Source organism: Treponema sp. R8-4-B8 (assembly GCF_054786175.1).
The window spans coordinates 1-57,671 of sequence record NZ_BDHE01000006.1 but is presented as its reverse complement, the minus strand read 5'-3'; the positions used below and the strand labels follow the sequence as shown (position 1 = coordinate 57,671).

The window sequence follows — 57,671 nt, the reverse complement described above, 5'->3', positions numbered from 1 at the left end:
GACTGTGTAAGAATCATGTTCTTGGTATAAGTTACCGTCTCATTCGCCATGTTTGTGTCACGTATACGAGACTCGGAAGCTTGCATATTTTCAGCTCCAATGTCTAAGCCGCGTACTGCGTGCTCAAGGCGGTTCTGATAGGCGCCAAGATCAGCCCTTTGTTTGCTGATGATCTGTAACGCACGATCGAGAGTTCCAATGGCACGATTGGCACTGTCCGGGCTGGACAGTGAAATAAAAGTATCGTCACCAACGTTGCGGATACCAAGACCCTTCGTTGTCATTGTGCCGATAAACACCTGTTCGCGCTGATCCATGTTAGCTCCGATATGAAGCCACATAGACGCTGTAACCACATTTTCGCCGATTGGCCTGCCGAAACGTCCCGTTAATACGTTCATCCCGTTGAACTGCGCGTGTGATGCGATTCTGTCAACTTCGTCAACAAGGGCTGAAACTTCAACCTGGATGTACATTCTGTCTTCGTCGGTATAAATACCGTTTGCAGCCTGTACTGCCAGCTCACGCAGACGTTGTAGAATGTCCTGGGATTCTTGCAGATAACCTTCCGTAGTTTGAATGAACGATATGCCGTTCTGGGCGTTAGTTGACGCCTGATTCAAACCGCGGATTTGTGACCTCATTTTTTCCGAAACTGCAAGTCCGGATGCGTCATCACCGGCGCGATTGATGCGAAGTCCGCTCGACAATTTTTCCATATTCTTATCCAGGAACACCTGGGTAACTTTGAGGGACCTGTCGGCTAACATTGCACTTAAGTTGTGATTGATTATCATATACTCACTCCTTTGGCTTTTCCGGCGCCCCGTCATCGACGGTTATGCGCCGCGGCTTCCATGCCGTACAATAAACCGCTTTGCGGTTTTTGTTCGAGTTTCACCAACGGAAAAACTCATTTCAAGTTTGCGAATATTCGCCAAATACGAATATTCATGTGCCATTTGCGTTTTCCTAAGGAATTACTTCCCGAAAAACTAGAACCCTCGACCCACCGTTCCCGGAAGGGTGAGGTTACCCTGATAAATAAAGGAGGTCCAACGGACACATTATTCAGCAAGGAAAGGAATGTCTTAAAGACCTTAAACTAAAATCTTTAGAGACTTTTCCCACTTCATTCTTAATATCGGAATCCAAAAAAATAGCTTTAGTGTTAAAAATCAAAATAAAACTATAGAACAATATTTTAATTCATACTAAAATAACCTCATGGATGATATTTGCGGATCCCAGGTAGATTTGATACGCGAAGTTTTTCACTATCAAAACAGGTTCGAAGGCTCTACCATGGTTTTTAAAATTGATTACCCCGTAACGGAAGACCCCTGTTTTCCCGGTCTTGTGAAAGACCTTGCCCTGCTGGCAAAAACAGGCTTCAAGGTAATCATCGTTCCCGGTGTCAGGGAAAACATCGACGCGGTTTTCAAACAGCATGACATCAATTCATCCTACGCTTCGACTCAGGACAGTCCCGTCCGAGTTACAACATCTGAAGGAATTTCCTATGTTGAGATGGCTGCGTTTCACATAGCAAGCCGATTCATGACATCCCTCTCCGGCAGCAGGGTAGACGCTGTAATCGGCAACTTTGTGAGGGCGAGGGGACTGGGCGTAATTAACGGCATAGACGCCGAGTACACCGGCACTGTCGATAAAATCTACACGGACTCGCTTAAAAGGGTATTGGAACTGGGTATGGTTCCAATCCTCCCCTGTGTTGGCTGGAGTCCTTCGGGCAAGCCCTACAACGTGCCAAGCGATGAAATCGCCCTTGCTGTTTCAAAAGCGTTGGGGGCAATTAAATTGTTCATTATTACAGCCGCCGATGGGTTGAAAATTACAAGGCTTACTCCAAAAGAAACAGAAGATTTAATAAACACAGGCTCAACCTTCATGCGGGAGCTAAAATTGGCTCTAAAAGCCAGTCAAGAAGGCGTTCACAGGGTGCATATTATCGACGGAAGGGAAGAAGGAGCCGTTTTAAAGGAAATTTACTCAAACCTCGGCGTAGGAACGATGATTTATACCGACGAATACGACTCTATCCGCCCATTACACTCCAAGGATTTACCGGATATTTTACGTTTAATGGAACCTTTAATGCAAAAAGGCATCCTTATCAGGCGGAATCCCGAGCAGATACAGGAAAAAAAGGCCGATTATTCCGTTTTAGAGATTGACGGCTCGATCCGCGCCTGCGGTGCGCTTCACGAGTGGGGCGAAAAGCAGGGAGAGATTGCCGCCGTAGCGACAGACCCAAATTACACCGATCTCGGTCTTGGCAGAAAAATCGTCGGCTTCCTAATAGAAAAAGCCAAAAAAACCGGCCTACGGCGCGTTTTTGTGCTAACAACTCAGTCCCAAGACTGGTTTGAATCGCTAGGCTTTAAAGAGTCGCCCGTAGACAACCTGCCTGAGAAAAAGCGCGAAATTTACGACAAGAGCCGCAGGAGCAAAGTCTTCGTACTGGATCTGTAAAAACATGAAAATTGCAATAATAACTGATATTCACGGCTCTACTAATTGGCGCGTAGTCATGAAAATGGTTGATAAATTCGACAAGATTATTTTTCTTGGGGATTATTTTGACACATGGACCAATAAATGGCCCGAACAAATGAATAACGCATGCAATATAATTACATTCAAAAAATGCTTCCCGAAAAAAATTGATTTGTGTTGGGCTAATCATGATACAAGTTATTATCTTAATGAACAATGCTCAGGCTACCAGTTTGAACATGCGGCAGACATAGAAGAATTTTTTAATAAGCATAAAGATCATCTTGAAGTAGTTTATATCTATGACAAATGGATTTTTTCCCATGCCGGAGTATCCGCAAAATGGATGTCTTGCGCGGGAATAAAAACTGTAGAAGAAATAAATACGCTCTTTAAAGAAAGTCCAAATTATTTCAGATGGGTTGGGCCGGACGGCTTTGGAAATAATCCAAATGAAGGCCCTCTGTGGATTAGGCCGGAATCATTAATAACTAACGCCGTTAAAAATTATAATCAAGCAGTTGGACATACGGAATTGCCAGATGGGCCAAAAGTAATCTGCAAATACAAATTAAAATTTGTATTCACCGACACAAGAAAGCATAACCATTTAACTATTCTCGATACTAAAACTAATGAAGTAAAATTTGAAAGCCTTGCTATGCTTTAAAGCCCACGCATAACCTTAGAACAAAAACCTCTCTTCCCTCTTCTTCGTGTTCTTCTATTCCTTTGTGTTCTTCGTGTGAAATTCTTCGCATCTTACCCCTTGATCTTTTTTCAATTTCATGCTATTTCAAAATAATAAATAAATTTAATTTATAAGGAGCCCATCATGGCACAACATCAATTTCAGACCGAAGTAAGCCGGTTGCTGCACCTTATCATCCACTCTCTTTATTCCAACCGGGAAATTTTTCTACGGGAGCTTGTCTCCAACGCATCCGACGCTTTGGACAAGCTTAAATACCTGACTGTCGCGGATGAAAAGTACAAATCAATCAATTTTGATCCGCGCATCGATATTTCCTTCAATAAAGAAGCGAAAACATTGACCGTATCCGACAATGGAATCGGCATGAATGAAGCCGATTTAATCGACTCACTTGGAACCATCGCGCGTTCAGGGACAAGAGTGTTCCTTGAAAAACTTGCCGAAGACGCAAAAAAAGATTCAAATCTTATCGGCCAATTTGGTGTCGGTTTTTATTCTGCCTTCATGGTCGCGGAAAAAATCGAAGTTTTAAGCCGGAAAGCCGCCGAAGACGCAGCGTGGAAATGGACAAGCGACGGCAAAGAAGGTTTTGAAATCGAGAGCGCGTCTCGGGACAATCAGGGGACGACTGTGACTCTCTATCTCACGGAGGAGGGAACGGAGTACGCTAACCGTTGGTCAATTGAAGACATCATTAAGCGTTACTCCAACCATGTCGCATTCCCGATTTACCTGACCTATGATGAAAAAGAGTATGACGATAAAGGCAACGAAAAAGGCAACAAAACCAAAACCGACAGAATAAATTCCGGGACAGCGCTTTGGCGGAGAGCGAAATCAGAGTTGAAAGAAGAGGACTACAACGAATTTTACAAACAGCTTGGCCACGACACTGACGCTCCCCTTCATTACATTCACACAAAAGCAGAGGGAACTTTGGAATACTCCACATTGTTTTACATTCCCAAAAAAGCGCCGTTTGATTTGTACAATGTCGATTACAAGCCGGGCGTTAAACTCTATGTAAAGCGTGTTTTTATCACAGACGACGACAAGGAATTGATGCCGACATACTTGCGCTTTGTACGCGGCGTAATTGATTCTGAAGATTTGCCTCTTAACGTAAGCCGTGAAATTTTACAGCAGAATAAAATCTTGCTCAATATAAAAAACGCGTCCGTAAAAAAACTGCTTTCCGAATTTAAACAAATGGCAGATAACGCCGCGTCAGGCTCTGACGAAGCGAAAGAAAAATGGGAAACTTTTATAGAACAATTTAACCGTCCTCTTAAAGAGGGGCTTTATCAAGACTTTGCCAACCGCGACGCGCTCCAAGAGATTGTGCGCTTTAAAAGCACCGCCGTTGAAGGATGGACAAGTTTCGCCGAATATGTCTCCCGCATGAAAAGTGATCAAAAGCATATCTACTATATAACCGGCGGCGATGAAAAAACCCTGCGCTCCTCTCCCCTGCTGGAAGCCTATCGCGCCAAAGAAATTGAAGTCCTAATCATGTCCGATGAAATTGACGACATTGTAATTCCAACCTTGCACAGTTACCGAAAAGAAACAGCCGGCACTGACGGCAAGAGCGAAAGCCAAAGTTGGGAACTCAAAGCCGTAAACCGCGCAGGCGCCGACGAAGAGTTAGGTGAAAAGAAAGACAAAGACGCGGAGAAAGAGGCAAAGCCCGTCATCGAAAAAATTAAAAAGGCTCTTGGAGACCGCGTAAAAGACGTAAAACTTTCCCGCCGCCTTCACGATTCGCCCTCCTGCATTGTCGCCGATGAAAACGATCCTTCCATGCAAATGGCGCAAATGCTCAAGGCAATGGGCCAGACTTCGATGCCAGACATTAAACCAATTTTGGAAGTGAACGGCGATCATCCAATTGTCGCCAGTTTGAAAAACATTGACGATGAAGACCGCATCGCCGACACGGCGGTAGTGTTACTTGATCAGGCGCTTTTAGTGGAAGGCGTAAAACTCAACGACCCTGCGGATTTTGTAAAGCGGCTTAACCGCCTGTTGGCAAGGCAGTAATTAATGACGACGCTTTCTTCTTTCAACGTCCGCACAAGCGGCAAGACCGACTGGATCAACATTACAGGCGAAGTGCAGAAAATTGTCGCCGCTTCTGGCGTGCGCGAAGGGATTTGCGTCGTCTTTGTGCCGCACACCACCGCGGCGGTAACGATTAATGAAAACGCCGACCCCGACGTACCCCATGACGTGAATTTAGCGTTAAACATAATTTCCCCCGACCGCCGCGAATTTCAACACAGCGAAGGCAATTCCGCAGCGCACGCCAAAACAAGCCTAGTGGGGCCTTCAATTACGCTGATTGTCACGGAAGGCAGGCTGCTTCTTGGCACATGGCAGGGAATATGGTTTAATGAGTACGACGGGCCGCGCACAAGAAAAGTTCATGTGCGTGTGATGGGAGAATAAAACGGCAAAAATAAAAAGGAGATTTAGTTATGATAAAAATGAATAAAACTTGTTTGTTTTTGATTTTCACTTTTGTTATTAGCTGGTCAATAGCGGCGATTTTTTGGATCATTCGCGGGAATTTTAATTTTAACCTTGGATTCACGATAATGGGAACAATTTATATGTTTATTCCCTTTATATCCGCGATTATTGTAAAAGCAATCTACAAAGAACCGATATTTTCAGATTTCTTAATTTCATTTAAAATTAACAGATGGTTTTTTATAGCATGGTTAATTATTCCGTTAATTGTGTTTTGCTCCCTTGGCATCAGTATTTTGTTCCCAAATGTAACTTATAACCCTGAGTTAACGGGAATGTTTGACAGAATGAAAGAAACTCTTACGCCCGAACAGATTGAAGAATTTAAAACCAAAATGAATTCGCTTCCGATTAATTTTATTTGGCTGTCGCTGATACAGGGACTAATCGCAGGAGCCACTGTAAACGCATTGGCTGCATTCGGTGAAGAAACGGGCTGGAGAGGATTTTTATTAAAGAATTTAAGAGACATGCGCTTTTTTAAAGCGGCGGTAATTATCGGCCTTATTTGGGGAATATGGCACGCGCCTTTAATATTAATGGGGCATAATTACCCTCAACATCCGCAAATAGGCGTTCTTATGATGATAGCTTTTTGCATTTTACTGGCTCCCATATTGCAATATCTGACAATTAAATCAAAATCTGTTATTGCCTCCGCGATAGCGCATGGCACTTTAAACGCGGTTGCCGGAATTTCAATAATGGCCGTAAGCGGGGGAAATGATTTGACAACGGGAATAACTGGAATCGCCGGATTTATTACGCTATTTATTTTTGTTTTAGCGATATTTATTTACGATTATTTTATCAGTAAGGAAAAAATAATGTTAAATAAAATAAGCAGTTATATATAATAAGTTTGTAGAATAGGAGTCTAATATGAATTATAGCGAATTAATAGTCTTTATCATTTATCTAGTGTGTATGTTAGGTGTTGGCGTTTATTTCTTCATCACTGCAAAGGGCAAGGAAGGGGAGAAAGGATACTTCCTTGGAAACCGTCAAATGGGACCCTGGGTAAGCGCACTTTCGGCGGGAGCGTCGGACATGAGCGCGTGGGTGCTAATGGGGTTGCCCGCGTCAATTTATGCGGCAGGCATGGGGCAGACATGGATCGCCATCGGCCTTGCAATAGGTTACATACTTAGCTGGTTGTTTTTTGCGCCGCGTCTTCGTAAATTTTCCATTGCGGCAAATGATTCAATAACCATACCGCAGTACCTTACTAACAGATTTCTATCTAAAAGCAAAACACTGCAGATCGTATGCGCTATTATCTTTCTTTTTGCTTATACTATTTACTCAGCTTCCAGTATTAAGGCTTGCGGCATATTATTCAACACCGTTCTTGGCATTGATGCCAATTTAGCCATGTATATAGCCGGATTTGTTATCATCGGTTATACATTGATGGGCGGTTTTAAAGCCGTATGTTGGACGGACTTTTTTCAGGGACTTCTCATGCTGGGAGCGCTTCTTATCGCGCCTATTTTCGCGCTGACGCTGGTCGAATCCGGTCATGCCATATCAGCTAACGCTTTTTTCCCTGAAAATTACTGGAACTTCCTTAGCAGCGGAAAATTGAATTGGGCAAGTTGGGCGGACATCCTTACAGGTTTTGGGTGGGGGCTTGGCTATTTTGGAATGCCGCATATTATTATCAGGTTTATGGCTATACGCTCCCAAAAAGACGTAAGTAAAAGCGCAAAAATTGGCATAACGTGGAATATTTTAATACTGCTCTTCTCCGTTGCCGCCGGCTGTATTGGGCGCATGTTCCTTGGCAGTAATATAGAAGGATCGACGGTTTTTATACAAATGGTACGGATGATTTTCCCGGGAGTTATTTCAGGAATTTTGTTATCTGCAATTCTGGCGGCGGCTATGAGCACTGCCGACTCTCAACTTCTAGCTTCAGCTTCCGCGTTTGCTGCGGATGTTTACAAACCCGTACTGCGTAAAGGACAGGCGGGCGATGAAGAAATGTTCTGGGCGGGCAGGGTTGTTGTCGCGATTATAGCTTTAATAGCCGTTATAATCGCGTCGAATCCCGCAAGCGGCACGATTATGAGTCTTGTTGGAAACGCGTGGGGCGTATTCGGCGCCGCTTTTGGACCGACTATCCTGTTGTCGCTTTTCTGGAAACGTTTTACATTCATCGGCGCGGTTACGGGCATAGTTACAGGCGCTGCGGTGGATGTGCTTTGGCTCGTACTCTTTTCCGGAACAGGCCTCTACGAAATTATCCCCGGCTTTATAGCCGGTTTAATCGCGGCTATAATTGTTACTCTTTGCGGTAAGAAGCCCGGCGCAGAAGTTGAAGCGTTATACGACAAATCTATAGCGATAGAGGACTAATAAATTATTTTTTAGCGGTTTTAACTTTTCATATTTAAGTTTGACCAATCCAGCTTGCGGGTGAGGAACATAACCACGCCTGTTATTACAAAAGCCGCTATTGAACCGATTAGCAAAGCCCAGTCCTCGGCATTGAGCGTTAGGTACATGATGAGGTACAAAAGCGCCATGACAAGCCCCATGTACGCGCTGCGGGTCCAAGTTTCGAGTAACGAGCGGGCGTATAACGTCATCATGCATGTAAGCGCGGCGGCGGCAATTAGATAGGCGACTGAAAAGGAAAGATGTTCCGATATTGATAACAGTAAAAGGTAAAAAATAACATTTGCGAATCCCGAAAGCAAGTACTGCGCGGGGTGGATTGATTTTTGAGAAAACACTTCCAGAAAAAACAGCGTTAAAAACGGAATTATCAAAAACAGAATCGCGTATTTTACGGCGCGGGTATTAAGCGCGTAATGGTCAAGCGGTTTGAAAAAATCCACGCCAAAAAATTCGTTACTCCAATTCAATTTACTTTCACGCTCATCACGCTCATTAGTCAGCCAATAAAGCGGGATTGACCTGCTTAAATAGCTTATTTCCCATTCAGCGTCAAAACCGTTTTCAGAGAGGGTATAGTTTGCCGGTAAAAATCCGCCTTGAAATGACGGCGATGGCCAATTAGTCTGTATACGCACCTGTGTTGTTTCACCGATTGGAATAACTCGAATTGCTTTTCCGCCCTGCACTGCGAATTGAATATCGAAAGTGTTCATGCCGTTAGCGTTAAATGGACTTGACGCGTTGACGCCGTTTCCGTCGTCGGGCGGTATACGGCCAATACTTTTCCAGTCGTATGAATAATCTATAGAAAGATTTCTGTTACCCGGTTTAAAGAAGAGTTCGCCGCCGTTCCAGTCCGCTTTGATTATTCTGCGTATTCCCTTTTGGCTTGCCAGTCCAAGGACAATCTCCGCCTGTTCGGGATACATTGTCTGGTTTTGCTTGAGTCCGTCTTTCGCCCTTTCAAAACTGAAGTTTCCTGAAAGAGAAACGTTACCTGAAAACAACGCAACCGAGAAAATGCCCCTGCGTTTTTTCTGAGCGGAAAAATCGGCGCTAATATTTACATCTTTCGGCGTAATCCAAAGCGCGTAATCGCGCGTAACAATCTCAATTTTTTCCCCATCCTTCTCTGTTTTTGTCTTGATCTCTTCACGTTCTACAACCGGAATACGGATAACCGGACCGTACAGCATAAATTGGCTTCCCCACGCCTCCATGATAGATTCTTCCACTTCATCTGCGCGATGGCTTCGCTCGCCAATTAGTGAACGAATCATAGCAACGGGTATTAATAAAAGCAAAATAATTATAACAAGCATGGCGATTTTAAATCCGCCGCTTGAAGTAATATTGTGAAATTTTTTCTGTTTGGGTAATTCCAAATTGGCAGGCGATTGATCTGACATATTAAACTCCTGAATAATTATATATTAATTATTGTAAAAAAATCAATTAATTTTTTTCGTTATTTATTATTAAACTAATTGCAAAAATAATTGAACTCTGTATAAGCTCAATAATCCTGTATTTTTATTACTAACTATGATATAATAAAATATTACATTGTAGAACATAAACGCAAAGGAGGCAATTTTTGGGATATGACGACGCGCTGAATCTTGCCGCGCAAAAACTCGCTCAGATACCGCCGCAGATTGTCTGCCAAAACTGCGGCGCGCACTACGAAGACGGAGAGTTTTTTGTCCCCTGGTTCAACGCCGAAAAACCGCTTTCCGCAGCTTCAGTTTCGCATAAAATAATTTGGTTGCATTATCTGACAGCCGGCGGCATACAAAAACAATCCGGTCGTTTAATCGCCTACAGGGAAGCCGCACCCGCGCTTTTTTATGAGGCTAATTTTATCAAACGCGCCGTAAAACCTCTTGTAAATCATTTTGGCAAAAACCCGCAAAACCTAATTAGCGTTGGTACCGCCCTCGGCGGACAGACGGCTAAAATGGGCGATGCCGCCGTTACGATAAATGTTCTTCCGTATGTGCCAATGACATTTATCATCTGGGAAGAGAGCGAAGAATTTCCCCCCGACGGAAACATACTTTTTGATCAAACTGCAAAAACATGGTTAGTCGCGGAAGACCTCGCGGTATTGGCGGGGCTTGCTGTTTGTGAGTTGATTGAGGCGGGAAAATAATACTGAAAGAAAGGAATAACAGTATGTTAAACAAACAGGAAGCGTTACGTGAAATTAGAGAAAATATTCTCCCGTTCTGGCAAGGTATGGCAGATAACGAAAACGGCGGTTTTTACGGCGAGGCGGATTTTTACGGTAAGATAGACAAAACCGCCGCCAAAGGCTGTATTTTAAATTCGCGGATACTGTGGACATTTTCCGCCGCATACCGTATGTTCGGCGACCTTGCCTACAAGGCCTACGCCCAACGAGCGAGGGATTTTTTATCAAAAGCTTTTCTGGATACGACACACGGCGGATTGTACTGGCTGGCAGACCATACCGGTAAAGCGTTGGATACAAGAAAGCAATTTTACAACATCGCCTTTGGCATTTATGCGCTAAGCGAGCATTACCTCGCCACAGGCGATCAATCTTCACTGGAATTGGCGATGGCTCTTTTTAATGTGACTGAACAATACGGTCTTGATACCTCTGAGGGCGGTTATATTGAAGCATGCAACAGAGAATGGCGAAGTATTGACGATTTCCGGCTTAGCGGAAAAGACCTCAACTGCCCAAAGTCAATGAATACTAATCTGCATATTTTGGAGGCTTACACAAATTTAGTCCGCGCCAATGGGAATGAGCGAGTACGCAAGGCGCTTAATTCATTGTTGCACATAACGCTTGATAAAATTGTCAACAGCGATTGGCATTTTAAGCTGTTCTTTGACATGAATTGGAATTCTCTCACAAAAGATATTTCTTACGGCCATGATATTGAAGGAAGTTGGCTGTTGTACGAAGCGGCGCTTGCCGTAGGTGATGAAAGCCTTATCTCAAGAGTGAAACAAGCGGCATTGGCGATCGCAGAAGTTATTTATAAAACTGCCATTGATCATAAAAACGGCGGATTGCTCAGCGGCTGTGACGAGGCGGGGCATATTCACAACAAAAAGGAATGGTGGCCGCAAGCGGAGGCGGTTGTGGGGTTTTACAATGCGTATGAGTTATCGGGGGAGCGGAAATACTTTGATGCGGCTGAGAGCATTTGGAGTTATATTCAGAATTATTTTGTGGATAGTACGCATGGCGAATGGTTCAATGAATTGAGTATTGAGAATACGCCGGATATTAATTTGCCAAAAGCCGGGTTTTGGAAGTGCCCTTATCACAACGCGCGGGCTTGTTTGGAGGTGGTGAGGAGGATGGAGTGAAGAATGGAAGTCAATAACGGCTTATATTACTTGTTTGCTTTTTCAATAAGTGAATCTATATCTTCCGCAATAGCAAGACCGCCCATTGTGTGTAAAGCTCCGTAGCACGTAACAATATAATCAATAATATTGTATTTTTTGAAAAGCGTAATTACTTCTTTTCCGGTTATGCCCTTTGCGGCCTTGTATTCTTCCACACAATAGGTAATAAATTCGGCATTGCCGCTCATGCTATGCTTCCTCCGGAAAGATAATAGTTCCTGTCTCAATTTCCTCGTTTAATAAATTCGCCAAAGTCAACTGGCTTAAATGCCATAACTTGGTGGACTCTGTTTCCAGTTTACTGTACAGAAACGAAGAATACAACAATTCAAAAGCTTCCTTCTCACTTATATTGCGGCTCTTAATTATTTCCCTAATAACAAGAGGTATTAGCATTTCCAGTGTCGCCTTGAATTGTGTGTCAATCATTTGGAACCTCGATAAAATCTGAATATTTCAGAAAAGAAAAAGATTGTTCTGACACAAAAGTCATTTGATCAAATAACTGCCGAACTTTTAATCTGGCGATAGTCTCTTCCGCTGACAATACCCCGTCTTCAAAAGCTATTAATGTTCTATATATGGTATCATTTGCCACAGGTCCGTATATTATATCATATTTTTTTCCGTTATAGGTATTACGCCTGTTAGCCATAACAAAATCAAGCCACGCTTCATCCGCTGATTTAAAATGCAATATATTAAGTTCCTTTTCCATTTTTTCATAGTCCGCTTCATAAACACTGATAAATTTTCCTCTTGGGGTACTGCCTTCTCTAATTGAGCGAGTATAAACCTTAACAGCGAAATTAACAGCCTGTTCCTTGTTGGTTGTTGTGTAGAAGCCCGCTCCAAAGTCGAGAGTTCTGGTTGAAGAGCGAAGTTCGGGAGTTTTAATAATTTGGTCGCTGCCGTGGTATAGGATCATGGTTATAGTCTTCTAAATTATACAACTTATACACCGCCTGAATCAATCGTTACAGGATGCAATAAATGTCCATGTTGGATACAGGATAATTATTTATTATCCTGCGGATTTTTTCAGTTTTTGGCAAAAAATGGAAGAACTTCAATTAAATTTTTCTGTAAATAAACTTATTCTCGGAGATAATCTAGAAATATTAAAAACGTTTCCCGATGAATATGTGGATTTAATATACCTTGACCCGCCGTTTTTTAGCAACCGCAATTATGAAGTTATTTGGGGCGATGAAGGGGAAATTCGCAGTTTTCAGGACAGATGGTCTGGTGGCATAAGCCATTACATTGATTGGCTCAAAGAAAGAGTAATTGAAATGCACCGCATTTTAAAGCCGACGGGAAGCATTTTTTTACATTGCGACTGGCATGCAAACGCTTATATCCGTGTGCATATTCTGGACAGAGTTTTTGGGGAAAGTAATTTTATCAATGAATTTGTTTGGAAAAGAAGTTATACACGTTCAAATATTTCAAAGGCGGCAAGAAAAAATTATGATTCAATATTCTTTTATTCAAAAACTGAAAATTATATTTTTAATCAAATATTTATGGAATTATCGCAAGCGTCAAAAAAACTTTATAAAAATCAAGACGAAAACGGATTTTATAGGCTTGTTCCATTGTTAGTCAGCGGAAAAAGAAATGGTGAAACGGGTAAATCCTGGAAAAATGTTGATCCAAATAAACAAGGCAAAGAAGGTATGCATTGGGTTACAACACACGATAAACTAAACGAATATGATAAGCAGGGGTTAGTCTATTATCCCCCAAAAGGTGTGACCCCTCAGTTAAAATATTATTTAGAACAAAGTCCGGGCGTTCCATTAAATGAAGTTTGGGACGATATTTTAAATGTTAAAGCAAAAGAATCTATAGGCTACCCAACACAAAAACCGGAAGATTTATTGGAACGTATTATAAACATGGCAAGCAACGAAGGAGATATTGTACTTGACCCTTTTGTAGGCGGCGGCACGACAATCGCAGTTGCGGACAGGCTGAACCGTCAATGGATAGGAATTGACCAATCGCCGATGGCGGTAAAAGTAACGGAATTCCGTTTGCAAAAACAAACAGATTTATTTACCGCTCCTTATACAGTCCAACTCTATAAATATGATTACGACACTCTCCGTTACAAAGATGCATTTGAATTTGAAAGCTGGATAATTCAGCAATTCGGCGGTGTTCCACAAAACAGAAAAGGGGGTGACAAGGGTGTTGACGGGAAAATGGGAGACGGTACTCCCATACAAGTAAAACGTTCCGATAACATACCTCGTGATGTTATAGATAAATTCCCAACCGCGATTCAACGCTATGACAAAAGCCTGTTTACTAAAAATCAAAAAGCAAAAAAACCAGTAGGGTATATAATCGCTTTTAGTTTCGGTAGAGGTGCTATTGAAGAAGTGGCACGGTTAAAAACTGAAGAAAACATAATTGTAAAATTGGTAAAAGTAGATGAAATAATCCCGATAGCCGTTAAACCTGTAATTGGCGTTCATATTAACGAACTTGAAGTGGACAAATCGGATGGAATGTCCGCAGGAAACCGTAAAATTGAATTTATCGCAGTTGGGCAAAGCCCCGTCGGCATTGAATTTTACAGTTGGGATTTTGAATATAATGTGGAAAAGAAAAAGTTTAAACCTTCCATAATAATGGATAAGGAAGGCAAACAAATTATTGTATTAAAATCAGGAACGCATAATATAGCCGTAAAAGTAGTAGACAATGACGGATTGGAAAATATAGAAGTAATAAAGTTGAAAATAAATGGAGAAATAGATAGATTATGAACCACTTAGATCAGGAATCTATTAAAAGTTTTTATGAAAATGTCACCGAAGTATGGCCTAAAGATAATGCTTGGTATTCTTATCTAAAATCTGGAATTTATACATATATTAAGAAAAGATGCAATTCATTGAATAATTCCTATATTCTCAATGCAGGGTCAGGAGGAAATAATTATGGCATTGTATCTAATAACATGTACCATGTAGATATTGTGGAAAACAAAATTGCCAACTTGAGAAATGCTGTTGTTGCAAATATAGAAAAACTACCCTTCCCTGATACAATGTTTGATTATGTCATCTGTGTTGGAAGTGTAATAAATTATTGCGATGCAGCAGCATCAATAGCCGAGATATCAAGGGTTATAAAAAAACATGGAATGCTAATACTGGAATTTGAAAACAGTTTAAGTTTTGAATATTTTGGCAGAAAGGAATACGGAAAATCAGCAGAAATTATTAAAACAAAATATATGGATCGGTCTGAATATCTATGGGTATATTCATTTGATTATATCAAAAATATATTAATAGAATTTTCATTTATTATCCGTAATTTTTCATCATTCCATATTTTAAGTAGCTTACATTTAAAGAAACATAAGGATGAAAATGCTGCTGCTAAATTGGCAAGATTTGACTGTCTTCTTCGGTATATAACTTACTTTAAAAAACACGCAAGTAATATAATCATGTTTTGTGAGAAGTTATGATTTATTTTTAGTGATAAGGTATGTAGATAAGGCGGTTATTACTGCCGCAAAATATCCCCCGATAATTGTAGAAACAGAATCAAACTGAATAGCCAGTACTGTTAAAATAAAATTATATACCCAAATGATACCGACTGGGGCAGCAAGCAATAAAGGAATAAGAAACAACAACATTCTTTTTGATTTATCTTTTTTTGATACAGGTAAATGTCCATATGTTTTTTCATCAATATTAGGACCGTTAATAAAAGGACATTCTCCATATATTATCTCGCATGATGAGTTATCAACAATATTTTTTTTAACAAAATCAAAACAATTATCTATTTTTTGTTTATACTTATCTAAATTTTGGGGGTTAGATGACAAGAGATCTTTATACCATTCATAATAATAGTCATAATATATTGCCTGGATTATATCCAAATATGTATCTCTGTTGATTCGTTTTATACTATCACTTGTTTTTATATATAAAAATGATTCAAATTCACTTTCATAATTTGTAAGTCCAAGTGGAGGTGTATGATAAATTGAATTAATCCTGCCAAATCCTTCCAGACATATCAGTTTTTTAAATATCTTACTTTCTTTGTCAATATTTTTCCCCTCTCCCTTATTACTTATTTCAGTGATATAATATGAAACTTCAATATCAGATTCCCGAAGATAATCCTGTAGCAAACCAATATAAGAAAAAAAAGCCGAATTTATTCGATATTGCGGTTTTAGAGCTAAATAATCAATAATTACTATTTTTTTTCCCACAACATAACCTATCATGGAAAATCCAATCACTTCTTCATCAAGATAAAGAACAAATACCATAATTTTGAAATGTCCCTCTTTATTGAGCCAGTGAACAATTTCATTAGTATTGGTCTTTATTTCAACAGGTGTAGTTTCATTATAAATACGAATAGCTTGATGATATCCACTATCCGTTTCTTTGAAGACTCTTTTGATTTCAAATTTATGTCCAAATTTATCTTTCATAAAAGATATTACCTTTTCCATAACTGATAATAAATAATTATCCTGCGTTTACATTCTCATCATACCCCCATTCCTTCAAAAAGTCAACAAAAATCTCAAATACTGATAGCAATTTTATTCCGAGGATGTTTTGCAGTTAGAATTTGACGCTGTTTTTCCATAGCAACCTGCGTGTAAATTTGCGTTGTCAATATGGAACTATGACCCAACATACGTTGTATATAGCGAATATCTACATCCTCTTCAAGCAGTAGCGTAGCAAAGGAATGCCTGAACATATGCGGTGTTATGTTTTGCTCAATATTGATCTTGACGCAAAGCCGTTTTATCAAAAAACGGACAGACTGCTCGGAAATGCGGAAGGATAACCGGTTAATAAAAAAATGACCTGTCTCGCGTATACGCACGGCATTTTCTTCGGCATAGTGCCGCAGAATCGAAAGAACTTCTGGATTTCCGATCTGTAACACACGTTCCTTCGCTCCTTTTCCCATAATAAGAATTTTTCCGTTATCCAGATCAATGTATTCCGCGCTAATAGAACACAATTCCGATACCCGTAGTCCTGTTGCAAATAACAACTCAAGCATTGCGGTATTTCGCAACGCCGTACTTATCGCATAAGCGGTTTGCGCCTGTTTTAACTCCTGATAAGCGGCACGTAAAATATTTTCTATTATCGTTAAAGGAATTGTTCTTGGCAACATTCGTGGAATCTGAAATTTTGTTTTAATCTTCTTCATGGGATTTTCAGAAATAGTTTCTTCAAATTCAAGATAATTAAAAAAGGCGCGGATGCTTGCGATTTTACGCCTGACTGTCCGTGGCGAATAGACCTTGTGTAGATGTGTGATATATGCGGAAATTTCAGCCTTTACGGGAATATTTTCAGACACAGTGTGCCGCCTTAATTGCTCAAGGTCAATCGTATATGCTTTAATTGACTTTGCGTTCAATTTCTTTTGATACTCGCAGTATGCCAAATAATCGGTAATTGTATTTTTTAACGTGGTCATTTCTTGCCCCCTAACGATAATTTATTATGGAGTTATTCAAACTCTCCTTGACAAAGAGTAATCTTTTACATACCGTTAAAAAATGCCTTCCGGTGTTTTTGCGATATTGCCTGATAATTTTTTCTCTCCTCTCGCGAGTGTAAACCGGGAACATTATGCGGCGCTTTTGGTGCTGTACTATCGGCTTTTTCAGGAAAATACGCGAGGGCTTGAACGTGAACTGGTAGTTCGGGAATTTATGAACTATCTTTCTCTTCACCGTGACAGTTTAAAAGAAGAAGATGAAGAACCCGTAAGAGATCAGGCTATTAACACTCTTTACGATAATCCTTCTTCTCATATAGAAACAGGCGCACAGGAATTAGACTTTGGAGTTGCCGTAAGTAATTTAAGCGAAAACCGCCCTGCTCATGTAAACCGTTCCGCAGATGAACGGACTTTGGCAAGCAAGTTTTTACGCCGGTTTATAAATGCCGGTTGGCTCTCCGAAGAAACTTTGGCTGACTTTACCAAAGTGATTAACATTACTGCGTATGGCAAGCCTTTTATGAAATCCCTTGCCGACATTGACGGCGGCCTTAAAACTGAATATGAAAGCCATGTCGTTACGGTTTACTCCATGCTCTGCGGCGAAACAATAAAAAAAGACGGACACCACGCCGTACTCAAGGCGCACGAGGAGTGCCGCTCGCTGATTGACTCCCTCAAAGTTTTATCTCAAAGTATCAAGGGCTATTACGACAGCCTCAACGCGGAAGCGGTACGCTCTTATGCCTCATCGGCGTTACACGAACATTACGATCTCTACATGGGAGAAGTGTTGGACAGGGCGTACAAACGGCTTAAAACTTCCGACAATGTTTCCCGTTACCGTCAGGGTATTTTTAAACAGGTGGCGGCTCTTCTTAAAGACGATCAATGGCTTGATGAAAGCGCTGGCAAATATATGCGGATACTTCAAACAAGCCGTGATGAATGTCGAAAAAAACTGACGTCCATGCTGGAGGAAATTCGGGACGATTTAAAATCCGTTGATCCTTTAGAAGATGAAATCGACAGACGAAATACTGCTTACTCACGTTCCAGCACGGAAATTATCAAAGCCTATATTGAGCCGGACAGTACTGTAGCTGGAAAAATCGGTCAGCTTATAAAATCGATCTACGGCGGCAATGAAGAAGTTAAATCCGGCATTACTCACGGTCTGCACCGCATCAGATTTCTTTCCCCTTCCAGCCTTGTCTTTACCAAAAAACGGGCGGAGGGTGATTTTATTACCGCTCCTCCAACAGTCAATGTTGAAGCTCTTGAACAATCTTATGCGAAATTTCTTGAACGAGTGAAGAAGCAGCCATCCATCAAGCGGATTAACGCATGGCTTGACGAACAAGGCGGGAAAGAAAAAATCCTTATTCCAGAAGAACTTATCACAGGGGAAGATTCCTACATCCGTTTTATTTACGCCTTGCTCTACGGCGACTCACGACGAGATGATTTTGGTTATAACATTGAAGATACTGATGAGACAAAAGCAAATGCCTGTTCGGTAAAAGCTGCGGACTATATTGTTCCAGATATACGTTTTCGCAAGAAGATCGATGTCCGCGCCACTGTTGACGGAGATGAGCCATGAACCAAGACCTTGACGCTCTTGTATTGATACGCGATCTTTCAAGCGATGATTTTGAAAAATTCAAAATGGCGCTTCATATACTTACGTCAAAAACATTCATCATTCGCGGCATTGACAAGGAACAGGAGCTTTACGATTTTACCGTCAGGAACAGCGCGCTTTTTGACGCGTGGTTTTCCTGCATGGACGCTACTCTTGTACGGGATGAAAGTTTAGGAGTTATCGCTTTTCGAGGTTTGGGAAATACCAGACTTTATTTTTTAAAAGAAGAAATCTGCGCGGTTCTTGTTCTGCGCCTTCTTTACGAAGATAAAAAACTTGAAGTAACATTAAATAAATTTCCGATGGTAACGGTAAGGGATTTTCAAGACAAGTACAACGCCATGACCGGCGACGAGATAAATAAAACCACACTTAAAAAAGTTTTGACTAAACTTTCTTCCTGTAAATTAATTTCTGTAGAATCGCAGGACTATGCGGACCCCGAAGGGATCATTCAACTGTATCCGAGCATTCCCCTTAGCATAGACCGTAACGCGCTGGACAACGCAATTGCTTTGTTGGGGGATAAGAGCGAAGATGGGGAAGATGTGGAGGGCGAGCTATAATTATGGTTACTCTGGAACGTTTGCGGCTTGTCAATTGGCACAACTTTGATGACGAAGTAATAGAAATAGGTAACCGCTGTCTTCTTGCCGGAGATAACGGTTCAGGCAAGTCAACGGTCATTGACGCGATTCAATATGTGATGGCGGCGAATTTGCGAATGGCGCGGTTTAATTCCGCGGCGGACGAGCGCCGAGGCGGAGGGCGCGACCTAATGGGCTATGTGCGCTGTAAACTTGGCAGTGAGTCAACAGAGTACCGCCGAAACGACACTATAGCCCATGTAATGTTGGAGTGGCAAACAAACGAGGGCAATTTTGCCTGCGGCGTTTGTATTGAAGCATACAAAGACAATCACCATACCGAACATTTTTGGATCGGGGACATAAGTTCTAAAGACTCCATACGGGCTATAAATATCCGCAACGAAAAAAACGAACCGCTGATGTTCCGTCAATTTAAAAATATACTTGCGGAAAAAAATCTTTATGACTATCCCACAAAGCAACAGTATGTGAAAGACCTTACCAACCGTCTTGGAGTTTTCAAACGACAGCCCGATGTTAATCCTTACCTTGATTCGCTTACCCGCTCCATCGGTTTTAAGCCACTTGATTCCATTGATCAATTTGTATGCGACTTTATTCTCGAAGAAAACCCCGTGTCGATTCAGGACATGAAACAGAACCTTGAAAATTATAAGGAAGCGGATCGGCAGGCAAAAGGGGCGATAGCGAAAATTGGCGTGCTGAAAAAAATCTGCGCTAAGGCGGCGGAATGGCGCAATTACGACGGACTTATCATCAAACAGGAATATTTGAAACTCAGCATTGAAAGGGAAAATGAAAAACAAAAGAAAAACAATGCCGCTCGCCAACTTACGGAAACGCAAAACAAATTGGATTTTACCAACCGCGAAATTGACGCGCTAAACCAAAAGCGGTTGGACGCGGAACAGGAACTGAGGGCTTTGGATCAAAGTCTTGCCGCCAATGACGCGCATCGGCTTTACGAAGAAATTAGGGCGCGTATTGAACGAATAAATCTTGACCTTGCCAAGCAAACGGAACAAGCCGACAAATACCGGAATTTAAAATCCCATTGCGAAACTCTTTTGAACCGCGTTTTAACAGAAGACTTTGACGGTGAAGACGCCGCCCTTGCCGAAGAAGCGAAGAAATACCAAAACGAAAGATACATCGCCGAACGGAAAAAAGATGACGCGGCGAACAATCTCCGCGACATTCGCTCTGAACTTGCGGAACTTGATCGAGGCATACTCCGCTATCCCGACGCTCCACGCGAATTGCGGACTGCTTTGGAGAAGGCTGGCATCGAAGCTTTCTTTCTGGCGGAAGCGGCGGAGATTACCGAACCTGCATGGGTTGACGCCGTAGAAGGCTGGCTTAACACAAGACGCTTTGCCATTTTAGTCGCTCCCGAAAATTTTCAAAAAGCCATTGAAATATACGACCGCCTTCCCCGTTCTGTAGCAGGCGCTTTTATTCCCAATATCGAAAAAATGCGGAACGCAAATGCTAAACTTGGTTCCCTCGCGGAAATAGTCAAAGCCGAAGGTTACGCGCGTATTTACATCAACTACACATTGGGAAAAGTAATGCGCTGTGATCTCGCGAATCTTAAAACTTATGATTCCGCGGTTACCAAAGAATGTATGACTTATACGAACCATACCGTTTCACGAATTAAGGAAGATGTTTATAACCGTCATTATTTGGGGAGAACCGCATTGGAAGAGCGCAAGAAATTCTTATCCGCTGAAGCTGAGCGTATCGAAGCTGAATTGACAGTTGCCGAAAGGGAAGAACGGGAAGCGCGAAACCGCGAAGATTGCTGTAACCGCGTAATACGTTTTATGCCGGAACTGAAATATCTTTTTCCTTCCATTGCGAGCGCGGAACTTCTTGCTGGACAGCTTACAACAGCGAAGAAAGAACTTGCCGCAATAGACACGCAGTCATTTAAAGAGTTGGAAAACAAACGCGGTGAATTGGCGAAGTATCTTGATCAATTAAAGGATGATAATGACAACTTGCAGAATACCCGCGGCGGTTTGAATAACAAATTATCCAACTGCAGAGAAGACCTTGATCAATTCACTCAATCTCAGGAAGAAAAGGAAGAGGCGATCAAAAATTTCGGCAATGATCATCCCCTTATGATCGGTGAATGTGAAGAATACGCGCAAGACAAACTTTCAAAAAACAGCATCGCTGAACTAACCAATACCTATGAAACAACTTTAAAAAGATTCAAAAGTATAACAGAGACTCTTAAAAAAGAGTACAATAAACTTGTCGCCGATTATGAACATGAGTTTCATTATCTTCTGGGCATGGAACCTTCGGATAATGCCGAAGCGGAAACTCTGTTAAAGCGTCTTGAAACTTCGGAACTGCCCCAGTACCGCGAAAAAATAGCGAAGGCGTATCAGGACGCGGAAAAAGAATTCAAAGAACATTTTATTTCCCGCCTTAACGAGCATATCGAAGAGACAAGAGAAAGTTTTAAAGAGATTAACGATATTCTGCGTACTCTCCATTTTGGTCGGGATCAGTATTGGTTTCATCTTGAAGAACTTAGCGAGCGCAAGGGACAGATAGAAGTTATCAAGCAAGCGGCAAAGATACCCACTGCGGATGAAGGGCTTTTTTCCCAACTTGTCGATCCATCCGAGAAAAAAGCCGCTGAGGAACTTTTTAACCGTATTTTAAATTCTCCATTGGATTCAAAAGAGCTTAAAGCGATTTGCGATTACCGCACTTATTTTCACTACGACATCAGAATCAAGGAAACCGACAACCTTGACGAAGATGACAATCCGGCGATTCTTTCTCTTTCAAAGGTACTCAAAGAAAAATCCGGCGGTGAGTCGCAGACTCCCTACTATGTCGCTATTGCCGCAAGCTTCTACCGTTTTTACAAAGCGCGTCCCGAGACTACAGTACGTCTGGTAATTTTTGACGAAGCCTTTAACCGCATGGACGACGAGCGGATCGGCAAGATACTTGAGTTTTACAAAACTCTCAATTTGCAAATCATCACCTCGGTTCCGCCTGAAAAAATTGAAGCTATCGCTCCCCACATGGACAGGATTAATGTGATAAGCCGTTTTGGCAACGCGGTAAAAGTAAGAGACTGCCACATTGACGCCATTGATTCAAATGATATTGACATAAGCGTATGAAATTTTTATATCGGTATTAAGCAAAGGTAAGAAAAATGACAAGCTGGAAAAAAAAGATTATTGATGAGTTTATCAGCCATTATTTTGATTCCGCTTCGGAAACAGAAGAGAATCGAAGCGTCCTGCGCGTGCGTTCCTCTTTGCTTTTCCCCAATTTTGACACAATCCGTTCTGATGAAAAAGAATCTTATTTGGAAGCCGCAGAATCTCTGCAACGAAAAGGAATAATAAATCTTAACTGGGAAAAGCGTAACAAGGGCGAGCGTTTAAAAACTTTAAGCTGTGAAAACTTTGAAAAACTTTTTGAAGAAGCCGGAAGACCGTATCCTAAAACCGAAGCGGAAAAAATTAGAAGTATGTTAGGTGAAAAAGTTCGAGCAATTAAAGAGTCAACACTGCCGGGCAGGGACGCTGTTCAAACAGAAAAAACAATCGCCCTTCTGGAATTTCTTTCCCTGCGCTTCAGTCCCCATGAAATCGGGCAGGGAATCGATCAACACGCTATGGAAGAATTTATCCGTCTTCTAGAATTCTGTTCCGAGTCTGCTCAGCGCGAAAAATTAACGACTCGCGCTCTTTCAATTTTGCTTTACCATGATTCAAAACGTCTTGAGAACCTTCTGTCTCTTTGCAATCCGCTTTTTTCCCGCGCTCAAAAAACCGTCTCTATTCCCGATCTTTCTTTTTTGGAACGCTCCTATCCAGAAACCATGATCGCGGGAAAAATTATTATTCAATTCAAAAACCAAGAGCCGCCTCTGGTAAACGCCGAAGGTCATATCCTCGGCTTTCCGCTTGAGAGCGCTGAAGTGATTGAGTCAATACAACTTGTGTCAGATAAAAAAGAAAAAACCGTACTGACAATTGAAAACAAAGAAACTTTTTACGCTCTTGGAAGTCCGCAAAAACACAATGAGAGTAAAGACCTTTCCCATTATGATTGCTTTCTTTACATAGGCGGTTACTCAAACCGCGCCGCCGCCGCTCTTGTAAAGACGCTTGCCTCTTCTGGTTTTTCTTTTTACCATGCCGGAGACCTTGACCCAGACGGGATTCTTATTTTGCAGCATGTTCAGGAGTTGGCGGAAAAGCCTGTTGTTCCGGTACGGATGGATGCCGCGACTTTTGACAAATATCAAGCGTGGGCGCGACCGCTTGACAAACAAACGTTACGCCAAATAGAAAAAATAAGAGAAGAAATAAACAATCCCGAACTGGCAGGACTTTTGCGGCGCATTGAAGAAACAGGCATGGGCGTGGAGCAGGAGATTATTGATTATAGGTGAAAATTTTGTTGTAACAAAATTGTTTTACAATTTATTGAATACTTCCATAAATGGTAAAACATTACCGTTTGGATTATGCCGTTTATTACTATTATGATCTTCAAATATTGAGAAAACAATAATTTTAAATTTTTTGATGAATTCATTTTCTAGAAGAACTTCTTTGAACAATTCAGCCATGTGATTGGGGGGATTTGCATATGCTCCACATCCAAATGCGCCTAATACCAAGCAATCATGCTTATACTTACCCGCAATTCTTAATATTGTTCGTATTTTTTCTTTTGTTGGTTCTATAAGATTATCAACTATATAAAAATTTCCATTTCGTTCTATTAAATCAGGCGCGTTTATTGCTGGAACGGTAACTATTGAAACAGTATAAGGTTTTTTCAATAAACAATATCCGTTCTTTTCTGAACCGCGAAATACTGTTATATCCGCAGAGTATATGCCACCCGTATTTCTATCAAGCGGATAACTTTTTTCATGCTTTTCTATACCATATTCATTTGCGTAAGCAGTAAATTGGTATAATGACAAAAACAAGTTAGTCCGTCTGAATAAATTTTCTTCCTGCGCCCCTGCGCCATTAAGCACCCCACCGCCCGGATTTTGACGGCTTGCTAAATTTAATACACAGGGATTAAATCCGGACTTTACTAAAATTTCAGATGTTTCCAGACAATCCGCATTAATAACTGAATATCTTGTTTGATAATCACCATTAATTTCTAATTTGTTAGGTGCAATAAAATATTCAGTATTTTCAGGTAACAGCTTGTTGGGGATATCTATAAAAATACCATCCACATAATAACCGCCATTTTTGACTGCTTTAATCGTATTTTGAAAGATTTCCGCTCTAAGTTCACGATATCCTGTCCCTTTTTTTGAAGCAATCTCAAATTGATTCCTCCATATTATATGATCAAAATCATTTTTTGATGTAACCATATTGTATCTCCTATAATTTATTCTGCCATGAAAAAAATATTTATATCAAGTAATATACGGATATTATTCTTCTTTTCCTGTCAGTTTTTGCAAATCATTATAAAAACTCGCGACATCGGTTACCAATTCCCATTTTATGTTTGAGCCGATATATTCAAACGTTTTTTTTTGGGCGGCTACTGCAATGTTATCTGAAAGACGAGGGTTATCGCTTTTAGTTTCTACAACAAGATGAAGATAAATATCGTCTGTTTCTTGTATGCGTGTTGTATACACAAAATCGGGGCTGGTTGTGCCGCCGGTATAGGTTGGCAATCTTATACTTCTCTGAGGTAATTTTCCGTAAACGATAACCTGTTCTGGCGGATCTATTTTCAAAACTTCATGCTCAATATCACTGTCGTATACTACTTTGTCATACAAATACCGTTCTTTATCATGTTTTACATCTTTTGCGACATTTGCGCCAAGATAGCTTTGACTTAATTCAGCGACAAAATCACCTCCCTTAAAAAGACTTGTTTGGGCGGTGTAATCAAGAGACTGGTATGTGAATCTTTGTTTATAGGTTTCCGTGAATTTTGATTCAAATACTTTAATAATTTTTTCAAGAGTATTTGTATTAAATAATTCAGCGGATGTATTTTTCCCTTTGCGAGCCATAGAAAGAGTTTTGTGTAACATAACCAGCGGCAGTGATGTACGTTTATTTAACCGTTTCAAAAATTCTCCGTAATTTATTACACTGATTTCAGATTTAACAGCTCTGTATCCGCCAGTTTCAAGAATAACAGTTTGACTCTCTTTTTTTACATACTCGTCCTTGATCTCCGTTATAGGATTTATAAAATAATCATTATCGGAAAAAATCTCTATCAGTAATTTTTCTATTTCATCATTACCTAATTTTTCAAATTTAAGTATATAACGTTTTGTAACGATGTCCCAAAGGTCTCGAATTTTATTAAAATTCTCTTTGTTAAGACGTACTTTGGATGGTGATGGCATTTCGTTTCCTGTAATTACTCCGTTTCTTACCTTTAAGCCGCTTTCTTCCGGTAATAGATCGAATAATTTGTCTTTATCTTTTATAATGTCATTTTCATCAATTATATCATCAAGAAGTAATTTACCTTTTGCTTTTGCGATATTTACCGCATAGTTTGCTTTTACCAAAATTTCCAAAATATCATTAGTTATTTTTCCTTCAATCTTGCCGCCATCGGCATTAATTTCACCTACCAGTTTTTTCGCAAATTCTTTTTCCGAATAATCAATGATGTAGGTTAATCTAAAATCTTCGCCGTATCGAGTTGGAGTAACCCTCGAACCGTTTTCATCAAAGGGAAGGCGCAAGCCCCTGCCTACTTCCTGAAGTTTCCTGATTTCTGAGCCGGAGCTTCGCAATTTTGCGATTACAAAAACATTGGGATTATCCCAGCCTTCACACAGAGTCCATTTTGAAAAGAAGAAGCGGCATACATTCCACTCGCCGTTTTTGTTTTTAAATTGTAATGATTGTTCTTTATCACGCAAAACTTTATCAACTTCATCTTGAATAGCGGCATCGCCTTTTTTAGAATTGTCCTCGGCAAAATATCCGGCTATTGCTTTCATTTCATCCTTCTCATTTTTCTCAAGAGAAGCCAGTAAAAATTTTTCGTATTCTCCTTGTGCCTTTTTAATTTCTTTCTTAATTTTCTTTTTAAGCAAATTCTCGAACTTCGCGCGAAGCCAGCCTTGTCCGTCTTTCCCCCGAAATGAAGCGATACTGTCAATAAAAAAGAGTGAATTGGTTTTTATTCTAGGTAAATTGTTTTGCAAATTACCTCCTGCACTTGTCCGGTAAAAGTTTTCTTTTTCCTTTTCAAAATGCGCTTCTAACGCCTGATTTAAGATCAACTCTTGATAACCTGAAGAAAAAATCTGAGGGATCAATTCCATATCAGGGTGAAGATCAAGATCGTTTGAAAGAATTGCAACAGATGCGGAAGGAGCTTCTTTCAACGTAATGCCGCCCGAAAATTGCACGTCAATAGATGATAAGTCTTCATCTATACATAATTCACACTTCTTTTTTGGTTTTCCTTTGTTTGATTCAACCTTGCTAAATGTTACCGATTTTCCTCGTTCTATTTGATTAACTTTATATTTCACAAATTCCGTTTTTGTATCCGGCAGCATGGGATATTCAATGTGAACGCCTTTTACCAGTCCTTCATTAAAAGCACGGATCGAATTTAAGTCGTACACAAAATTTTCATAATCTTTTTTTGAAAGTCCGCCGGTTTTTATGTCAGGAAAAGTCGCCCCAAAACGAATTATAATTTGTGGGCAAAGACCTTCTGTTATTGTTTTCCATGCCTTGTTTGTTTTGTTGAACCGGTGCGGTTCATCAATAATTACAATAGGTCGTGTGGCTTTAAGTCCCTCCATCGGACAACTGATATTTCCAAACAGGGTTGAGTCATAATCCGATTTACTCATTGAAGAAGATGAAAGCATTCCGTCATTGAGCAGCAATACATGAATGTTTTTATCTTCAACAGCGGAAGCGTCACAAAACGAGCGAAGGGCTTCCGGGATTTGCTTGCGTTTGCCTTTTTTTGCGTCAAAATCTCCGGCGTTGATAATTCCAAGATGAATGGATTGATTGCCGAATTCCTGCCTGAAATGTTTATTCCAGTTGTCTGAGGCAATGGACATTTTTACTCCTTCTTTAATCGCAACGCTGGGAACAAGAATAATAAATTTGAATATGCCGTACTTCTGCCGCTTTATAACGGTATAACAAAAAAAGAGGTTAAAAATGTGATTGAGAGGAGATTAATGAGTATTATGATTTTTTCTAAAATTTAGCCAGTGACTACTATTTTAATTTTATTTTTGTATACTTGTACGCATAAATCAAATATCCCTTTAATTACACAAGGTACAAATAACATCGCAGGAAAAATAATAAGCCGTTTTGCCCATATATTGTTAATTAACGTATGTTGCAGAATAATGTTACGCACAAGAAGATGGTATAAAAAAATGTATAGTGAATAATTACCCATTTTTACAAGAATTCTAATCACCCATTGCAGAACTCCATTATTTAAGCGTTCAATTAATGTGATCGCCAAAAACAGAAACAATCCCATCAGCAGACCATATACCCCAAGTGAAACACTCGGCGGATTGAAACCATTGCCAAAAGGTAATTTTGAATCTATAGTGAATTTGTTTTGATAAATAAACAAATACCAAGCTATCAATAAAATTATAGACAATCCAGTAAACCAAACATGAACGGTTTTACTTATAATCTTGAAATTATTGCTTGCAAACCACATCCCGATATAATAAAGGACTATATAAGTTGCGCCAAATATGTATTTTCCACCGCCATGAACAGGAAGCATAAAAGTATATTTTAGAGAAAAAATACTTACCACCCCGCCAATAAAAACAAATATTATGTGCCATATTAGTGGATAATTTTTCTTGTTAAAATACACTATTATGTCATAAAGAAATGGACTGATAATTAATAACTGTAAAAAGAATAAAATAAAATAGAAAGGAGGCGAGGCACTAAAGCTAAGCAACTGAGAAACATAAGTTCTTAAATCAAATCCTCTGTTATAATATGTTTGGTATAGTGCTGTTGCTATTGCGTAAGGAACAAGTAAATTATTTACACGCCGAATGGTTTCCTTTATTCCGCGTTCATTATAATGACGTCTGTTTGAGTAAAACGAAGTAATACCTGATAAAAGCACAAACAATGAAACACTATAGTACGAAAATAAACTGATATGTCTATCTGTATACAACAAACCGTTAGTATGATCAATAATAACAGCGACTATCGCAATTAATTTCGCGATATTAATCCAGTTTTGGCGTTTTAGAAACATCTATACATCCTCCAAAAATATCATCCATAATTAACTTTAAATTTGCCTGTTCATTGTCATCTATTGAAATAAATATCACGCCATCATCTTTAAGTAGTCTTTGTGCTATTTTCAGATGAGGGTACATGAACGTAATCCATGCGCTGTGCGAACTTTTTCCCTGTATGGATTTAAGACGGGTTATTTCTTCATCGGTATAACCTAATATTGATTTTAATTTTTCATCATTAAATTCAAATTTATCCGAATACACAAATTCCTCGCCGGTATTATATTGTGGATCGATATAGATAAGTTTTATTTGGTTCTCGTAGGCATTGGCTAAATGGCGAAGTGCGTCAATATTATCTCCGGTGATAAAAACATTACAGCTGTTGGCGTTCTCCGGCTGAGAATTATGTTTACAATCGGGAACTATCATAGTTTCGGATTTTAGCCCCACTTGCAGGCGAGCATAATCCTTGCCCACAAAACCCAATTTGTAGCCGTCTCGAGCTTCCGCGATATTGTTATTTTTTAGCTCGTCTTCAAATTTGTCAGTTTTGAAATTACCGTCTTTGTCAAAAAATTTGGGAATTGCGGCTTTTAGAGTGTTCAGCAAGTCATCGTTTGGCTGGGCTGTTTCGTTGTGGTTGAGGATGGCTTTTAAGCCGGTTGTGTCTGGCATTTTTCTGTCTAAAAACTCCAAAATTTGATGAAAATACAAATATCTGTAATACAGATATTTCATAGTAATACTAGTTAGTAATAAATTCAAGCTAATAGTATGTTTATTCGGTATTAGGGTGAGTAAAAAATGGAAGAACATGAATTGTTGGGGATTTTAAGCAATAATATTCGCCGTTGTAGACGGCAGAATAACCTGTCTCAAGAGGTTCTTGCCGAGAAAGTAGATATTTCCCCTAATTTTTTGAGCAATCTTGAGTGTTGCAAGAACTGGGTTTCTTCCGACACGCTAGTTAAACTTGCCGCCGTTTTTAACGTTGAACCTTACGAACTTCTCAAAGCGGACGCACTTTTAACGGAAAGGGAAAATGACATCTTAAAGTCCTATGCTGACGAAAATATTAAAGCGGTTTTAAGTGTTGTTAATCAGTTGGCGGGGAAGTAACGATGAGGATATTTTCGGATAAAAAATTCAAGAAGGAGTTTGTTTTTTTTGATGAGCCGAGTTAGGTAAATGTACTTCTTGTTTAACATTATCTTTTTTCTCTAATACGAGGGCTTTCTGATACGATTCTAATGTACTCTCAAACCATGTTAAATAATTATTGTATTTCTCTTTAAGAACATTTTTGTTATTCAAAACATTCTTAATATCATTTTCTATTTCCTGATTTAACTTTTCTTTGAACAGTCCTTTGATATTACTTCCAACGAGGTCAAACTTTTCACATATCTCTCTATATTGCTCTGAAAATGAAGAAATGTTTTTTATCAATGAAAAATAATTATCCTCATTTATTAGATCTTTATTCTCTGATGATAAAACGCTATTGTAAACTTTTAGTTTTATATCATTAGGTAACAAATCTTCAAGCTCTGCATTTTCAATACTGTTAAAATATTGAAAAATAAAAACGCTTTCATTAATACAATTTTTATATTCGCTTTCAATAAACTTTTTTAGCTTTTCAGCTGGTTTATCGGAATCTAAAATGAAAATCCATTTAGTATTCATTCTTATTGACCTGTGTATCAAATATTTCATAATATTCTCACAACCACCACCATGATGAAAAACACAATCATCTAAAGGAAATGGAATCGACTCTTTTGAAATTAAACTATATACGGTTTTAAATAATATGGCATCCCCATACCCTTCAAAAACAAAATTTACATTACCTGTTGAATCAAATTCACTAAATTCTATATTCAAAGCATTATATAGAACTTCCTCTTGCATAAAACTACCAATTCTATTACTATATGCATATATTAATTGAGAAATTTCATTGTTTTTTTTAATAATAATATGTCGGCCAAAATTATGTCTATCAATCATAAACATTGAATGTGTTGTATAAAAAACAATATTATTTTCTGTTCCTGCTATTTTGATTAATTCTTTGAGCATAAATTTCACACCTGATGGGTGTAAGTGAGTTTCTGGTTCATCTAATAAAAGTATAGTATTTTTCAAAACTTTCTTATTTGCTTCAGCTCCTATTGTTAGTAAGAATGAAATAAAAGTTTTACAACCTTGGCTTCTTTCAATTAATGAGTAATAACTTGCATATTTTTTATCAGGATCGAATATTGCAACCCTTAATTCTTTTTCCTCAATTGTGATTTTTATCTTTTGATCATAGTCAGACCAAATATTATGTAAAAAATTATTAACACTGTCTGTTAATTGATCTGAAATACGACTTCTTTCATTTCCGTCTCTTTGTGCCTCTTTTATTTTTGCTTTAATATCGTCAAGTAGGCTAATACCGAAACTTATCCGAAAAATATTAATCAGTGGCCTCGGAATATTAACCAATTCATTTTGTTGCATTAATTCATCAAGATTAATTATGGACTCCTGAAGATATTTCTCATCATATTCCCAAAAAACAACTCTTGGAAGCATAGAATATAAATAGTCGTTCAAATTATCTTTAATAAGATTGATAAAGAATCCATCTTCGTTAGTATATTTTTCAGATATTGGTTCTTTTAGTAAAACTAGAGTATTATTATTTTCTTCTATTTTATTTTTATTTGTTAATATATTATTATCTGATTTTTTAATTTGTATCTCAATCTCTTTAATTCTTTCAGTCTGATCTGCGGTTAAACTTTGTATTGCTTTTAGTTTCTTTAATTCCTCATTTAAAGAAGATTTATTTGTTAATTCATTTTTAATATTTAAATCAAGGGACACATTCCTTTTTTCAATTTCTTTAATCACATTGGGAACTTTATAATCTTTTATCTCATCTAAAACTATTTTGATGTTATTTTTCAAATATGATATTTCATTTTTTAGATTCAAAACATTGTTAGAATGTTCTTGTTCTGTGTCTATTACATCTTCTTTTACTTCATTCTTATCGGATAATTCATCGTCTCCAATTACAGCTATTTCTGGGTTTAGCAGTTTATTAAGTGTATTTTCTTTTTGAACCAATAATTCTTGTAATTCCATTAGTTTTTCTATTTTCTGTTCTAATTCAATATGCAATTGGAAATCATTATTTGTGATAATCCGACAACTTTCAATATCTTTAAACCCCTCACTGGTTTTTATTTGATACTTACCTACATATTTATCTGGCCGTAGTATCATTAAATTTTCTTTTATCCTAATTTCAGAAAAATCAAAATAACGATCTTCGGAGTTTTTCTGTCTATCAAATACAATATTGTATGTGATAGACTTTTCTGTTATAATTTCCCCATCAAGTTCTGAGATATACTGCTTAAATAGGCTGTTACATTTACTTTGTAAAAAACTAAATTCCTCGTCATTCAATTTGAAAGAATATGTAATAAAGGGATTTTTTCTATCCATTTTTGGAGTATCAGCTTCTGTTAATCTTCTCTCACCGCCAAGAACACGGATTGCGGATAATACATTAGACTTTCCAGATTCGTTTATTCCTACAAAACCTATGCAATTATAACTAACCTTCAATTCCATATTCACGAGACTCTTAAATGCATGAAAAACAACCTTTACTAATTGCATTACATCCTCATTTTTCTCAATAATTTAAAATGATTTTTTCTATAATATACTTGTTTAACCTGCTCTGTCAACATAAATCTATAAAATTAGATAAGTCTTTCTTGCTTCACATATGACTGCGAACTTTTGGTCCAATACCTCATAGCCGTGATTACTAATAAACCAGCCTCCCCTTCGCAACAGGAATAGCACGCTCCGTAAGCTGTGCGGCCTCTATCCATTCATCTATTGCTATTTCAGCATTTTGCACGGCTTCGATATATGTTTTCCCGTCAGCCATACAACCAGCCAATTCAGGCACTTCTGCAATAAATGCGTTATCTTTTATGCTCCAATATACGATTATTTCATAATAGTTCATATAATCTATTTTACATTCATTCCTCTTCAAAATATCTTCCGCAAATGACACACATTCGTAAATATCTTGGGTATGAAGCGTCTCGTAACATTGGCGTATTGATTCTGTTATGCCGTACTTAAGGAAAAGGCTCAAAGTATCATACGCAGATATTCCATGCCGTCTGGCATATTCCTCCACGGCAAAAACGACTAAAACATTTTCCTCATGCCGGGTATTGGTCATTGGTATCCATTCCCTCCTATCCCTTCAATTAAATTATACACTCCGTAAACCGCCTGAATCAATCGGTCTGGTAGGACTTACCTCTGTAATTCTCTAATTCTTCATTCCACCCCAAAAACACCCAATTTTTATTAACTCCCCATTTTTTCTACCACTTAACAACCCACTAACCATTCTTGTATATACCTATGTGTTCCATTTATACCGAAGTTTATACCGAAGTTTATACCGAAGTCATTTCCTTTGTTTTTTGCCGTTTTATTGTTGCATACATCTCTCTTTACCCCATAGCAATTTCCACCACATTCCTATATACTAATAACAAATCGAATACAAGGAGAAAATTATGTCGTCAATCACGGAAAACAAACAGGGTTTGAAGGTTCTCATAATGGGAAGTATTTTACAGTTGTTCTTAGGGATAATTTACGTATGGAGCGTATTTGTAAGACCGGTCAGCGGTTTTTACGGATGGACTATTGATGGCGTAAAACTTACGTCTTCATTTATGCTTTGCTTTTTTGTCATAGGCATATTGGTTGGAGGAAAGGCGCAAGTGAAAATCGGCGTAAAAATCACAACCTTGATTGGCGGGCTAATGGTCGCGGTTGGTATGCTGGCGACCGCGCTGATTCCGGGGGACGGAAAAGCGCCCGTCTTTCTTATCTATCTTTTCTACGGAATCATCGGCGGCTTTGGCGTAGGCGCGGGATATAACGCTAACATTTCTTGCGCGCAAAAATGGTTCCCGCAAAACCGCGGCTTTGCGACAGGCATAAGCGTCTGTGCGTTTGGAGTCTCGACAGTTATCTTCGCGCCGCTGGTTACAACATTAATCAGTAAGCTTGACGTGAAGTATACGTTTTTAATTTTAGCCGCAGGCTTCGCGGTTGCGGTTCTCTTATTGTTCAATTTTATCAAAACGCCGGAGCAAGTACCAAACGCCGCCGCGCCTGTTTTGAAAGGCAAGCAGTACACGACTTTGGAAATGATCAAAACACCGCGCTTCTATTTAATCGCGCTGTCGCTCATGTTTGGCACTTCGGTATTTTTCATCATCCTTCCCAGTCTTAAAGAACTGGCGGAAAACAGAGGACTTGCGTCTTTCGCGACCGGAATTGTCATGTTCACGGGAATAGCCAACGCGCTCGGCAGACTTGGCGCGCCGCTTATGTCCGATAAAATCGGACGCGAAATGGCTGACATCATCATTCTTGCCGCGACCGCGCTTGGCGCGTTTGGGCTTTGTTTCGCCAACGGGATTTTGCTGATAGTGATCATCGCGGTAGTCGCTTTCTGTTACGGCGGTTATTCGGGACTGTATCCCGTTCTTACTTCGGGAAATTTCGGTATTAAAAATATCGGTTCCAATTACGGCGCGGTCATGGTAGGCTTCATGCTCTCGGCGCTGTTGTTCCCGATTGTGATCAAAAAAATCAACGGGCAAGAATTACAATTTATCGCCCTCGGCGCCCTTGCGGTTGTCGGCGTGGTACTGATTGTCATTCTAAGGTTGATGAATCTCAAACAACCGAAGGAATGAGTTTACAACATATGACCACTAAAAATACAAATGAATTTTATTTAATGATTTTTGATTAATAGTATTTTTAGTGGTCAGAAATTATTTTTTACTAGTATTTTGTGTTTACGGATAAATATTTACAAAAAGACCTCACGCAGAGGCGTAAGAGACTGTAGGAAAAGTATTTTTCGCAAAGATTCTCACGCAAAGGACGCAAAGTTGTTGTTTGCAGAATCATCGTTTTTCCCTAAAGATTTGTAGTTAAACTAATATATCTAGTCAATAATGAGTTATCGAACAGGAACTTTGCGCCCTTTGCGCCTCTGCGAGAGACTATTTGAGAATAATGTTTTGTAAAGTTTTAGATGTTACTGAATATTAGTACCCCATCCCAGGGAAGTAATGAGTCTTTGTACTTCTCACCTGACGCGGAAATAATCTGCGTTCCCAATAATAGACTTGCAAACTTTTTGGGCGGTTTAACTTTATTAAAAGAAAAGTTAAGCGCTATCGTGTATGTCTCGTCATTAAGTTTGCGCTGATAGATCATTATGCAATTATTGGAATAAACGGGGTGGAAATCTCCGTAGACAAGGCATTTGGTTTGTTTGCGTAAGGCGATTAATTTTTTGTAAAAAGACAATATTGAGTTGGGATCATTTTTTTGCGAAGCGTAGTTAATATACTTGTAATTTTTGTTTACCCTAAGCCAAGGTGTTCCTTTGCTGAAACCGGCGTTTTCGCTGTTATCCCATTGCATTGGAGTGCGGTTGTTGTCCCTTGAACCTGTTTTAATCCAATTCCAACGCAGCCATTTAGGGACGAATTTCGTTTTCAATAAATTGTCCATGTTGCGGCTTTCCACATCGTTGAGTTCATCAATACTCTTAAAATCAAAATTGGTCATGCCGATTTCCTGTCCTTGATAAATAAATGGCGTGCCGCGCAATGTCAGTTCAAAAAGCGCCAGCATCTTCGCGCTTCGCCGCCAGTACTCTCCTGACTTTTTTTTCAAATCGCCCTCATTAGTCAGGCGGCATTTTCTTAAAGCGCCAAAATGGGAGACAGTGCGTGTTTGATCGTGGTTTTCAAGATACAGGGCGCACCAGTCAAGTCCTAGTTGCCATTTTGACATTACTTCCAGCAATTTGCTGGCGCGGAATTTTTTCAGTATATACTTTACAATGCGGCGGTCAACTTCCAGATGATCAAAAAAGAAAAGCATATTCAGTTCTTTTCGACTCTCATCGCACAGAAGTTTCGCGTCCGGCAAATCGACAAAAACAGTCTCGCCTACCGTAAAGCAATCGTACTTGTCCAATACGTCGCGCCTTAGTTCGCGTAACACGGCATGGCAGCCTTCCTGCGACTTGTAATGTTCCAATCCTTGAATCGCTACGCTTTTTTTTCCGTCATCAAGGCTTGTTTTGTAAATTATGTTGATCACATCACAGCGGAACCCTGCGGCTCCTTTGTCCAACCAAAAACGAAGAATTTTCTTTACTTCTTCAATTACCTTTGGGTTTTTGTAATTTAAATCGGGCTGTTTTTTATCAAAAAGATGAAGATAATATTCGCCGCTTTTTTCATCGTACTCCCACGCGCTGCCCAGAAAAAAACCTGTCCAATTGTTTGGCGGAAGCTCACTGCCTTGCTTGCCGGTTTTTTTATCGGAAACTTTTTTACCGGGGCGCCAGATGTAGTAATTACGATAGGGGCTTTTAATATCGCGGCTTTTTTGAAACCACTCGTGTTCGTCGGAAGTGTGATTAATAACAAGATCCATAATAATTTTTATGTCTCTTTTTTTTGCTTCCGCGAAAAGTTTCTCCATGTCCGCCATCGTCCCGAATTTTGGGTTAATATTGTAATAATCGCTGATGTCGTAACCGTTATCGGCGTCGGGGGATTTATACACAGGCGAAAGCCAGATGATGCCCGCGCCCAAATCTTTAATCTCGTCCAGTCTTGAAATTATTCCCGGAATATCGCCGATACCGTCGTTTGGAAATTGCGTCTTTGAAGAATCCTGAAAACTACGGGGATAAATTTGATAAATAACTCTTTCTTTCCACCACATAAATAATCCTCTTTTCAAAAATATATTTTAATGATATAATATATTATTATGCAAAAAACTAATATTCGCAACCGGATAACTTTCGGTTTGGGGACAATCGGCAGGGACATGGTTTATGGCATAGTCAGCATGTTCCTTATGTTCTACCTTACTGACGTAATCGATCTGCCGACAAGTACAATGTGGTGGGTGGCAGGGATTATTCTTGCCGCGCGTATATTTGACGCTTTTAATGATCCTTTCATGGGGCTTATAGTCGATAACACGCACACGCGCTGGGGCAAATTTAAAATGTGGATTACAATAGGCGCGATAACTTCCCCAATCTTTACCATTTTGCTCTTTACCAATCTTGGACTTCAAGGCAACGCGTACATCATCGCTTTCGCTATTATTTACTTTATGTGGGGAATCTGTTACACGATCCACGACATTTCATATTGGTCAATGCTTCCCAGTTTAAGCGTCGATCAAAAAGAACGGGAAAAAATAGGGGCGCTTGCCCGTATTTTTGCCAATATCGGTTTGTTTTTTGTAGTTGTCGCAATTGTGCCGCTTACAACTTCCCTTGGAGTAAAACTTGGTTCTATGCAAAAAGGCTATTTTGTTTTCGCTATTTGCGTATCGGTTTTTATGTCTCTTGGAATGTGCGTAACAATTTTCGGCGTAAAGGAGACGGGTATTGTCGCGGATAAAAAACAAAATACGCCGTTACGTGAATTAGTAAACATTATAGTTAAAAACGACCAGTTGTTTTTTACAATGATTGCCCTTTCGCTGTTTATGATTGGTTATATGACAACTACCAGTTTTGGACTGTATTTTTTCAAATACGCCTATGGCGATGAAGGGATGTTTTCAATCTTCTCGGCAATTTTAGGCGTATCACAATTATCAGCCCTTGCGACTTTCCAGTTTTTCAGCAAAAAGTTCGACCGTAAAACTCTCTATACCGGCGCGATTATTTCGATGACGGCGGGTTATCTGCTTTTTTTCTTCGCTCCTGTTTCAACAATGTTATTCATCGGCATTGCCGGAGTTTTAATTTTCTTTGGGCAGTCATTTATCCAGCTTTTAATGGTTATGTTCCTCGCCGACTCCGTTGACTACGGACACTGGAAACTCGGCAAACGCAACGACAGCATCACTTTCTCCATCCAGCCGCTAATCAACAAATTAGGCGGCGCGGTAGGCAGCGGAATTGTTTCCGTAGTAATAATTATTTCAGGAATTAAAGAAGCCGATTCAGCCGCCGAAGTTACGCCCTCAGGCCTTTTAATGATGAAAGTCGCCATGCTAATCTTCCCTCTTTTTTGTTTTTTAGGGAGCTACCTAATTTACCGCATGAAGTATAAAATTGACAGTAAATTTTATAAACAGATACTTACCGATTTACAGGAACGTGGGGAGTTGAATAAAGAGGCATAATACCCCGAAGAATTTCACACGAAGATCACAAAGTAAGAAAAGATCACAAAGAAGAGGGAAGAGGGGGTTCTTGTCCTAAGTCTAAGCGTGAGTTTAGCGATAAGATAACCTCTATCTTTCTACTGCGAATATATTTGTAGTAAATCTCTCTGTGGTATCCCAATTCCATTCTGTTGTTAGAAAACTCATTTTTTTCTCAACCACTCTTTTATTTCATCGCCTGATAATCCCTGATCAAAAAGCTTAAGGATTTCTTCGTCCCTTTCTTCACGAACTTCATTACGAACTTCTTCACGAAGTTCATAACGAGCTTTTTCTCGAGCCTCTTCCTGCCAGACTTCCTTCGCGGTATCCCAGTTCCATTCCGTTGTCAGAAAACTCATTTTTTTCTAAACCTCTCTTCTATTTCATCAACTGACAATCCCTGCTTAAGAAGCTTAAGGATTTCTTTACGCTCTTCTTCGCGAGCTTCTTCTTGCCAGACTTCCTTCGCGGTATCCCAGTTCCATTCTGTCGTCAGCATACTCATTATCTCCTTGCCGTGTTTTTCCATTAGCTCTTTCAATATATCATGTTTGCGGCAATATTGCACGGCTTTTTTCATCGCTTCTTTTAAAGGCAATTTCTCTTTCTGAAACTCCCTCACCTTCGATATAAACGCGCTGTATTCGGCTAATGTCCGGCAATTTTGCGCTATTTTTTCGTTTTTTCCCGCGTTTATGTTTATTACCTTTACTTTCAGTTCTAATTCGGGAAGTTCATTTTTTGAAAACTCCGTACCTTCTGTTTCCTTGAACAAGTCTGATAATTTAACAATTTTCTCGTCGGGAAACGGGGCTACGCCGTTGTACAATACGAAAAACTCTGGCTTTGGGATTGAGAGCATTGTCGAAGAATATATCTTCTTATCATCGATGATTTTTTCATAAACCCGGCCTATGTACATTAGCAGGCGCAGAGCCATGTTCGGATTTATGCTGGACTGGTGTTCAATTAGAACGACCAGTTTTCCTCCGATTTCGAAGGAAATGTCGTTATAAATGTCCATGTACAAAATGTCTTCAAGGGTATTGATGACGACAGGGACATCTCGGCTAAGGGTTATCCCCTCCAGAGCGCAGTAGAGTTCTCTTAAAACATCAGGGTTGCTGAAGATAAAGGAGAAAACGCTGCTTTTAAATTTTTTGTTTACATTTTTCATAAGTGACCTCGCAAAATGGTTTTGTACCGAACCGCTAAAAACGGCATAAAAAGTACATACTCTATATGGCGTGCAGATGCGTGGCGCTTGACTGTTTTTAGGAATTTTTCGAAAATATTTCACACAAAGAGCACAAAGAGGGGAAAGGGGTTTTTGTCTGTTATCTTATCGTGAAGCTTATGCTTAGACTATGGACAAAAAATTTTCTTTCTTATTCCTTTGTGTTCTTTGTCTCTTTGTGATCTTTGTGTGAAATTCTTGGCGAATAAATTGACCTTCTTTATGAAAATGAAGATAATATACCAGATACAATTTATGACGAAAGACGAAACCTTGCAACAACAAACTGAGGCAAAGGAAGCGGAACGTGTAGCTGATAACGCAAAGAAGGCGCGACAGTTTGCAGAGCAGGAGTACCCTGGCGAGAAATGGAAAAGAGAAGACAAACGCATATTTGTTTCTCCTCGCAGAAAAAGGGGTAACTTTGAAGATGAATTCAAAGATGCGCAAATACTACGAGATTTGGGAAGTACAGTTTATCTAGTTCCAGAGAACAACCGACAGCCAGGGACAAAATATGATGCTATTGTCAATGGGATGAAATATGAATTCAAGAATGTCGGAGGCAATGCAAACACACTCGCTACTCATTTTTTGAAATCGAGGTCACAAGCGCCAAATGTATTCATTAACCTTGAAACATCAGATTTATCAAGACATGAAGTAATGGGGACATTGTATAATGCAAGGAATAGTGTTACTCATACAGATGGGCATGGTAATATTATTAAGGGCTATGCTGAAAGGAATAAATTTCATGGCGGTAGGATTATCCTTAAATTGAAAGGACATAAGAACCTTATTTACTTGAACGTAGATGACTTGAAATCGCTTTGATAAAAAAACACCGGCTGCGGAGCAGCCGGGTATGGTTCCACGCGGTGGGCTTTTAATCCCACAGCCTGGCATATTAAATATAGCGCAGGAGATATGAAAAGTCAATCGTTTTTTACCGAAAAACGCGACATTTCGCCCGATATCCCATCCTGAAGCCCACGCCTACCCCTTGGACAAAAACCTCACACAAAGAGCACAAAGGTACAAAGATCACAAAGGGGGAATAGAGTTTTCATCCATAATCCCATCGTGAAGCTCACGCTCAGCTCTCGGACAAAAACCTCACACAAAGAGCACAAAGGTACAAAGATCACAAAGGGGGAATAGAGTTTTCATCCATAATCCCATCGTGAAGCTCACGCCCAGTCTTCGGACAAAAAACCCTCTTCCCTCTTCTTCGTGATCTTTGTCTCTTTGTGTTCTTTGTGTGAAATTCTTCGCTATTTCTTGTAACTTTTTAAGCACTCTATTGTATTAATAAAGGTATATAGTCTATATTAAATACAACCAGAGGTTTTAACATGAAAAAGTTTGTTTGCGTTCTTGCGGTTTTTACGGCTTTTCTTGCGGATATTGCTACTCAGGACGTGGCTGTGTTTCCGCAGTTGGGGCATTCAGATGGTGTTAACTCAGTAGCTATCAGCCCTGACGGTAAAACCGTTGTTTCAGGTTCAGATGATGGGACTATAAAACTCTGGGATTTAGTTACTAGCCGTGAAATCCGCACCCTGTCGGGTCATTCATCTGCGGTGGAATCCGTAATGTTCAGCCCGGATAGTAAAACCGTTGTTTCAGGTTCAAGTGATAATACTATAAAACTCTGGGACGCAGTTACAGGCCGTGAAATCCGCACCCTGTCGGGTCATTCAAGGTTTGTGGAATTCGTAGTGTTCAGCCCTGACGGTAAAAACGTTGTTTCTGGATCATGGGATGAGACGATAAAACTCTGGGACGTAGATACAGGCCGTGAGATCCGCACCCTGTCGGGTCATTCAGGTTTGGTGCTTTCCGTAGCGTTCAGCTCTGACGGTAAAACCGTTGTTTCAAGTTCAAGTGATAATACTATAAAACTCTGGGATTCAATTACAGGCCGTGAGATCCGCACTCTGTCGGGCCATACAAATACAGTGACCTCCGTAGCGTTCAGCCCTGATGTTAAAACTGTTGTTTCAGGATCATATGATAAGTCGATAAAACTCTGGGACACAGTTACGGGCCGTGAAATCCGCACCCTGTCGGGTCATTCAGGTTTGGTGCTTTCCGTAGCGTTCAGCCCTGACGGTAAAACCGTTGTTTCAGGATCAGAAGATAAGACGATAAAACTCTGGGACGCAGTTACAGGCTCTGAGATCCGCACCCTGTCGGGTCATTCAGGTTTGGTGTTTTCCGTAGCGTTCAGCCCTGACGGTAAAACCGTTGTTTCAGGATCAAGTGATGATACGATAAAACTCTGGGATGCAGTTACAGGCCGTGAGATCCGCACCCTGTCGGGCCATTCACATATAGTGGAATCCGTTGCGTTTAGCCCTGACGGTAAAACCGTTGTTTCAGGATCAAGGGATAAGACGATAAAACTCTGGGACGTAGGTACAGGTCGTGAGATCCACACCCTGTCGGATCATTCAAATGAGGCGTGGTCAGTAGCGTTCAGCCCTGATAGTAAAACCATCGTATCAGGATCAAGTGATAATACGATAAAGCTTTGGGACGCAGTTACAGGTAATAAGATACATACCCTTTCAGGTCATTCAAATGAGGTGTGGTCAGTAGCGTTCAGCCCTGACAGTAAAACCATCGTATCAGGATCAGGTGATAATACGATAAAACTCTGGGACGTAATTACAGGTCGTGAGATTCGCAACCTGTCGGGTCATTCAAATATAGTAACTTCCGTAGCGTTCAGCCCTGACGGTAAAACTGTTGTTTCAGGATCAGATGATAAGACGATAAAACTCTGGGACGTAGATACAGGCTCTGTTATCCGCACCATGTCGGGCCATTCAAGTTCTGGGTATTCCATAACGTTCAGCCCTGACGGTAAAACCGTTGTTTCGGGATCAGGGAATACAATAAAACTCTGGGACGTAGTTACAGGACGAGAGATCCGCACCTTGTCGGGTCATTCAAATTTTGTGCCATCTGTAGTTATCAGTCCTGACGGTAAAATTGTTTTTTCAGGCTCAATTGATACCACCTCCCGCCTCTGGGACGTTGCCACCGGTAAGGAAATCGCCCAATTCATCGGTTTCATTGATAACGAATGGATCGTCATCACCCCTGACGGCTACTACAACGCTTCCCCAAAGGGCGACCAGTACCTCAATGTCCGTATCGAAAACGAAGTCTACGGAATGGATCAATTCGCCAAAATTTTCTATCGCCCCGATGTTGTGGAAAACCGCTTGCAGGGACTTCCCGATCCTAGCGACATCAAACCGGGGGTGAGCATACAAACCGCTTCCATCCCTCCCGCGCTGAAGGTTTCGCACGGCGAAGTTGATCCCGTTACGCGAAAAGTTACCCTTACTATCACTGCCGCCGACTTGGCGCGCCAAATCAGCGACATAGAAATTATTGTAAACGGCAGGCCTATTGGCGCGGAAGAACTAAAAACTGTCTCCGCGAAGAATCTTAAGCCGACTTATACAAGGCTTGTCCCTTCCCTTAATGAAAAGCAGTACGCGTTTAATATCACGCTTCAGCTTGACCCAGGCCTTAACCGAATAGAAATTGTCGCCGCAAATGACGCGAATTACGGGCTTGCGCCAATAATAATCAGCGTGCCGCAAAGCGCTTCAAAAAAAGGCGCAGATAAAAAGGGCGATCTGTGGGTGCTTGCCATCGGGGTTAATAAGTATATGCCTAACCCTGACTATCACAATTTAGAATACGCGGTGAGCGATTCCAAAAGAATAGTCGATTCGTTTAGGGCGCAGCAGGGGAGGCGCTTTAACAAAGTGCATACCCTCCGCATCGCCGATAACGAAAAAATAAAGCCAACAAAAAAGAACATCCTCGCCAATATGGACTTTTTAAAAAAAGCGGGGCCAAATGACGTGGCTCTGCTCTTTGTCGCGGCTCACGGAAAAACTGAGGACGGAGTGTATTACTTCCTTACCGCCGACACGGTCTTTACCGGCGACGCGAAATTTGACGTAAACACCGCCGTCAGCATAGGGGACATGATTCAGGCGCTTGACATACCGTGCAGAAAAATAGTCCTGCTAGACACCTGCGAATCCGGCGGCGTTGACAACAACCGATTGATTCACAACCTGAGAAACCGCAGCACCGTCATTCTTACCGCGAGTCAGGAAGATCAATCCGCCCGCGAGAAAGAAAAAGTCGGCGGCTATTTCACCTACGAAATAACCCGCGGCCTGCAAGGCGGCCTTGAAGGAGAAGCCGCCGAAAACGGCGTAGTGCCGCTCAACAAACTAGGCGAATATGTAATAGAACGCGTAGGCCGCATGAGCTTCCGCCGCCAAAAACCCGTAAAACTAATCCCCGACGGCTTCAATGACTTTATAATTTCAGTCCTTAAATAAGGAACCGCTTATCTTTGTCCGCTATCTTATCTTGAAGCCCACGCTAAACCCTCGGACAAAAACCCCTTCTCCCCTCTTCCTTTGTGTTCTTTGTACCTTTGTGTCCTTAGTGTGAAATATTTTCAAATTTATTAATTTTCGGTCAAGCGCCACGCATCTGCACGCCATATATAGGTATGAAAAATTTATCCATTTTTGCCACTGTTCTTTTGTGCGGCACAGTTGTTCTCGCTGCGGAACCCGCGCCGGTTCTTAACTGGAGCCTCCTCTGGAGCGGCTCTTGGGAAGAAAAAACCTTTACATTCCAGGACGAACCGTCTTTATCTGGGACTCTTGGCAATAGGGGAGAAACTAAATTGCAGTTTCTCCAGCCTAATCTTACGCTACGCGCTCAGGTGCTGGACAGGCATCCATTGGACTTTTCGCTGGAGCCGCCCTGGGGAGAGCCTGATAAGGGAGTCACCAATTACACGGGTGGTTTGTATCATAAGCCGACAGGATCAAGGCTTCTTTACGGGACGCTTGACGAATGGGGACTGCCGGCAAGAATCCGTAACCCGTGGATACGCTCGCCGGCTTATGCAGAAAATCATAAGCCTATTATCGCGGATTTAAAAACTGCGGCTTCTTCCACAAAAGAAGACGAGGCGTATCTGTATCTGTCTAGCCCGTTATTTAAACTTTTTCCTGATGTTAATTTAAGGACTTTTATCAGCGCGCAATCGGAAGTTGACGAGTTTACGCCCGCGTTTTCAGGCGGATTGGATTTTACTTTTAAGAAAACCAACAATTTATTGTTGGAAACATTTTACACCGGTAAAACGCTTTCGCCTTCAAAGCCAAGCGCATGGTTCTCTGATAAACCGCCTTTGCCGCAGAGGGAATTCCGGCTCTTTGCCGCAGGGCTTCTCTTTACAAACCCGGATTTTTCCGTAAGCTCAGATTTTGCCCTATCGGAAACTTTTGCCGTAGGAAAAGACATATATGCCAATCTGGGTATTTCCTACTCGCCGTCTTTGCCGTTTGGGCAAAAATCAAGGCCATTATTAATTTCATTATCAGCGGATGGCGCGGGGGAGCGGTTTGTATACAGAGACGGCGTAAATCATGGGGGAGGTTTCAGAGGAGCGGCAAAAATTGAGTGGAATGGCAAGTATGGTTCGCTAATCAGATTAAATACCGTATTACGGGGACCGGGTTTTGGCGAGGATTTTAACCGCAGTTCTTCCGGTTTTTATTGGCGGTTCCCGTCTTCCGCGGCAATACGCAACAACACCCTTCGCCTGACGCGTATATCCCTATCTATGGATAGAAATGCGGCTAATCCGTTAAAAATTAGTGATAGTTTTACCGGAAACCTTGGAATTTCACTAAATATGCGGAAAATAGGCATAAAAAACCCCCTTGGAGTCAATTTTTCAGGGTCAATTAAGGGATTGGCGGGTGCAAACGTCGATATATCGCCCTTTCCTGTATTGGATAAAGATTGGTCATGGGAAACAGCCGATGTAAATTGCGAACTTTTATGGTCGGCAGGGATTTTTCAGTTCAGAACAAAGGGGGGATGCGTTTTTTTCCCGGAAAAAGACGAAAAATGGGATTTTTCATTAAATACGACTATTCATTTTAAACAGGGGAGATTCAGTTTTAAGGTATCTTCACCGGATTTTCCTGAAAAATGGAACTGGACTGCGTCATGGAGAATGGAATTACAAAGGAAATGGTAAAAAAAATATATAAAAGCCATTGTTTTTACGATAAATATATAGTATCATTTAAAAATAGGTATCTACTTTTAAAATGGCAGATACTGTAATGATAAGCTATTTAGGATGTCGCTTATCTCCAAATAAAAATATAAGGAGGTATTATGCCTGCAGGTGTGACAATTATGATTGTTGACGATTCCAGAATTATGAGAAACACGGTAAAGGGCGTCTTCTCTGGAGTAGAATCAGCATGTAATTTTATTGAAGCAAAAGACGGTGAAGAAGCTCTTGCGTTATTGGAAACGCAAACCGTTGATTTGATTCTGCTTGACTGGAATATGCCAAGATTATCAGGAATTGATTTTCTAAAACAAGTTAGAGCGATGGATCAATACAAAGACTTGCCTATTATTATGGTAACCAGTGAGGCCGCCAAGTTTAACGTTATCGAAGCGTTAAAACATGGGGCAACTGATTATATTACTAAACCAATTAAGCTTGATCTGTTCAAGCAAAAATTGGCTAAACTACGTTTATTCAGGATGTAAAAAATGACAGTAGAATTACAAAACTATGTAGAACCTTTCGTAGAAGTTACGGTCAGCACTTTCAAAGAATTTGTAGGTGTTGAAGTAAGCCCAAGGCATCCGCACTTTCTGGATCCTGACAAGGCTTTTGAATGGGACATTTCTGCGGTAATAGGTCTTTCCGGTGCGGTTAAAGGCGCTGTTATAGTCTCCATGAAGGCTGATTTGGCGATTAAATTAACCGATATATTAACAGGCGTGGGACATACGGAACTTGACGCCGATGTAATTGACGCGATTGGCGAAGTAAATAACATCATTGCTGGAAACATAAAGCCAAAAGTGCCAAACGGGGACAGGATTGTAATTTCAATTCCTACAATTATCAGGGGAAAAGAACATTCAATAGCGTGGCCCAGCAAACAAACGCGTATTCTTTGTATCCCGCACAAGGCGTTTGAAAATGATATTTTTCACCTAATGGTAGCGATTGAACTTGATCATGAATCCTAAACCGGAGAGAACATAATGAAGCACGTTTTTGTGTTCGATCCAAAAGCTTTCTACAGCCAGCAATGGAAGATGGACAATATTTTGGACAATATAGGGCAGTTTTTTAGAACACAAGAAGCTCCTGATTTCTCCATACAATTTTCACGTTACAGAAGAAACGCTATAACCATAATTCAAGACGAAGCGGAAAAGGCAAAATCGGACGACATCATCAGGATTTACGCGATAGGCGGGGAAGAAATTCTTTTTGACTGCGTGAATGGCGTCGCTCATTTTCCAAATATGCAACTTGCGGCCGTCCCTCACGGAGAGACTTGCGATTTTTTAAAAATTTTCGGTGAAAACAATATTGAATCCTTCAGGGATATTCCGTCTCTTGTTAAAGGAGAAGCTCTTCAAACAGACGTAATCAGATGGGGGGTAAATTACGCGTTAAATTCCTGTTATATAGGAATGAATTCCACCATATTAAAGAAAATAAAAGATTTAAAACCAAATATGGGCAAAAACAGCTTTATTGTTTTCTCAAAACTTTCATCTTATTTTAACACGTTATTCGGCGCGTTTGATAAAAATGTCGCCGCGCGCGAATATAAAATAAATATTGATGATGTGGATTATTCGGGGCAATACTGCCTAATCCATGTAGCGAATACCCCGTATCACGACGGAAGAATGACAGGCGTTTCGGACGCGACGCCCGATGATGGTCTTTTGGATATCGCGTTAATTAAATCTTCCCATCCCATGAAAACGCTTTCATCCATGAGAAGATACGCCAGAGGAAAACGTCCAAGAAATTGCGTTATTATCAAAGGAAAGAAAATTTCAATACAAGCCGCCGGTCAAATGTGGATTCAACTTGATGATGAATACATTCAAGATACCAGTATCACTATGAATGTGGTTAATAACGCGGTACAAATGGTAACGGTAAATAACTTAGAATATCCGTTGGCGTCAATTAAAGCTGTTTAAGGAAGGCTTATTCCATGGCAATAAAAAAAACTGAAAGTAACAGATTAAAAAGCATCGCGAACTTTTCTTCTATCGCGATGGTTATTTTCATAAGCGCGGCTTATATTGTAGAAACCTACGTCGCCAAAGTTAAGGTTAATTACAGCATAGCCGGGCTTGTAATGATATTGATCCTGGTGATAGTTATCGCGATTATCAAAAACACGATAAATTATTACAAAATGGCAATTAACGTTCCCGCTTTGCTTTTATTATTCTATACGACGCTTATGATGTTAAGCGGATGGCATAATTCCCATTATATGTTTGTCACTCTTTTCCTGTGCGCTATTAGCTGTTTATATTCAAGTTTTAACAGAACGCTTGGTTTCACAATAGTTCAAAATATTTTTACAGCCTTGCTTTTTTTGAGAGGTTATCCAATAGGCGGACCAGTATCCAAATTTACCGTATTGGTTATGTGGGTTATCTGTTTATTTATCAGTATTATTTTGCTGCTGCTTACAAGATCGGCCACACTCGTATTAAATAAAGCGCTTGAACATCAAAATTCATTCATGGATCTTCTTGCTTCTACAGAAAACTTTGTCGCCATGATAGACGAGCGCAATGAAATTGTCTATGCAAGTAAAACCTTATCCGATCTGGGAAATACAAGCGATCCTACTTTAGTTCAAGGGCGTCCTCTTATCGATCTTTTTCCCGGAAGAAGCCTGAAAATACAGGCTGGAAAATTATTAAAAGAAAAAGACGACTACGCGGAAGACTGGGAATTTTCGCTAAACGGCCAAAAACGTTATTTTAAAGCGGCTTCGCATAGTCTGTCGGGAAGCGGCGGCACTCTAATCAGTTTATACGACATGACCCATCTTGCCGAGCGCGATGAAATCGCGGTCATGAAAGACAGCATGAAAATTGGCCTTTTCTTCATAGATAAGAACTTTGTTATTCAAGATCATTATTCAAGATATTTGGAAGAAATGCTTTCAGATACCAAACTCTTTGGAAAATATCTAACGGATGTTATTGCCGATTCGGTCAATCATAGCGAACTTGAAGCGATAAAGGATTATTTTAATATGATTCTTGAACGCACTTACGATCAGGAAATGCTGGAAGAAATAAATCCGTTAAACGAGCTTCACTATGTAAACAAAGAGACAGGCGAAAGAAAGGTATTCCAATTTGCCTTTGCCACGGTAGAACGCGGGCGCGGTGAAGTCTTTCTTCTGGTAACAGTCTACGATATTACAACCAGAGTAGAACTGCAGCAAAGGCTGGCGGAAGAAGAAGCAAGACGGCAGGAGGAAATGCAGTCTGTCTTTGAACTTATCCAGGTTGAGCCGGACGTATTTAACGACTTCATGGCGGATATGGAACATGAGTTTGACGAGATTGACAAGATTCTTAAAAATGACACATTATCCACGCATGACGCGCTTGTAAAAATTTACCAATCTGTTCATGCCATTAAATCAAACGCAGTAATTCTTGGATTGAACGTATTTGGCAACAAGGTACATAACCTGGAATCAAAAATAAAGAGATTAAGAGAAATGCAGGGGGACGTGCCCTTCGGTGAAATGCTGAATCTTACTATGGAGATAGAAAAGATATCCAAAGAAAAAGAAGGGTTCAGGGATATTCTTAACAAGCTTAAAAGTTATGCCGGAGGCGGCGGCAAGAGCGGAACAGGTGAAAAACAAAATATTAAAGTATTGATTGAATCTTTAACAAAAACCACTTCCAGAGTCGCCGAAGATTTAGAAAAGAAAATTAAATTTGTCGCGTCTGACATTGACCCTGAAGCTATAGACAAAGGTCCAAGACGGGTAATGAAAGAAATACTGATGCAGCTTATCCGTAACTCCGCCCTGCACGGGATAGAAACGCCGGAAGAAAGAAAGGCCAAAGGCAAGAATGAGACAGGCACGATAAAGCTTTCCATTAAGATGACGGAAGATCATAAGAATATTCAAATAAAACTTACCGATGACGGAAAAGGACTTGATTATAAAAAGATCAGCGAAAACGCGTTAGCCAAAAATTTAATAAAGAAAGAAGATGCGAATAATCCTGATATATTAATGAAAGTAATATTCATGCCCGGCTTTAGCACTGCGGAAACTGAAACTGTTCACGGCGGAAGGGGCATTGGTTTAAACCTTGTGCGCGACCGCATAAAAGAAGTAAAAGGCGCCATTAAACTTAAATCGGAACCCAACAAGGGAACATTATTCTTTATTTCCCTCCCTGTTTGACAGTCCCGCGCCAATCGCCGTTGTATATTCCGCGTATTCAGGATAGATAAATTCAATTCCGTACATAGAAGTTACGTCGGCAAGCACTTTCCGCCCTATCGGGTTTTTACTGCCATTGCCCGTAACAACGACTCGGCTGTAATTTTTAGCCCTTGCGGCAAATACGGAAAGAACTCCTATTACCTGAAAGACCATGTTAATAATCGCAAGGGCGATATCCCCCTGATTGGCGGTATCCAACATTTTTCCAAAATTAGAAGCCGTACATTCTCCGTTTAAAAAACTTAAATTCGTTTCCGTGATGTCACCTAACAAAAGGTCAACTTGATTTAATTTCCCGTTTTTCGCAAGCTCCATAATATCGTGGAATTCGGCAACTGACAAAAGCTTTTTACCCAGCCCTAAAATTGTTCCGCCGCCGACGCCCGAGCCGCCAAAATGAGAAATACCTTTATCTCCAGCTTCGATTATTACGGTTCCCGTCCCAATATTTGTAATAATTATATTACTCATGCCGGAAAGAAACATTCCTCCCGTGCCGATAGCTTTAATTTCATTTACCCTGCCTGTAGCTATGCCAAAAATGTCGTCTTTTATTTTTGACGCCCCGGCTCCGGTAATTTTGATTCTTTCGACAGTGTTTATTTTTATGCCGTTTTCTAGGACTATTTTTCCAAAAGCGCCGGTAGCGGCGGTTATAGCGTCCGACGCCTTTGTTTTTATCATTTTAATAATTTTTCCGTCTTCTATGGAAACGGCTTTTGTTATGGTACTGCCAATATCAATTCCTATTATCAAAATACTCTCCTTTTTTCTACAAACTGTTAATTTTAAAATCTTAACAAAAAAAATAAAATGATTCTATGATTATCCTATTTAAAAATGGCTTATTGCTAAGACGGTGATTATTTAATATATTAATTCCATTATGAATTATGCCGAAGAATCATTAAAAAAACATTACCAGTGGCGCGGCAAATTGGAAATCGTACCTAAAATGCCTGTGTCAACGCGGGATGATCTTTCGCTTGCCTACACTCCCGGCGTCGCCCAACCTTGCCTTGAAATACGGAAAAACACTGAAAAAAGCTGGGAGCTGACAGGCCGCTGGAATACGGTCGCCGTTGTTACCGACGGCACTGCCGTCTTGGGACTTGGCGATATTGGCCCTGAAGCCGGAATGCCCGTAATGGAAGGAAAATGCGTACTGTTCAAAGCCTTTGGCGGAGTGGACGCGATTCCGTTGTGCATACGCTCAAAAGAAGTTGACGTTATTGTAGAAACAGTGGCGCTTCTCGCGGGGAGTTTTGGCGGCATTAATCTGGAAGATATTTCCGCCCCGCGCTGTTTTGAAATAGAGCGAAAATTAAAAGCGCGATGTGACATCCCCATTTTTCACGATGATCAGCATGGGACTGCGGTAGTAGTGCTTGCCGCTCTTCTTAACGCGCTAAAGCTTACAGGAAAAAAACTTGAGAATATCAGCGTAGTAACCTTAGGCGCGGGCGCGGCGGGTATTGCCGTAATCAGGCTTTTACTGGCGCTGGGACTGTCCGATGTGGTACTGTGCGACCGTCAGGGTGCGATTTACAAGGGCAGAGGCGGCCTTAACAGCGAAAAGGCGGAAATGGCTGAAGTTTCCAACAGGCAAATGAAAAAGGGAAGTCTTGCCGACGCGCTGCGGGGAGCCGATGTTTTTATCGGCGTATCAGCGCCCGGCATGGTAACGGCGGAAATGGTAAAATCAATGGCGCCTAACGCAATTTTATTCCCGATGTCTAACCCAACACCGGAAATCATGCCGGATTTAGCTCTTGCCGCGGGAGCCGCCGTAGTGGGAACAGGCCGCAGCGATTTTGCAAACCAAATCAACAATGTGCTAGCCTTTCCTGGCATTTTCCGCGGGGCGCTTGATGTCCGCGCAAGCGACATTAACGATGAAATGAAAATCGCCGCGGCTTACGCGCTTGCCAATCTTGTAAGCGAAAATGAATTACGCCGCGATTACATTATCCCCGCTGCTTTTGACCCAAGAGTAAGAGACGCAGTAGCGCAAGCGACGGCCCAAGCCGCAATTAAGAGCGGCGTGGCAAGAGCGTAACGTAAAATTACTTTTTTTTCAGATTTTCAAGATTTTTCTTTGCGGATAAATGCCCTTGTGACGCGGCATAATTATACCATTCATGAGCTACAAGCGGATTTTTTGGCACGCCGTTTCCATTCTCGTAACACATCCCAAGACAATTCTGAGCGGGCGCGTATCCGTGTTCCGCGGACTTTCTGTACAAATCAATTGCTTTTACAATATCAGCAGTTATTCCTTTGCCAAACTCATAACATACGCCCAAATTATATTGGGCAAAAACATTACCTTGAGCCGCAGCCTGTTTGTACCATTTAATGGCTTCTTTTATATCTTTAGTTATGCCATTGCCATTTTCATAACAAAAACCCAAATTACTCTGAGCGGGCGCGTATCCCAGTTCAGCCGCCTTGGTATAATACGCAACCGCTTTGTCTAAATCCATTTCTACTCCGTTGCCGCTTTCAAAACACCATCCCAAGTTACACATGGCGGGAGCATACCCTTGTTTTACGGCTTTCTGATAATAATCAAGCGCTTTGGTAAAATTATGGGGAACGCCATGCCCTTTTTCATAACAATACGCCAGATTACACTGAGCCGGAGCGTATCCCAAATCCGCCGCTTTACGGTAACAATCAAAAGCCTCCGCAAAATTATTTAACATTCCGGCGGCATTCCCTTTATTGAATAATTCAACAACATCATCAACTGGCTGACTTTCCGCCATATATCCCTCCAATAAAGATTAGATTTTTTATAAGGAAGTTATTAGGAAACTGAAATTTCCAAACAACTTTATTAATTATCTTCGTTAAGTAATGGTAAAAATTCCGTTATTACAGCGTCTAATTCACTTTTAAGCGCGGCCATTTGGTCAGGTGTAGCCGTGTTTACGCCATCGGTAAGTTGATGTTCCACGCTGGCGGCGGCTGATTGCAGACGGTTTTTCCCAATTTGCCCGGCGTTGCCTTTTAACGCATGCACCAGCTTATAAGCCGTTTTAATATCGCCGCTTTCTATTAATTTGCATATTTCTTCATATTTATTAATATTTGCTTTAATAAAATATTTTTCCAGCGACTTTTGAAATTCTATATCGGTTGCCGGCTCATCTTTTCTTATTTCTTTCAGTAAATCTGATTGCTTTACAGGCGTTAGATATTTTAACAAACAGCGCCACAATTCCTGGGAGGTAAACGGCTTGCCAACACAATCAGCTATACCATGAGACTTATAAGTTTCCATATCTTCGGTCATTATATTGGCTGTCAGGGCTACAATGGGAATTTTATCATTAAGTTTGACGATTTCAACGGCAGCCTCAAGCCCGTCCATTACAGGCATATTCATATCCATAAAGATTAAATCGAATAATTTTTCGCCTTTCCTGATACGGCTTTTAACCAGTTCAACGCCAATTAAACCGTTTTCTACAATTACAGTTTTTAAGCCCACTCTTGTAAGATGTTCGCGTATAACTTCCTGCTTCATAAAATTGTCTTCGCAAATAAGAACCTCGCCGTTAAATACGGGCTTTTCAAGTTCTTTGGGGAAAATCCTGCTTTGGAACATTTCTTCCATGGACGCGTCTATCGTGTCAAACGTAAGATCAAAACTAAATCTGCTTCCAACGCCTGGCGTACTGTCTACGGAGAGTTTCCCTCCCATCATTTCTATAATGCTCTTGGTTATCGGTAAACTTAGCCCCGTGCCTCCGTATCTGTTTGCCATAACGGTTTCCACTTTTGAGAAAGGTTCAAATATTACCGCTATCTGTTCGGCAGTCATGCCAATGCCGCTGTCTTTAATTTCAAAATGTATTGTAATTGACTTGTCATCTATACGGATAATATCGGATACAAGTTTGACCATTCCGGTATTTGTAAACTTTACCGCGTTGGAAAGCAAGTTTACAAATATCTGCCGTAGTCTTACAGGATCTCCAACAGGTTTTTTACCGACGCTGGGTTCGGCGTAAAAGTGAAGCAATATGCCTTTATCAACTGCTTTAGGCATTACCAATGTTCTGCAGCTCGCGAACAGTTCATGCATATCAAATGGAATTTTTTTCAGTGACAATTCACCGGATTCAATTTTTGAAATATCCATAATATCATTGGTAATTTGCAATAACCAGTCCGCATTAACGCGGATATTGGTCAGATAATCTTTTGTTTTACTGGAAATATCATCATCCAGAGCCAAATCAGAAAATCCAATGATGCTGTCCAAGGGTGTGCGAATCTCATTACTGATATTCGCGTGAAACGCGGATTTTGATTTGCTTACGGCATTAGCGGTCTCAAGCTCGGCTTCCAGTTCCTGCAGGCGCTTGTTTAACTCACCAGTGCGTAACAGCACCAGCTTTTCAAGCTTTTTCTTTTCATTGGCGCGTCTTAATAATAAAATAATAAAAAGAACAATTACAATGACCAATAAGACGAGAACAGAGATTAAATTAAAAAAACGAAAATTAGTAAACATATAATACCTTCAAAAAACCCAAATATAGGGGAATAGAAACCTGACCTTTAGATTGTACCATAAAGAGAAAAACAGGGCAAGGTGAAATATTAAAGATTTAGAATAAATTAACAAATATTTGTGGGTATTTGCATGTTTTGTAATGTCAGGTGATTTTTAGTATTATATATGCCCCAGAAGGGAATTTTTCGTAAAATACTTTTATCGACGGCGGCGCGATAGCAGAATAAGGCGCAGTAGACTGGCAATCGAAGAAAGCGCTGAGGCAACATAAGTTAATGCCGCGGCGGTTAAAACCTTTTTAACGCCATTTAATTCTTTTTCGTTCAGCACATTGTTGGCGCGTAAGACCTTAATAGCCCTGTTTGAAGCGTTAAATTCCACTGGTAATGTGATAACGTAGAAAAGCACTGCGCCACTAAAGAGAATAATTCCAATATTTAATAACAATGAGGAAATACCGCCAAAGGACGAACTGGCAGGAATGGCAAGTCCCGCTATCGCAAGCCAAGGGCCGAATCTTGAGCCGATATTTGCCACAGGTACAAGCGTACTTCTCAAGAAAAGAGGGCTCCAGTGGGTGGCGTGTTGAATGGCGTGTCCGGCTTCATGCGCGGCGACGCCTACCGCGGCAATTGACGTTGAGCCGTACACTGGCTGCGAAAGCCGCAATTTTTTGTCCGAGGGCGAATAATGGTCCGTAAGGGAGCCGCCGACCGGCTCAACTCTTACATCGTTGATGTTGTTCGTCTGCAGTAAAAGATTCGCCGCGTCGGTGCCGGTTATTCCCCGCGAACAGGGCACTTTTGAATATTTATTAAAAGTGGATTTAACCATAAATTGCGCCCAAAGCGACAAGAGCAATGTTGGAACGACTAAGAATAAGTAATACTGATCAAAAAACATAATCTGCCTCCATGTCATTTATCCGCGGGCGGGCTGCGCCGCACGGTATATTCAAGTTTTACGGAGCCGTGATTTTCACTATCCCTTGCCGCGCGGGCAAGCATTTCTTTCTGAACACGGAAAAGTTTTTCTCCTGCAGGAGAAGCCAACTGTTCCCATTTGCCTTCGCTGTCCAACACTGAAGATTGGCAGTTATCACGGAAATAATCGTTAAGAATATCATACAATACTTCGCGGAGTTTTTCATCTTGTATTGGAAATAAAATTTCTACTCTGTGGTCAAGATTTCGCGTCATCAAATCGGCGCTGGCGCAGTAAATTTCGTCCGCGCCTCCGTTGGAAAAGTAATAAATTCTTGAGTGTTCAAGATAATGGTCGATGACGCTGATTACGCGGATGTTTTCGGAAACTCCTTTTATGCCGGGAATTAAAGTGCAGATTCCCCTGATACACAAGGAAATTTTTACGCCCGCGCAAGACGCGTTGTAAAGGGCTTTTATAACGTCAACATCGGTAAGAGAATTCATTTTTGCGATTATTCTGGCTGGATATTTTTGCCTTGCCCTGTTCGCTTCCCTCTCAATAAGTTCAAGAAAACGGCGCTTTAGTGCGGTAGGCGCGATTACTAGTTTAGTCATTGTTTGAACGGTTGAGTAACCCGTGAGCATGTTAAAAATAAGCCCAGCGTCATAGGCAATATCATCGCGGCAGGTAAAGAGGCAGATGTCTTCGTAGTATTTCGCCGTTCTGTCGTTGTAGTTACCAGTAGAAAGATGCACATAACGCTTAACGCGGTCGTTCTCCCTACGCAGAACCATCGATATTTTTGAATGAATTTTTAAACGTGAAAGCCCGTACACGACGATAACGCCCGCTTTTTCCAGCCTGTTCGCCCATGAGATATTCCGCTCCTCGTCAAACCGCGCTTTAAGTTCAACCACCGCCGTTACATGCTTGCCGTTCAAAGCCGCCTGCTCCAAGGCGCGTACAACCGGGGAAAAAGCTGAAGACCCCGAATGAAGCCCTATTCCCGGAATGGCGCCGCCCGTCCTGTAAAGCGCGGTTCTAATAGAAATAACCTGCGGGTCTGTAGCGGCTTCCTGAAAAAAACGAACCACAGGATCAAAAGACTGATACGGCAAATGCAGCATCACGTCTCCCTGACTGATTCTGTCCCAGATGGGAGTCTCTTCGTTAAAATCTACAGACTTGTGAATCTTCCACGGTTTTTCCGTCAAATCTTCAAGGCTTGCCACATTGGACAACTCCATAAAATCAACAGGATTTATCGGCCCGTCAACTTCATACAAATAATCGCTATCCAGTAAAAAACGCCGCGCGAGGTCCTCTTTTAACATGGCGCTTCCCGGTGAATAAACCATCCTAATACAATCCGATCTTCCCCTGCCTTCAATAACTTCTACCATTGCTTCGACAAAATCTTCGTCTCTCTGTTCGTCAACTGAAAAATCCGCGTCCCTGTTAATTTTAAACAACATGCTTTCTTTAACACGAAAACCCTGGAAAAGATAACCGCCCCATGTAACAATTACGTCATCCAGTAAAGCAAGCTGAAAGGTTTCTTTCTGAAAGGTTTCTTTTCCGCCGCCGTTATGCGACGCTTCAAAGTTCGGCAGCCAGATAAGCCTGTTTAAAACGCCGGGAATAGGTATAATTACTATTAACTCTTTTGGCGCGTCGCTTGCTACGCCTTCCAACCCCTGAGGCGGAGTCGGATTTTCAGGCTCAAGCAGGAAGACGACATTTAGCGAGCGGCTTTCGATAAAAGGCATGGGTTTGTCATCTTCCAAACGTAATGGAGTCAATACGGGATATATTTGATTTAAAAAGAACGCGTTTAAAAAATCAAGCTGCGGAACAGACCATGAATCGGGACGCAAAAGGGACAATCCGTTTTTCGCGAGCCCCGGAAATATTTCATTACGCAAACATTCATACTGCCTGTTTATAATGGAATGAACTTTTTTGGAAATTGCTTTTAACTGCTGATCAGCCGTTAATCCGGAAGGATCAACCGTTCTGCCGGCCTCCGCTTTTTGCAGACGTTTTAACGCCGCGACCCTGACCATAAAAAACTCGTCAAAATTGGTTGATACGATAGAAAGAAACCTTAATCTTTCAAGAAGGGGCGTTTCTTCACGAAGCCCTTCGTTCATTACACGCTCATTAAAATCCACCCATGAAAGATCGCGGCTGATATACGGGAAATCAAGTTTATTATTTTCAGTTTTGTCCATTTATTAAATTATATACTATTTATAAAACTTTTTATACAAATAAGGGCTAATTTTTATGATTAAATCGCAAGGATTCTTATTAAGAACATAAAGGGGTACTCTTGGCTATATCCTTAGCCTCTTGCATAGCTGCAAAAGTAATGGCATTAAATGGAGGATTTTCGGCATGAAGGGGACAGCTCTCTCCGTGAATACACTCGGTGGCGGTTTCAGTTTCGGTTACTGTAATCATAAAAACTCCTCTGTGTTTAATATACTCTTTTTATGGCAAATCAACAAGTATTTGTAGAACGATGTATGCCTAAAAATATATTTAGTATTTATTTT

Annotated in this window: 48 protein-coding genes (1 of these 48 running past the window's edge); 25 read left to right on the top strand and 23 right to left on the bottom strand. The window is 40.6% G+C overall.

Annotation, left to right across the window (positions count from 1 at the left end; genetic code table 11):
- Together ACYVRA_RS02050 and ACYVRA_RS02045 are read right to left on the bottom strand one after the other, a co-directional pair.
- Window positions 1-797 carry the 5' portion of a flagellin N-terminal helical domain-containing protein gene (locus tag ACYVRA_RS02050; protein ID WP_461251085.1) on the bottom strand. 64 nt of this gene lie to the left of the window's left edge, so the window shows 797 of its 861 coding nt (coding positions 1-797); its start codon is at window positions 795-797; its stop codon lies beyond the left edge, outside the window.
- A gap of 42 nt (window positions 798-839) precedes the next feature.
- On the bottom strand, window positions 840-962 hold the full coding sequence (locus ACYVRA_RS02045; protein WP_461251084.1) for a hypothetical protein: 123 nt from the start codon (window positions 960-962) through the stop codon (window positions 840-842).
- A gap of 265 nt (window positions 963-1,227) precedes the next feature.
- On the opposite strand from ACYVRA_RS02045, the gene argA reads away from it, so the two are divergent.
- The 6 genes from argA (at window position 1,228) to ACYVRA_RS02015 (ending at window position 8,131) form a co-directional block, all read left to right on the top strand.
- Window positions 1,228-2,496 carry an amino-acid N-acetyltransferase gene (gene argA, locus ACYVRA_RS02040; protein WP_461251083.1) on the top strand — a complete coding sequence of 423 codons (1,269 nt, stop codon included), beginning with the start codon at window positions 1,228-1,230 and terminating at the stop codon, window positions 2,494-2,496.
- A gap of 4 nt (window positions 2,497-2,500) precedes the next feature.
- Entirely contained in the window at window positions 2,501-3,190 is a 690-nt protein-coding gene (locus ACYVRA_RS02035; RefSeq protein ID WP_461251082.1) for a metallophosphoesterase, read from the top strand.
- A 165-nt stretch (window positions 3,191-3,355) separates the two neighbouring features.
- Complete coding sequence (gene htpG, locus ACYVRA_RS02030) at window positions 3,356-5,278, top strand: molecular chaperone HtpG (RefSeq protein ID WP_461251081.1); 1,923 nt, start codon at window positions 3,356-3,358, stop codon at window positions 5,276-5,278.
- Window positions 5,279-5,281: 3 nt separating this feature from the next.
- Window positions 5,282-5,686, top strand: coding sequence for a secondary thiamine-phosphate synthase enzyme YjbQ (locus tag ACYVRA_RS02025; protein WP_461251080.1), 405 nt, complete (start codon window positions 5,282-5,284; stop codon window positions 5,684-5,686).
- A gap of 29 nt (window positions 5,687-5,715) precedes the next feature.
- Window positions 5,716-6,627, top strand: coding sequence for a CPBP family intramembrane glutamic endopeptidase (locus ACYVRA_RS02020; protein ID WP_461251079.1), 912 nt, complete (start codon window positions 5,716-5,718; stop codon window positions 6,625-6,627).
- Between the two features lie 25 nt (window positions 6,628-6,652).
- The gene (locus ACYVRA_RS02015) at window positions 6,653-8,131 is read left to right on the top strand and encodes a sodium/proline symporter (protein WP_461251078.1); all 1,479 of its coding nucleotides are present in this window, start codon (window positions 6,653-6,655) and stop codon (window positions 8,129-8,131) included.
- 20 nt (window positions 8,132-8,151) lie between these two features.
- On the opposite strand, the gene creD is transcribed toward ACYVRA_RS02015, so the two are convergent.
- Window positions 8,152-9,585, bottom strand: coding sequence for a cell envelope integrity protein CreD (creD, locus tag ACYVRA_RS02010; RefSeq protein WP_461251077.1), 1,434 nt, complete (start codon window positions 9,583-9,585; stop codon window positions 8,152-8,154).
- A 188-nt stretch (window positions 9,586-9,773) separates the two neighbouring features.
- On the opposite strand from creD, the gene ACYVRA_RS02005 reads away from it, so the two are divergent.
- Window positions 9,774-10,331 carry a DUF3786 domain-containing protein gene (locus tag ACYVRA_RS02005; protein ID WP_461251076.1) on the top strand — a complete coding sequence of 186 codons (558 nt, stop codon included), beginning with the start codon at window positions 9,774-9,776 and terminating at the stop codon, window positions 10,329-10,331.
- A gap of 23 nt (window positions 10,332-10,354) precedes the next feature.
- Window positions 10,355-11,530 carry an AGE family epimerase/isomerase gene (locus ACYVRA_RS02000; RefSeq protein WP_461251075.1) on the top strand — a complete coding sequence of 392 codons (1,176 nt, stop codon included), beginning with the start codon at window positions 10,355-10,357 and terminating at the stop codon, window positions 11,528-11,530.
- Window positions 11,531-11,556: 26 nt separating this feature from the next.
- Here the strand turns inward: ACYVRA_RS02000 and ACYVRA_RS01995 are convergent, their stop codons facing one another.
- From ACYVRA_RS01995 to ACYVRA_RS01985, 3 genes are read right to left on the bottom strand one after another with little or no spacing between them, the layout of a single operon-like run.
- Window positions 11,557-11,760: a DUF3791 domain-containing protein gene (locus tag ACYVRA_RS01995; protein ID WP_461251074.1), complete on the bottom strand. Its 204-nt coding sequence runs from the start codon at window positions 11,758-11,760 to the stop codon at window positions 11,557-11,559.
- A gap of 1 nt (window position 11,761) precedes the next feature.
- A complete protein-coding gene (locus ACYVRA_RS01990; protein WP_461251073.1) occupies window positions 11,762-12,001 on the bottom strand; it encodes a hypothetical protein in 240 nt (79 codons plus the stop codon).
- Entirely contained in the window at window positions 11,994-12,500 is a 507-nt protein-coding gene (locus ACYVRA_RS01985) for a DUF3990 domain-containing protein (RefSeq protein WP_461251072.1), read from the bottom strand. The genes ACYVRA_RS01990 and ACYVRA_RS01985 overlap by 8 nt, the downstream gene beginning before the upstream one ends.
- A 130-nt stretch (window positions 12,501-12,630) precedes the next feature.
- On the opposite strand from ACYVRA_RS01985, the gene ACYVRA_RS01980 reads away from it, so the two are divergent.
- Window positions 12,631-14,355, top strand: coding sequence for a DNA methyltransferase (locus ACYVRA_RS01980; protein ID WP_461251071.1), 1,725 nt, complete (start codon window positions 12,631-12,633; stop codon window positions 14,353-14,355).
- Window positions 14,352-15,068, top strand: coding sequence for a methyltransferase domain-containing protein (locus ACYVRA_RS01975; protein ID WP_461251070.1), 717 nt, complete (start codon window positions 14,352-14,354; stop codon window positions 15,066-15,068). The genes ACYVRA_RS01980 and ACYVRA_RS01975 overlap by 4 nt, the downstream gene beginning before the upstream one ends.
- Here ACYVRA_RS01975 and ACYVRA_RS01970 read toward each other — a convergent pair.
- Window positions 15,063-16,064, bottom strand: a complete 1,002-nt coding sequence (locus tag ACYVRA_RS01970; protein WP_461251069.1) for a hypothetical protein — start codon at window positions 16,062-16,064, stop codon at window positions 15,063-15,065. The genes ACYVRA_RS01975 and ACYVRA_RS01970 overlap by 6 nt on opposite strands.
- Window positions 16,065-16,159: 95 nt before the next feature.
- On the bottom strand, window positions 16,160-17,080 hold the full coding sequence (locus tag ACYVRA_RS01965; protein WP_461251068.1) for a tyrosine-type recombinase/integrase: 921 nt from the start codon (window positions 17,078-17,080) through the stop codon (window positions 16,160-16,162).
- A gap of 106 nt (window positions 17,081-17,186) precedes the next feature.
- Between ACYVRA_RS01965 and ACYVRA_RS01960 the strand changes: the two genes are divergently transcribed.
- From ACYVRA_RS01960 to ACYVRA_RS01945, 4 genes are all read left to right on the top strand, one after another.
- Window positions 17,187-18,713: a Wadjet anti-phage system protein JetA family protein gene (locus ACYVRA_RS01960; RefSeq protein WP_461251067.1), complete on the top strand. Its 1,527-nt coding sequence runs from the start codon at window positions 17,187-17,189 to the stop codon at window positions 18,711-18,713.
- Window positions 18,710-19,321: a DUF4194 domain-containing protein gene (locus tag ACYVRA_RS01955; protein WP_461251066.1), complete on the top strand. Its 612-nt coding sequence runs from the start codon at window positions 18,710-18,712 to the stop codon at window positions 19,319-19,321. Before ACYVRA_RS01960 ends, ACYVRA_RS01955 begins: the two co-directional genes overlap by 4 nt.
- 2 nt (window positions 19,322-19,323) lie before the next feature.
- Entirely contained in the window at window positions 19,324-22,527 is a 3,204-nt protein-coding gene (locus tag ACYVRA_RS01950; RefSeq protein ID WP_461251065.1) for an ATP-binding protein, read from the top strand.
- Window positions 22,528-23,030: 503 nt separating this feature from the next.
- On the top strand, window positions 23,031-23,813 hold the full coding sequence (locus tag ACYVRA_RS01945; RefSeq protein WP_461251102.1) for a Wadjet anti-phage system protein JetD domain-containing protein: 783 nt from the start codon (window positions 23,031-23,033) through the stop codon (window positions 23,811-23,813).
- Between the two features lie 24 nt (window positions 23,814-23,837).
- Here ACYVRA_RS01945 and ACYVRA_RS01940 read toward each other — a convergent pair whose 3' ends face one another.
- The 4 genes from ACYVRA_RS01940 to ACYVRA_RS01925 form a co-directional block, all read right to left on the bottom strand.
- The gene (locus ACYVRA_RS01940; RefSeq protein ID WP_461251064.1) at window positions 23,838-24,770 is read right to left on the bottom strand and encodes a TIGR02452 family protein; all 933 of its coding nucleotides are present in this window, start codon (window positions 24,768-24,770) and stop codon (window positions 23,838-23,840) included.
- A gap of 63 nt (window positions 24,771-24,833) precedes the next feature.
- Window positions 24,834-27,551, bottom strand: a complete 2,718-nt coding sequence (locus ACYVRA_RS01935) for a type III restriction-modification system endonuclease (RefSeq protein WP_461251101.1) — start codon at window positions 27,549-27,551, stop codon at window positions 24,834-24,836.
- 74 nt (window positions 27,552-27,625) lie between these two features.
- A complete protein-coding gene (locus ACYVRA_RS01930) occupies window positions 27,626-28,675 on the bottom strand; it encodes an acyltransferase family protein (RefSeq protein WP_461251063.1) in 1,050 nt (349 codons plus the stop codon).
- Window positions 28,647-29,342 (bottom strand): DNA methyltransferase, encoded by a 696-nt coding sequence (locus ACYVRA_RS01925; protein WP_461251062.1) that lies wholly within the window; start codon window positions 29,340-29,342, stop codon window positions 28,647-28,649. The genes ACYVRA_RS01930 and ACYVRA_RS01925 overlap by 29 nt, the downstream gene beginning before the upstream one ends.
- Before the next feature lie 129 nt (window positions 29,343-29,471).
- On the opposite strand from ACYVRA_RS01925, the gene ACYVRA_RS01920 reads away from it, so the two are divergent.
- On the top strand, window positions 29,472-29,786 hold the full coding sequence (locus ACYVRA_RS01920) for a helix-turn-helix domain-containing protein (RefSeq protein WP_461251061.1): 315 nt from the start codon (window positions 29,472-29,474) through the stop codon (window positions 29,784-29,786).
- Window positions 29,787-29,813: 27 nt separating this feature from the next.
- Here ACYVRA_RS01920 and ACYVRA_RS01915 read toward each other — a convergent pair whose 3' ends face one another.
- Both ACYVRA_RS01915 and ACYVRA_RS01910 read right to left on the bottom strand, forming a co-directional pair.
- Window positions 29,814-32,309 carry an AAA family ATPase gene (locus tag ACYVRA_RS01915; RefSeq protein ID WP_461251060.1) on the bottom strand — a complete coding sequence of 832 codons (2,496 nt, stop codon included), beginning with the start codon at window positions 32,307-32,309 and terminating at the stop codon, window positions 29,814-29,816.
- A 202-nt stretch (window positions 32,310-32,511) separates the two neighbouring features.
- Window positions 32,512-32,943, bottom strand: coding sequence for a DUF3791 domain-containing protein (locus tag ACYVRA_RS01910; RefSeq protein ID WP_461251059.1), 432 nt, complete (start codon window positions 32,941-32,943; stop codon window positions 32,512-32,514).
- 346 nt (window positions 32,944-33,289) lie between these two features.
- On the opposite strand from ACYVRA_RS01910, the gene ACYVRA_RS01905 reads away from it, so the two are divergent.
- The gene (locus ACYVRA_RS01905) at window positions 33,290-34,486 is read left to right on the top strand and encodes an MFS transporter (RefSeq protein WP_461251058.1); all 1,197 of its coding nucleotides are present in this window, start codon (window positions 33,290-33,292) and stop codon (window positions 34,484-34,486) included.
- 343 nt (window positions 34,487-34,829) lie between these two features.
- On the opposite strand, the gene ACYVRA_RS01900 is transcribed toward ACYVRA_RS01905, so the two are convergent.
- A complete protein-coding gene (locus tag ACYVRA_RS01900; protein ID WP_461251057.1) occupies window positions 34,830-36,548 on the bottom strand; it encodes an alpha-glucosidase in 1,719 nt (572 codons plus the stop codon).
- A 48-nt stretch (window positions 36,549-36,596) separates the two neighbouring features.
- On the opposite strand from ACYVRA_RS01900, the gene ACYVRA_RS01895 reads away from it, so the two are divergent.
- On the top strand, window positions 36,597-37,976 hold the full coding sequence (locus ACYVRA_RS01895) for a glycoside-pentoside-hexuronide (GPH):cation symporter (protein ID WP_461251056.1): 1,380 nt from the start codon (window positions 36,597-36,599) through the stop codon (window positions 37,974-37,976).
- A gap of 185 nt (window positions 37,977-38,161) precedes the next feature.
- On the opposite strand, the gene ACYVRA_RS01890 is transcribed toward ACYVRA_RS01895, so the two are convergent.
- On the bottom strand, window positions 38,162-38,359 hold the full coding sequence (locus ACYVRA_RS01890) for a hypothetical protein (RefSeq protein ID WP_461251055.1): 198 nt from the start codon (window positions 38,357-38,359) through the stop codon (window positions 38,162-38,164).
- Window positions 38,356-39,177, bottom strand: coding sequence for an Rpn family recombination-promoting nuclease/putative transposase (locus ACYVRA_RS01885; protein ID WP_461251054.1), 822 nt, complete (start codon window positions 39,175-39,177; stop codon window positions 38,356-38,358). The genes ACYVRA_RS01890 and ACYVRA_RS01885 overlap by 4 nt, the downstream gene beginning before the upstream one ends.
- Before the next feature lie 315 nt (window positions 39,178-39,492).
- Between ACYVRA_RS01885 and ACYVRA_RS01880 the strand changes: the two genes are divergently transcribed.
- The 7 genes from ACYVRA_RS01880 (at window position 39,493) to ACYVRA_RS01850 (ending at window position 49,610) form a co-directional block, all read left to right on the top strand.
- Window positions 39,493-40,074, top strand: coding sequence for a hypothetical protein (locus ACYVRA_RS01880; RefSeq protein ID WP_461251053.1), 582 nt, complete (start codon window positions 39,493-39,495; stop codon window positions 40,072-40,074).
- Window positions 40,075-40,595: 521 nt separating this feature from the next.
- A complete protein-coding gene (locus ACYVRA_RS01875) occupies window positions 40,596-43,622 on the top strand; it encodes a caspase family protein (RefSeq protein WP_461251052.1) in 3,027 nt (1,008 codons plus the stop codon).
- Window positions 43,623-43,798: 176 nt separating this feature from the next.
- Window positions 43,799-45,349, top strand: a complete 1,551-nt coding sequence (locus tag ACYVRA_RS01870; RefSeq protein WP_461251051.1) for a hypothetical protein — start codon at window positions 43,799-43,801, stop codon at window positions 45,347-45,349.
- Between the two features lie 143 nt (window positions 45,350-45,492).
- On the top strand, window positions 45,493-45,879 hold the full coding sequence (locus tag ACYVRA_RS01865; RefSeq protein WP_461251050.1) for a response regulator: 387 nt from the start codon (window positions 45,493-45,495) through the stop codon (window positions 45,877-45,879).
- Window positions 45,880-45,882: 3 nt separating this feature from the next.
- Window positions 45,883-46,371 carry a chemotaxis protein CheX gene (locus ACYVRA_RS01860; RefSeq protein WP_461251049.1) on the top strand — a complete coding sequence of 163 codons (489 nt, stop codon included), beginning with the start codon at window positions 45,883-45,885 and terminating at the stop codon, window positions 46,369-46,371.
- A 15-nt stretch (window positions 46,372-46,386) separates the two neighbouring features.
- Entirely contained in the window at window positions 46,387-47,349 is a 963-nt protein-coding gene (locus tag ACYVRA_RS01855) for a diacylglycerol/lipid kinase family protein (RefSeq protein WP_461251048.1), read from the top strand.
- A gap of 14 nt (window positions 47,350-47,363) precedes the next feature.
- Window positions 47,364-49,610, top strand: a complete 2,247-nt coding sequence (locus tag ACYVRA_RS01850; protein ID WP_461251047.1) for an ATP-binding protein — start codon at window positions 47,364-47,366, stop codon at window positions 49,608-49,610.
- Here ACYVRA_RS01850 and ACYVRA_RS01845 read toward each other — a convergent pair.
- On the bottom strand, window positions 49,584-50,408 hold the full coding sequence (locus ACYVRA_RS01845) for a pantothenate kinase (protein ID WP_461251046.1): 825 nt from the start codon (window positions 50,406-50,408) through the stop codon (window positions 49,584-49,586). The genes ACYVRA_RS01850 and ACYVRA_RS01845 overlap by 27 nt on opposite strands.
- Window positions 50,409-50,538: 130 nt before the next feature.
- On the opposite strand from ACYVRA_RS01845, the gene ACYVRA_RS01840 reads away from it, so the two are divergent.
- Window positions 50,539-51,711: an NAD(P)-dependent malic enzyme gene (locus ACYVRA_RS01840; RefSeq protein ID WP_461251045.1), complete on the top strand. Its 1,173-nt coding sequence runs from the start codon at window positions 50,539-50,541 to the stop codon at window positions 51,709-51,711.
- A 7-nt stretch (window positions 51,712-51,718) separates the two neighbouring features.
- Here the strand turns inward: ACYVRA_RS01840 and ACYVRA_RS01835 are convergent, their stop codons facing one another.
- From ACYVRA_RS01835 to ACYVRA_RS01815, 5 genes are all read right to left on the bottom strand, one after another.
- Window positions 51,719-52,423 (bottom strand): tetratricopeptide repeat protein, encoded by a 705-nt coding sequence (locus ACYVRA_RS01835; RefSeq protein ID WP_461251044.1) that lies wholly within the window; start codon window positions 52,421-52,423, stop codon window positions 51,719-51,721.
- 71 nt (window positions 52,424-52,494) lie between these two features.
- On the bottom strand, window positions 52,495-54,180 hold the full coding sequence (locus tag ACYVRA_RS01830) for an ATP-binding response regulator (protein WP_461251043.1): 1,686 nt from the start codon (window positions 54,178-54,180) through the stop codon (window positions 52,495-52,497).
- A 201-nt stretch (window positions 54,181-54,381) separates the two neighbouring features.
- Window positions 54,382-55,086, bottom strand: a complete 705-nt coding sequence (locus ACYVRA_RS01825; RefSeq protein ID WP_461251042.1) for a zinc metallopeptidase — start codon at window positions 55,084-55,086, stop codon at window positions 54,382-54,384.
- 14 nt (window positions 55,087-55,100) lie between these two features.
- The gene (ppk1, locus tag ACYVRA_RS01820; RefSeq protein ID WP_461251041.1) at window positions 55,101-57,344 is read right to left on the bottom strand and encodes a polyphosphate kinase 1; all 2,244 of its coding nucleotides are present in this window, start codon (window positions 57,342-57,344) and stop codon (window positions 55,101-55,103) included.
- Window positions 57,345-57,423: 79 nt separating this feature from the next.
- Window positions 57,424-57,576, bottom strand: a complete 153-nt coding sequence (locus ACYVRA_RS01815; RefSeq protein ID WP_461251040.1) for a hypothetical protein — start codon at window positions 57,574-57,576, stop codon at window positions 57,424-57,426.
- Window positions 57,577-57,671 lie beyond the last annotated feature (95 nt).

Coding starts and splice junctions, on each gene's coding strand:
- ACYVRA_RS01980 (WP_461251071.1), top strand. CDS start 12,631: ATGGAAGAACTTCAATTAAATTTTTCTGTAAATAAACTTATTCTCGGA.
- ACYVRA_RS01995 (WP_461251074.1), bottom strand. CDS start 11,760: ATGAGCGGCAATGCCGAATTTATTACCTATTGTGTGGAAGAATACAAG.
- creD (WP_461251077.1), bottom strand. CDS start 9,585: ATGTCAGATCAATCGCCTGCCAATTTGGAATTACCCAAACAGAAAAAA.
- ACYVRA_RS01885 (WP_461251054.1), bottom strand. CDS start 39,177: ATGAAAAATGTAAACAAAAAATTTAAAAGCAGCGTTTTCTCCTTTATC.
- ACYVRA_RS01835 (WP_461251044.1), bottom strand. CDS start 52,423: ATGGCGGAAAGTCAGCCAGTTGATGATGTTGTTGAATTATTCAATAAA.
- ACYVRA_RS01870 (WP_461251051.1), top strand. CDS start 43,799: ATGAAAAATTTATCCATTTTTGCCACTGTTCTTTTGTGCGGCACAGTT.
- argA (WP_461251083.1), top strand. CDS start 1,228: ATGGATGATATTTGCGGATCCCAGGTAGATTTGATACGCGAAGTTTTT.
- ACYVRA_RS01955 (WP_461251066.1), top strand. CDS start 18,710: ATGAACCAAGACCTTGACGCTCTTGTATTGATACGCGATCTTTCAAGC.
- htpG (WP_461251081.1), top strand. CDS start 3,356: ATGGCACAACATCAATTTCAGACCGAAGTAAGCCGGTTGCTGCACCTT.
- ACYVRA_RS01920 (WP_461251061.1), top strand. CDS start 29,472: ATGGAAGAACATGAATTGTTGGGGATTTTAAGCAATAATATTCGCCGT.
- ACYVRA_RS01880 (WP_461251053.1), top strand. CDS start 39,493: ATGACGAAAGACGAAACCTTGCAACAACAAACTGAGGCAAAGGAAGCG.
- ACYVRA_RS01855 (WP_461251048.1), top strand. CDS start 46,387: ATGAAGCACGTTTTTGTGTTCGATCCAAAAGCTTTCTACAGCCAGCAA.
- ACYVRA_RS02045 (WP_461251084.1), bottom strand. CDS start 962: ATGGCACATGAATATTCGTATTTGGCGAATATTCGCAAACTTGAAATG.
- ACYVRA_RS01895 (WP_461251056.1), top strand. CDS start 36,597: ATGCAAAAAACTAATATTCGCAACCGGATAACTTTCGGTTTGGGGACA.
- ACYVRA_RS01865 (WP_461251050.1), top strand. CDS start 45,493: ATGCCTGCAGGTGTGACAATTATGATTGTTGACGATTCCAGAATTATG.
- ACYVRA_RS02000 (WP_461251075.1), top strand. CDS start 10,355: ATGTTAAACAAACAGGAAGCGTTACGTGAAATTAGAGAAAATATTCTC.
- ACYVRA_RS01860 (WP_461251049.1), top strand. CDS start 45,883: ATGACAGTAGAATTACAAAACTATGTAGAACCTTTCGTAGAAGTTACG.
- ACYVRA_RS02025 (WP_461251080.1), top strand. CDS start 5,282: ATGACGACGCTTTCTTCTTTCAACGTCCGCACAAGCGGCAAGACCGAC.
- ACYVRA_RS02035 (WP_461251082.1), top strand. CDS start 2,501: ATGAAAATTGCAATAATAACTGATATTCACGGCTCTACTAATTGGCGC.
- ACYVRA_RS01930 (WP_461251063.1), bottom strand. CDS start 28,675: ATGTTTCTAAAACGCCAAAACTGGATTAATATCGCGAAATTAATTGCG.
- ACYVRA_RS01975 (WP_461251070.1), top strand. CDS start 14,352: ATGAACCACTTAGATCAGGAATCTATTAAAAGTTTTTATGAAAATGTC.
- ppk1 (WP_461251041.1), bottom strand. CDS start 57,344: ATGGACAAAACTGAAAATAATAAACTTGATTTCCCGTATATCAGCCGC.
- ACYVRA_RS01840 (WP_461251045.1), top strand. CDS start 50,539: ATGAATTATGCCGAAGAATCATTAAAAAAACATTACCAGTGGCGCGGC.
- ACYVRA_RS01890 (WP_461251055.1), bottom strand. CDS start 38,359: ATGAGTTTTCTGACAACGGAATGGAACTGGGATACCGCGAAGGAAGTC.
- ACYVRA_RS01900 (WP_461251057.1), bottom strand. CDS start 36,548: ATGTGGTGGAAAGAAAGAGTTATTTATCAAATTTATCCCCGTAGTTTT.
- ACYVRA_RS01915 (WP_461251060.1), bottom strand. CDS start 32,309: ATGGAATTGAAGGTTAGTTATAATTGCATAGGTTTTGTAGGAATAAAC.
- ACYVRA_RS01815 (WP_461251040.1), bottom strand. CDS start 57,576: ATGATTACAGTAACCGAAACTGAAACCGCCACCGAGTGTATTCACGGA.
- ACYVRA_RS01850 (WP_461251047.1), top strand. CDS start 47,364: ATGGCAATAAAAAAAACTGAAAGTAACAGATTAAAAAGCATCGCGAAC.
- ACYVRA_RS01905 (WP_461251058.1), top strand. CDS start 33,290: ATGTCGTCAATCACGGAAAACAAACAGGGTTTGAAGGTTCTCATAATG.
- ACYVRA_RS01940 (WP_461251064.1), bottom strand. CDS start 24,770: ATGGTTACATCAAAAAATGATTTTGATCATATAATATGGAGGAATCAA.
- ACYVRA_RS01965 (WP_461251068.1), bottom strand. CDS start 17,080: ATGACCACGTTAAAAAATACAATTACCGATTATTTGGCATACTGCGAG.
- ACYVRA_RS01990 (WP_461251073.1), bottom strand. CDS start 12,001: ATGATTGACACACAATTCAAGGCGACACTGGAAATGCTAATACCTCTT.
- ACYVRA_RS01925 (WP_461251062.1), bottom strand. CDS start 29,342: ATGCCAGACACAACCGGCTTAAAAGCCATCCTCAACCACAACGAAACA.
- ACYVRA_RS01825 (WP_461251042.1), bottom strand. CDS start 55,086: ATGTTTTTTGATCAGTATTACTTATTCTTAGTCGTTCCAACATTGCTC.
- ACYVRA_RS01875 (WP_461251052.1), top strand. CDS start 40,596: ATGAAAAAGTTTGTTTGCGTTCTTGCGGTTTTTACGGCTTTTCTTGCG.
- ACYVRA_RS01830 (WP_461251043.1), bottom strand. CDS start 54,180: ATGTTTACTAATTTTCGTTTTTTTAATTTAATCTCTGTTCTCGTCTTA.
- ACYVRA_RS02020 (WP_461251079.1), top strand. CDS start 5,716: ATGATAAAAATGAATAAAACTTGTTTGTTTTTGATTTTCACTTTTGTT.
- ACYVRA_RS01945 (WP_461251102.1), top strand. CDS start 23,031: ATGGAAGAATTTATCCGTCTTCTAGAATTCTGTTCCGAGTCTGCTCAG.
- ACYVRA_RS01910 (WP_461251059.1), bottom strand. CDS start 32,943: ATGACCAATACCCGGCATGAGGAAAATGTTTTAGTCGTTTTTGCCGTG.
- ACYVRA_RS02015 (WP_461251078.1), top strand. CDS start 6,653: ATGAATTATAGCGAATTAATAGTCTTTATCATTTATCTAGTGTGTATG.
- ACYVRA_RS01970 (WP_461251069.1), bottom strand. CDS start 16,064: ATGAAAGATAAATTTGGACATAAATTTGAAATCAAAAGAGTCTTCAAA.
- ACYVRA_RS01950 (WP_461251065.1), top strand. CDS start 19,324: ATGGTTACTCTGGAACGTTTGCGGCTTGTCAATTGGCACAACTTTGAT.
- ACYVRA_RS01985 (WP_461251072.1), bottom strand. CDS start 12,500: ATGATCCTATACCACGGCAGCGACCAAATTATTAAAACTCCCGAACTT.